We start from the raw sequence: 41906 nt of genomic DNA, 5'->3' as shown, positions 1-41906 counted from the left end.
ACAACGGCGACAACTACACGTTCTACATGATTCCGCAGCCACTCTCGGGCGTGAGCGTGAAGATACACTTCTCCGACGGCTCCACACCCATCACGACCAACCTTTCGGGCACATGGAAGCCCGGCACGACAAAGACCTACGCCCTCTCGCAGAACAATTCCGACTGGCAGTACCAGCTCACCGTAACCTCGCCCGCAGCCATAGCCTACGACCAGACTGCTGCCGGCAACTATACCGTGCAGAGCTATCGTGAAGATCCCGTCAGCCACGTGCAGCAGCCCGTCAAGTGGAAGGTCGTGAGCTATCAGGAGAGCGCTGACGGCGGTCTGACCTGGGGAGCAGAAACGCAGACCAAACCTACATGGCTGACTAACCTGAGCACCGAGAGCGGAGACGGAGGAACGGCGGCCGAGAGCGGCACCGCCACGCTCACAACTGACATCATCGACAAGCTCGCCCCGCGCAACAACGCGCTGAAAACCGCTACGGCGTTAGGCTCCGCCGGCAGTCCCTACGATCTCTCCACCAAGGGTGGAAGCGTGGCTCGCAGCACTGCCAACAGCTATGTCATCTCGGCCCCTGGCCATTACCGCATCCCGCTGGTCTATGGCAACGCCATCACGAACGGCAGCAACAACCCCAGCTCGTACCAGACCTCCGTATCAGGTACTTACGTGCTGCAGCACTTCAAAGACCATGCTGATCAGGATATCACTGACCCTTGGATTACGCAGAGCAACAGCGGCAACAATGCTCCCGACGCTGCCAAGGTAGTATGGGCTGACGAGAGCGGCCTCGTAATCAACCCCACCGTGTCTGGCACTGGCACTAATGCTTTCGTGAACTTCGAGGTGCCCGCCTCCGCCATCAAGAACGGCAATGCCGTCATTGCTGTCACTAAAGGCGGCACCGTGGTGTGGTCTTGGCATCTTTGGTTCGCCCCACAGGACGTGCTCAATACTACCGCAGTGACCAACTTCCAGAACAAAGTCTATAACTTCACCAACGAGACGCTTGGCTGGAAATACACCGTTTGGAATGGTACTACCTATTCCGCTCCCCGCAGCGTCAGGGTGAAGGTGGAGCAGACCGTCGCCAACGGCGGCGTGAAACAGTCTGCCTACATCACCATCACGCAAAACAACGGGGCACTGCGCGAAGGCTATAGCACGCTCTATCAGTTTGGGCGCAAGGATGCCCTGCCCGGTACAGATGCCATTGCACAGGGTAACTATTCTTTCGATAACACCGCTGGTGGCCGTTCCATAGGTTATGCCATCCAACATCCTGAGAATATGTTAAGGTATGCCGGGACTGGAACTTACTCTTATGACTGGTGTAACGCCACTTATTACAACCTCTGGTCGATGGGCAATACTGTAACTGGCTACAACGACAACGCCGTTGTCAAGACCATCTACGACCCCTGTCCCGCTGGTTTCAAGATGCCCGCATCCAACGCCTTCACCGGCTTCACGACCACTGGCAACAATACCAACACGCAATCACAATTCAATATAAACGGTGGATGGGACTACGGTTGGAACTTCAACAACAAAATCAGCAGTCCTGATGCCACCGTATATTTCCCCGCTTCGGGCTATCGCAACTTCAACGACGGTTCGCTGAACAACCTGGGCAACTACGGCAGCTACTGGTCGGTCGTCCCGTACTACACGGATTACGGTTGCTACCTGTACTTATACCAGTGGTACGTGCGCCCGCAGAACGAAAGCGGTCGGTCGTACGGGTTCGCCGCCCGTCCCGTCTCAGAATAATTCGATTGATTTGATTCATTCGGTTTATTTCGGGTGGTGTTAAGATCACCCGAAATCCCTCGCTCTTTGACATACTGACACACCCTATACCATGAAAAAAGGCAGGCATCAAACAATGCCTGCCTCTATGAGTAGTTGGCGAATGGCATTGTCGGAGATGGTGCTCCGGTCCGACTTGTCGTAAAGGGCAAGAAAGCAGACGGTGCCACCGTCGGTCTGGGCCAGCAGTTCCACATGGACAATGACCCTTGCGCCGCCACGCTTGCCGCTCTGCTTCGAGGCGATGGCAAATCTGATTTTGCGGATGCCGCCGCCAAGGTCGGTGCCCTGCAAGGGATCTTGCTGCAACTCACGGGCGAGCCTCGACAGGTCGTCGCGCAGCGAGCGGTATCGCTTGGCGAGCCGCTTGGCATCGCGGTCGAACGACGGAATGGTGCGCAGGCTATAACTCATGGAGCAGTTCTTCTAACGGGCGGGCTTGCAGTGTGCCGGCTTTCAGGTCTTTCAGTTCCGAGAACGCCCGGCGCAGCCTCGCTTCGATTTCTTCGTCGGAGTCGGCCTGCCGTTGCTGTTCTTTCTTACGGTCACGACGTATGCGGCGCAACGCGCGCAGCGCCTGTTCCATCATCGTTTCGTCGCCCACGATATAGCTCAGTTCGCGGTGAATGGCCGCGTCAAGTTGTAGTGTAGTCATTGTTCTGCCTCTTTCTTGTTTATCGATTCATGTTGCAAATATAAGCAAAAAATCGGGAAGTGCAAGTTAGAGCGTGCAAAATTCCATCTACCGATACAGGGTGTGTCATGGCAAGGACTGCTGTCCTGTAACGACTCCCCGGACTCGAAGAAACCTGTTCCCTGCCCATCCAAGGGCTTGGACGGGCGGAAAAAGAGAAAAAATGCGCTTCCAACCCCTTGGAAAGCCAAAAAATGCCACCAGCTGCATTTCCAACCCCTTGAAAAGCGAAAAAAATCCATCGGCTGCACTTCCAACCCCTTGGAAAGCGAAAAAAATCCATCGGCTGCGCTTCCAACCCCTTGGAAAGCGAAAAAAATCCATCGGCTGCGCTTCCAACCCCTTGGAAAAATATTCCACCATAATCTTTCACTTAAACCTTTAGCAAAATGGAAATTAAACCTGTTCAAAAAAGCCAGCTCCACAACATGGAGCACTACCAGTTTGCCGACCGCGTGCTCACACTCTGCAAGGAGGCAAAGACCGAGAAACTCACCGCCGTGCTCAGGCCGCTTGAGGCTGCCGTAGCCGCCGAGGACAAGGCCCTGAACCAGCCACGCACGGAGCCCAACACGCAGAAGATGCGCGAGGCCGACGAGCGGCGCGACAGGTCGTACCAGGCACTGCGGCTCGCCGTGGCCCTGCACCTGCACAGCACGGACGCGGCCACGCTGGCCGCCGCCGAGGCCGTGAACCGCGTGATGGAGGCCTATCCCAACGTCACGGCATCGAACTACGACAAGGAGACGGGGCTCATCCGCAACCTCGTGGCCGACCTGGGCACGGACGACGTGGCACAGCACGTGACGAAGATCGACGCCGACCTGTACGTGAACCGGCTGGAGATGGACAACACGGTGTTCGACAAGCTCTTCCACGCGCAGCTCAAGACGGGCGTGACGGTGGGCGCGTTCGACGTGAAGCAGCTGCGGGCCGCGACAGACCGTGCGCTGTCGGCCGTGCTGCGCCGCGTCGAGGCGCTGGACGAGCTGGAGCCCTCGGCCCCCATCGCCGCGCTCATCACGCAGTACAACAACTTGGTGGACAACCGCCGCACGCTCTTGGCCCACCGCGCGGGCACGTCGCAGACGGCACGCGACCGCCGGCGGGCTGAGCACGAGGCGCATCTGCGGCCGGGTTTCGCCGCGCTGGAGCAGCAGCTGGGGCTTGCGGCCGGCAGCCTGTCGTTCACGGGACGTACTGAGGGGACGGGCACGAAGCGACATTACGAGCTTGCCGTGGCGGGCCAGACCACGCCCGACGGCCAGCCCAAGACCATCTGGGTGGGGCAGAACAAGAACGGCTCCCTCTTTGTGTACGAGAAAGTCGAGGGGTGAAGCACGGCGGATTCAAAAGACAACGGCATTTCGCATGGGTTCAAAAGGCAATGACATGTCGCATGGGTTCAAAAGACAACGATGAACAACAACAAACAACGCTGCGCCACGGTATAAATGTTGTTATCTGTTGTTCCCAGTTGTCTTTGCCAACCCCATCAATGACGGTTGTATGAACAGACACGACCGTGCTGCTGTCCATCCCTTTACACAGACAAGGTAACTACAATACACCCCTATATCATGTTTTTATAATATCTCTTTTTGCGCGGACTGTGTCGTGAGACACGGCCCGCGATTCTTTAGACAGAACAACATATTTGAACATATGGCTGCGCGATGAAAAAGGACACACCGATTCCATACGTGGCGTTCTCCCGCAGATTCCACGCGAGGTATTTTCTCACAGATTGCACAGATTTCACAGATGCTGCGCGATGAATGTGCATACGAGGTTTTGATGTAGGGGCCGGCTCGCACGGCAATATCACACATTAAACCCCATGTACACATTCACCGCGCAGCTATATGTTCAATATGTTGTTCTGTCTAAAACCTCACCGCGCAGCCATATACTCAATATCTTGTTCTGTCTAAAAAATGCACATGCTATATTTTTACTCCGAAAATTTGGAGCATTAAAAAAAATATGATACCTTTGCAATCGCAAATGCCGATATGGCTCAGTTGGTAGAGCAACGCATTCGTAATGCGTAGGTCCTCGGTTCGAGTCCGAGTATCGGCTCCAATATCAAGATTTGAAATTGCGGAATTAGCACATCGGTAGTGCACGGGCTTCCCAAGCCTGGGAGGCGGGTTCGACTCCCGTATTCCGCTCAAATCTGGAAATCAGTAGGTTTAATTGGGGGTTCGACTTGTTTTTACCCTCGCAAATCTTACTTTTAATCGGTATTGATGTGGCTTTTTTAGGCGTATTCAACCGTACCACGCGTATGCCTATGTGTGAGGGATGCTCGCGCATGTATCGGCTGAAGAGCTTGGGTTCTTCGACCACACGATGGCGGATGCTGGAAGCATTGAGCAGATGAAGACCGTCGGCATGCCAGACGGCAATGCCGATATGACTGGTGTCGAGACCTCGTCTGGAAGTGAGGATAACGATGATGTCGCCGTCGTGGATGGTCTGACGCAAGAGTTTGTCATTGGCGAGCTGGCTCTTGGGAATATAAGGGAACCGTTTGCCCGTGATGCTTTTCTCCATCGTGGCAATTTGCGGAATCCAGTCGGGATGTTTCACCAGCATGGGGTAGAGACTGGTGTGTGTAGTCATGTAGTTGGCGCGTACCGTCTGTGTGGCGGTGAACGGCGGATTAGGGCTGTCTATGCAGGTGACGAGATTTTTCCTGCTGTTTTCCTCTATCCATGACGTGAAGTAGTGGAGCCTGTTGGTATAGGCTATTTGGCCGCCACGGTATCTGAGCCGTTGCAGATTGTGGCAAAAGGCCGCAAAGGTGGGTTTGCGCTGGCGTATGCTCAGCGTGAGGGCCGCGACAGTTTCCATGTAGGTGGTGCAGTCGAGCTGCCGAAGATTGACAACGAGCCGCTCGTTGTCGTTTTTCTCCAAAGTCTTGCCCACATAGGGCAGTCCGCAAAGCTGGCGGGCAAAATAGATCATGAAATTGGTGTTGGAATCCAGCCGGGAAGCCTGTCGGAACAGACGCATCACCTTGACAGAGTCGCTGCGCCTGTAATTGGGGATAGAGGCTTTGGCCATCATACCCTGCCCAATCATCATGCTGAAAAGGGCGGAGAAAGAAATGAGGAAGAAACGCTGTTTCATGACAGAAAGAAGAAAGCGGTTATCGTTTGCTAAAGTTGTAGCCCACGTAGAAGTTGACACTGCCAAAGACATTGTTGGTGGAGAAACGGCTCTTACGATAGTTGTAGGCATGGAAGACGGCATTGGTGCCAAAGAACCAACGGGTGTTATTCCAGACGATGCCCAAACGCGTAATGCCATCCACGTTGATATTGTGGAAATCGAAGTCGCGGAAGATTCCTTTGGTGGAACTATTCATATCGGCAATGGTCTGCTTGTAGCTCAAGGCCATCTGCAGAGAGGCATCGAAAAGCCAGTTGTGGGCGAAGACCCAGTTGTAGGCATATCCGCCGGACAGAGAATAGTCGGAATACTTGATATTTGAGAACATGAGCGAGGAATCGACAGCTTCTGGAGCATAGTTGTTGCCAAGACGCTGGGCCAGCAGGTTGTCCAACGATTGCCAGTCGACGCTCAGCTGGTGGCGCGTATAGCCGATTCCGGCAATGGGACTGCCACAGGAACGCCGCTGCACGGTGCTCTGGCTGTAGGCAGCAGGATAGGAGAACTTACGGTGATTGAAAATATAGTAAAGGTTAAAGCCCTTGATGCTGCTGCGGAAACCGTCGAACTCGGCACCACGCATGGCATCGGTGTTGTATTTCTTGCCCAAGAATACGCGGCTGACGCGATAATCGTCGCCCGACTTGCGATAGAACAAATCTACTCCTATCTGGTTGCTGTACAGGCTGAGGTTGAAGTCTTGCTTGTTTTCGCCCCCAAGATGGGTGAGGTCGATGGTGTAGCCCAGAAAAATCCAGCGCCACCCGAAGTAAGGCCCTATCTTGTAAGAGGGTTTCGGGGTAAATACAAATTCCTGACCTTCTGCGTTGCGAAGATGATAAACCTCGTAAGTGTTGGTGTTTTGAAACATCAGCGTGAAATTGTAGTGCTGCGGTTCTACATAGCTGGTGTCTACCCGAGAGAACTCTTTCACAAACTGATAGATGCGGTTCAGGAAAGGGGTGCGCAATTGGTGATGGGACGCCGACAGGCTGTCGACACCGAGGGCACGGACAACTAATGTCGCCAAAAGAGCAACCTCCAGACACATCGCCCGCTGAAATGTGCTCCTGTCCATGGATTAGAATTTGCCCAGAATACGATCCATCACCCAGTTGACGGGCGTGGCACTGATACTGGTACACTTGCACTCACCCAATCCCTGCAAGTGACTGATGACGGAACGAATGATGGGGAGCTGGACGTAGGGCGGATTCTCCACTTGGATGCAGGTATCCCCTTCGTTGGTAATCAGATGGATCGGATCGTAAGTGAATACGGAGAAAGACAGGGTGCCCTTGTCGCCAACTATGGTAACGCGATCTTCCTTGGCACTCTCATGACCTACAAAACACCAGGAGGCACTGCCGGAGATGCCGTTGGCAAATATATAGGCCGCACTGATGGTGTCTTCGGCCTTGTAGAGATGGGCGCGGTTGGTTGGATAGCCATGGGCGCGTATGATAATGCCAAACAAGTCCTGAAGCAGATCCAACTGATGAGGGGCCAAATCGTAGAAATAGCCGCCGCCGGAGATGTCGGGCTGGAGGCGCCAAGGCAGGCTGGCCCTTGTGTTGTAATCAAGATCGCGCGGCGGCACGGAGAACTGAATCTGCACATTGAGCACCTTGCCCAGTTCGCCGGCATTGACAATATCTCTGACACGCTGGAAATAGGGGAGGTAACGCCGGTAGTAGGCTACGAAGCACGGGACTCCGGTCTCTTCGCTGATGCGGTTGACCCGGAGGCAGTCTTCATAGCTGGCAGCCAATGGTTTCTCCACATAGCAGGGTTTGCCTGCCCGCATGGACATAATGGCAAATGTAGCATGGCTGGAGGGTGGAGTGGCTATATAGATGGCATTGACATCCGGATCGTCTATCAGCTGCTGGGCGTCGGTGTACCATTTTCGGATGTGATGACGCTCGGCATAAGACCTTGCCTTGTCTTCACTCCGGCTCATGACCGCCTCTACGTGTGAGCCCTGAACCTCATTGAAAGCTGGCCCCGACTTTTTCTCGGTGACTTCGCCACATCCAATAAATCCCCAACTGATTTCCTTCATTGCAGTATTTGTTAACGCTTTAAAGTTACATGGAGACTAAATCTTGATTTTTATTTTGCTGCCCTTACTTTCGTTGGACATTCTGTCCAGAGCAGTGACGATATAGACGTATCGTTCTTGCCCGTCCTTGTAGGGCAGTTTCATAAAATTCTGCCGGCTGACGCCTACGATGTGCGTCTCCTGTTGCAGATCTATCTTCTCGCCCTTGCCAAAACGATAGACCACATATTGCGTGACCTCATCGCCCCAGTTTTTAGCCTTTCTTCCTTGCCAAAACAAGACCAGACCGTCAGAGGTCTCAACCACTTTCAGTTTTCGCGGTTTCTTTGGGGCCTTGCTGTCGATGAAAGGCATGAGGGGCTGCAAGGCAGGAAACTTCCAATAATTGTTGCGGAGTATGGTGCCGTAATTGCCCACATTGTCCACAACGGCCTTGGCATACCAAAGCACAGTGCCGTTTACATGGCTCATCTGCTGATGCAACCGGTGTTTGGCCGGCAGCTGATGGCTGTCCGGATTTTGCGGGTCGGCGAATTTCACGGTTCGCTCTACGTCTTCGCCAATATAGAGAGGACGGTTGGCAGCGTGCTTGTCCCACCATTTGATGAGTGTGGCATAGTCTGCCGTGGGATGGCCGATCTGCCAATATATTTGAGGCACACAATAGTCCACCCAGCCGTTGTTGACCCAAAGAATAACATCGGCATAAAGGTCGTCATAATTCTGCAAGCCTTTGGTAGCCGAACCATTTGCAGGGTCGGATGAAAGATTGCGGTAGATGCCGAAAGGCGAAATGCCAAACTTCACCCATGGCTTACACTGATGGATGACTTCTGACAACTGCTGCACGAAGAGGCTGACATGATTGCGCCGCCAATCGCCAATGTTGGAAAAGCCTTGACGGTTGCTCTCGTAGTATTGCTGATCGGGGATGGTTTGGCCGGGGGCAGGGTAGGGATAGAAATAGTCGTCGATGTGCAGGCCGTCAATATCGTAACGGCTCACAATGTCCTGAACCACGCGGCAAATGTAGTCGCGGTTCTCTTTCAGTGCCGGATTCAGTATAATCTGATTGTCATAAGAAAAAGTCCGTTCGGGATGCTGCACGGCAACATGGCCGGAGGCCAACTGGGTGGTGCCTTTCGTCTTGGCCCGGTAGGGATTGATCCATGCGTGAATTTCCATGCCGCGCTTGTGGCACTGCTCTGTCATCCATGCCAGCGGATCCCAAAGAGGGTAGGGGGCACGTCCCTGAACTCCGGTCAGGAACCTGCTCCAAGGCTCCAGCCGGCTTTCATAGAGGGCATCGCACTCGGGCCTGACCTGGAAGATGATGGCATTGACGCCGTCTTGCTGCAAGACGTCGAGCTGATGAGTCAGGGTGCGCTGCATTTCGTCGCGCGACATGCCTTGGAACTGTCCGTTGACAGCCTGAATCCAGGCACCCCTGAACTGGCGTTTTTGCGCCTGAACATTTAAAAAACTCGCGAAAATGAAGAGAAAGAGGAAAAATCGTCTCATATCCTTGGTATGGGATGTGTTGTGATGATTTGCCAGAGGCGCATGGGATTTATTCTTCCATCAGATGACCGAAGAAATCATCCAAATCCTTATCCAACCCTTGCATCAAGTCGCCCCCGACAATGACAGTATCGTCGTCGGCCAAATAGAGCTCGGCAAAGCTGTTTTTGTCGTCATCGTCCAGTACGAAACTGAACGGCTTCAGAATGCCGAGATTGTCGACCAACTCGTGATACTTCTTGAGAACAGCGCGCATGGTCAGGGTAACGCTGTCGTAGAAGCGTTCGTCCTTGTTGTCAATCCATTGCTCAACGACACAACGCGTGATCTCCTCATCGTTGTCGTTGAAAGCCAGAAGCTCCCCGCTGTCCTGCGCCACCCGAACATGTATGTCGGTGAGTATGGTGGTGTTGGGACATGCCGGAAACTTCTGGGCTATCTTTCTCAGAAAACGCTCTATCTGCTGAACAGTCTGCTCGGAGGCTTTCATTACTTATTGTTTTTTAATTTGTCTACGTAAGCATCGATGACCGCAACCGCCGTGACATTGACAACGTCGCGCACGCTGGCTTCAAAATCGGTGAAGTGTATGGCCTTGTTGAGTCCCATCTGAATCGGGCCGATGGTCTCCACATCGGGTTCGAGCGACTGTATCAGCTTGTAGCTGCAGTTGGCCGAACTCATGTTGGGGAATACAAGCGCGTTGACATCCTTGCCTTTCAGCCGGGTGAACGGAAACTTGTCATCGCGCAACTCCTTGTTGAGCGCAAAGTTGATCTGCATCTCGCCGTCAATGACCATATCGGGATAATCCTGCTGGAGTTTCTCCACAGCCTGATGAACTTTCTGGGGTGATCCCATGTCGTCCGTGCCGAAATTGGAATAGCTTATCATGGCAATCGCCGGGTCATTATTGAAGAATTTCACGGTGTGCGCGGTCAAACGGGCAATGTCGTAAAGCACGTTCTGGTCGGGGTGGCGGTTGATGAGCGTGTCTGCCAGATAGTAAACGCCTTTCTTGGTGTTGAGGATGTGCATGGTTCCGAACGTGTTGTATTCCGGACGGATGCCAATCACCTCCTTGGCCACCTTGATGGTGTTGCTGTATTTGGTGTAAAGGCCGGTGATAAAGGCGTCGGCATCGCCTTGCTCGACCATGGACATGCCAAAGTAGTTGCGCTCGTACATTTTGTCGTAGGCCTCCTCGAAAGTATAGCCTTGGCGTGCGCGCTTCTCGGCCAGATGCTTGGCATAGGTGGCGCGGCGCCCTTGCTCCTTGTCGGCCCGCATGTCGATAATCTCCACGCCTGTGAGGTCGAGCTTCAGCCGGCTGGCTATGCGGTTCAGCCGGTCGAGGTTGCCCAACAGAATGGGTTGGCAGATGCCCTCCTGGCGGGCCTGCACGGCTGCTTTCATCATCGTGGGGTGCCCGCCCTCGGCAAACACCACCCGCTGGGGATGCAGCGCAGCCGTGGCGTGGAGGGTGCGGGTGAGCTTGGTTTCCTGCCCCAGCATCTGGCGCAGCCGGTCCTTGTAGGCCTCCCAATCGGTGATGGTGGAGCGGGCCACGCCACTCTCGATGGCTGCCTTGGCCACGGCCGCGGAAACACTTGTGATGAGTCGGGGATCCACAGGTTTGGGAATGAAGTATTTCGGGCCGAAACTCAAGTCGTTGACATGATAGACCTCGTTCACAATATCGGGGATGGGCTGCTTGGCCAGGTCGGCAATGGCCTGGACGGCTGCCATCTTCATCTCTTCGTTGATGGCCCGCGCATGCACGTCGAGCGCACCACGGAAAATATAGGGGAAACCGATGACGTTGTTGATCTGGTTGGGATAGTCGGAACGCCCCGTCGACATCAGCACGTCGGGCCGGCTGGCCATGGCATCTTCATAGCTGATTTCGGGAATGGGATTGGCCAGGGCAAACACGATGGGGTTGTCGGCCATGGAGCGAATCATGTCCTGCGTGAGGATGTTGCCTTTGGAAAGACCCACGAAGACGTCGGCACCCTTGATGGCCTCTTCCAGCGTGTGGATGTCGCGGCGGTCGGTAGCAAAAAGTTTCTTCTGTGGGGTCAGGTTGGGACGGTCGGAAGTGATGACCCCCTTGGAGTCGAGCATGACCACATTCTCCGTCTTCAGCCCGAGCGCCACATAGAGCTTGGTGCAGCTGATGGCAGCCGCGCCGGCCCCGTTGACCACAAGCCTGACCTGGGAAATGTCCTTGCCAGCCACTTCGAGCGCATTCTTGAGTCCGGCGGCAGAGATGATGGCCGTGCCGTGCTGGTCGTCGTGCATGACGGGAATGTCGAGGTTCTTCTTCAGCCGTTCCTCTATGTAAAAGCATTCCGGTGCCTTGATGTCTTCCAGGTTGATACCGCCAAAAGAGGGCGCAATCTTTTCCACGGCATCGCAGAATTTCACAGGGTCTTTCTCGTCCACCTCGATGTCGAAAACGTCGATGCCGCCATAAATCTTGAACAGCAGCCCCTTGCCCTCCATGACGGGCTTGCCGCTCATGGCGCCGATGTCGCCCAGGCCCAGAACGGCTGTTCCGTTGGAAATGACAGCCACCAGATTCCCCTTGTCCGTATATTTGTAGACGTCGTCGGGGTTCTTCTGAATCTCCAGACACGGGTAGGCCACGCCCGGAGAATAGGCGAGACTTAGATCCGTTTGTGTTCTGTAAGGCTTTGTCGGCTTTACCTCAATCTTGCCCGGACGCCCCGATTCATGATACTCGAGTGCGGCCTCTTTCGTAATTTTGACCATGGTAATCAAGTTTAAAATCTATCAGATACCTTTTCTGAAGCAGTTGCAAAGATAATAAAAACCCTTAAAACAAAAGTGGTTTTTTCGTTTTTTTGTACCTTTGCACTGTGTTTTTAATGATGCTTTCTTTCTATGTATAAATCAGGCACTCCAACAGAATACAGGCAGCGGCTCAGGCAGCGCATACTCAAGACGGCCATCCGCGAGTTTCAATCCAAGGGAATCAAGGCGGTGAAGATGGACGACATTGCCAATCTGCTGTCCGTCTCCAAGCGCACCGTTTATGAGCTGTACAAGAACAAGGAGCAGCTGCTGATGGAATGCGTCAAGGAGGAGCACTTTGGCTTCGACGCCCACATGGCCACGTATGCCTCCGGGGCCAACCGTCATGTCATCGACATTATCCTGGAGTTCTATCGTTTGCAGATGCGCCACCTGACAGGCATCTCGCCCGTGTATTTCATGGAGCTGCACAAGTTTCCTGAGATCATGGCATGGAAGGAGGGGAGGCATCGGGAGACAGAGGCCAAGGCTCAGCTCTTTTTCCAGCGGGGGATAGCGGAGGGCTATTTCAAGGCCAACGTCAATTACGAGCTCATCTCAAAGGTGGGCAACGGGGCCATGAATTACGTGATGGAGAACCGGCTTTACAAGCAATACGAGTTTAAGGAGATTTTCCGCGACGTGATTATTCTGTTTATCCGCGGATTCTGCACGTTGGAGGGAATCCGTGAGCTGGACCGCCAGATCGAAGAGATGAAACGACAAAGGAATGGTCGGGAGGCTTTCGTGGGGCCCACGAAACGACAAAGGAATGGTCGGGAGGCTTTCGTGGGGCCCACTAAACGCCAAAGGAATGGTCGGGAGGCCTTCGTGGGCCCCACTAAACGCCCAAGGAATGTCCGGGAGGCTTTCGTGGGGCCCACGAAACGCCAAAGGAATGTCCGGGAGGCTTTCGTGGGGCCCACTAAACGCCCAAGGAATGTCCGGGAGGCTTTCGTGGGGCCCACGAAACGCCAAAGGAATGGTCGGGAAGCCTTCGTGGGCCCCACTAAACGCCAAAGGAAAGGAATGTATAAATTGAATATAGGGACATACACACGGTGTATGTCCCTATATGTTGGAAAAAGCCTCGAACCCTTTATCTGGTGTATAGGAATCGCTTGATCGACCGCTTGGGGGTCTTCTCGAATTCTTCCTCATGGATTTCGATGGACGAAAGATGGCAGTAGGCCGGCAGGACGGTGTTGATTTGCTTGCGGTTCTGCTCCATGATGTCTTTCAGGTCCTCATTGTTGAATCCCATCTGCTTGGCAGCATCGTAGTCGGGGAACACCAGTCCCACCAGCTTGTCGCCATCCTGGATGACCACACTCTCGGTGACCATGGTCATGGAGTTGAGCTTGTCTTCGATCTCTTCCGGGTAGATGTTCTGCCCGTTCGAGCCCAGCAGCATGTTCTTGGAGCGGCCTTTGATGAAGACATTGCCGTCGGCATCCATCGTGCCGAGGTCGCCCGTGTGGAACCAGCCGTCCTTGTCGATGGCTGCCTCGGTGGCTTCCTCATTCTTGTAATAGCCGAGCATCACGTTGGGGCCCTTGGCCAATATCTCGCCGGGCACCCTTGCGGGGTCTTCGCTCGCAATCTTCACCTGCATGTGCAGGGCAGCCCTGCCGCAGGACGTGGGTACGAACGAGGCGTGGTCGGCATAGCAGATGATGGGTGCGCACTCCGTTGCCCCGTAGCCCACGGTGTAGCGGAATCCGATTTGGTGCAGGAATGTCTCGACTTCCTGGCTGAACGCCGCGCCGCCGATGATGACCTCGTAGAAGTTGCCACCGAAAGCTTTCGACACTTGCTCGCAAATCTTCTCGTACACCCGCTTGTTGATGCCCGGCATCTTCAGCAGGATGCGAATCTTGGTGTCCTGCATCTTCGGGAACACCTTTTTCTTGATGATCTTTTCGATAATCAGAGGTACGGAAATGATGATTTTGGGCTTCACCTCGGCAAAGGCCTGGGCAATGATGGCCGGCGAGGGGATGCGCGTCAGGTAGTAGATGTGGCAGCCCTTGATGAACTCGAACAGGAACTCGAAAGCCATGCCGTACATGTGGGCCATCGGCAGGATGCTGATGACACTGTCTTCGGCATGAATTTGGGTGCCCAGCACGTGTTCGGCAAAGTCGGCGTTGCTCCACAGGGCACGGTAGGGAATCATCACGCCCTTGGAAAAGCCCGTCGTACCGCTGGTATAGTTGATGAGGGCCAGCTCGTTTGGGTTTTCCTCCACATAATAGTTCACATGCTCCTTGCGGAAATACTTGGGAAACTTCTTGCCGAAGATTTCGTTCAGATGCTCGCGGGCGTAAGTCAGTTTGTCCGTGCGCGACAGCACCAGCGAGTAGTCCGGAATGTAGATGATGCCCTCCAGTTTGGGCATCTTGGTGGCGTCTATCTCCGTGGCGACCACGTCGCCCACGAACAACAGCTTGGCGTCGGAATGGTTGACGATGTTGTGAATCTGGTCGGCCGTAAACTCATGCAGGATGGGCACGGCTATGGCACCATAGGTGAGCACGGCCAGGAAAGCGGCGGCCCACGCGGCGCTGTTCCGGCCGGCCAGGGCAATCTTGTCTCCTTTCTGCACCCCGGAGTTTTCAAACATGATGTGCAGCTTCTCTATCTTGCGTGCCACGTCATGATACTGCAGGGTTGCTCCCTTAAAGTCGGTGAGGGCGTCTCGCTCCCAGTTTTCCACAATACTTTTTTGTATCAGCCGGTTGAAGCTCGGAATATTCTCCATATTTCTCCTCATTAATGAAATTCTTGGGTCTCTTGATTTCTCTACTGGTGGAGCGCTATACTGCGTTCTGATAGAGATAACGCTTGATGGATTTCTTGGGTGTTTTCTCAAACTCTTTGTCGTGCAGCTTAATTTCACTGATTTTGCAAAACGAGGGAAGCTGAAGATTGAGATTCTTTCGGTTCTCCTCCATGATGCTGTTCAGGTCTTCGTCAGTAAATCCCAACGCATGCACCTCGTCCATGTCCGGATGGACGAGGCCCACGAGCTTGTCTCCCTTTTGCAGAATCAGGCTCTCGCTGACCATGGCCATCGAGTTCAGTTTGTCCTCGATTTCTTCGGGATACACATTCTGCCCGTTGGCTCCCAGAAGCATGTTCTTGATTCTGCCCAGGATAAACACGTGTCCGTCCTGGCTCATCTTGGCCAGGTCGCCGGTGTGGAACCATCCGTTCTCGTCGATGACGGATTGGGTGGCCTGTTCGTTTTTGTAATAGCCGTGCATGACATTCAGCCCGCGCGTAACAATTTCGCCGGCAACATTGGCCGGGTCGGGGCTTAATATCTTGACTTCCATGTGCTTCACCGCAGTGCCGCAGGAGCCCGGAACAAAGTCGGTATGGTCCGAAAAAGTAATCATGGGCCCCGTCTCCGTCGTGCCGTAGCCCACGGTGACCGGAAAGTTGATGCTTGTAAAGAACTGCTCTATCTCCTTGCTGAAGCTGGCGCCGCCTATCATGATTTCGTAGGCATTGCCCCCCATGACATCCAAAACCATCTGATGCAGACGCTCCTTCACTTTCTTGTTGATTCCCGGCATCTTCAGCAAGAGACGCACGCGGGTGTTGTTGACGATGGGGAATATCTTCTTCCGCACAATCTTTTCTATAATCAGAGGTACGGAGACGATGATGCTGGGATGTATTTCGGCAAAGGCTTCCTGAATAATGGACGGGCTCGGCAGACGGGTCAGGAAAAAGAGATGGTTGCCCATGCAGAACTGCAACAGGAACTCGCAGCTCAAGCCGTACATGTGAGCCATGGGCAGGATGGCCAGCACGTCGCTGTTCTTTTTGAGCTTGCTTCCTATGGCTTCCATCAGGTAGTCCATATTGCTCCACAGCGCGCGATAGGGTAGCATGACACCCTTCGAGAAGCCGGTGGTTCCGCTCGTGTAGTTAATCATGGCCAGCCCCTCGGGGTCGTCCTGATAATAGTGAACGTGCTCCTGTCTGAAGTATTTGGGATACTTGTGCCCGAACATTTCATTGAGGTGTTCCCGCGCATAGGACAGTCTTTCTGAACGACTGACAATCAAGGAAGCATCAGGCAGATAGACAATGCCCTCCAGATTTGGCATTTGTTCCGAATCGATGGAGGTGGCCACGACATCGCCCACAAACAGCAGTTTGGAATCAGAGTGGTTGACGATGTTGTATATCTGGTCGGGGGTGAATTCGTGCTGTATGGGTACAATGACCGCTCCGTAGGTTACGGCTGCCAAAAAGGCGCATGCCCACATGGAACTGTTTCGGCCGCAGATGGCAATCTTGTCGCCTTGTTTGATACCCGAGTGCTCGAACATGATATGCAATTTCTCTATCTTGCGGGCGACGTCGTGATATTGCAGGGTTGCACCTTTATAGTCGGTAAGCGCATCTTTCTCCCAATGGTTTACAATTGTTTTTTCGATGAGAGAATTGAAACTGGGTATATTATCCATTGCACAAAATTCTAATTATTGTGCAAAGGTACAACGTAAAATGCACAATCCCAAAAATAATGTGCAGTTTTTTGCCCCGAAGCCGAAAATCACTCGTAGTGCATGCTTGCTGCCGGATAGATGCGCGAAACGATAAAACTTGGCACGACCAGCACGAGTACGCAAATCAGCAGCGTGCCGACATTCAGCAACAATAACAGGGGAATGTTCACTTCAATGGGCACGGTGCTGACATAGTAGGTGGCTGCATCCAGCTTGACGATACCTGTCCACTTTTGGAGTAGGGAGAGCCCCACGCCTATCAGATTGCCAACGATGAGACCGCGGCCGATGATGAACGTTGCCAGCCAGAGGAATATGTGTCGAATGGTTCTGTTGCGGGCGCCCAATGCCTTCAGAATCCCAATCATTGCGGTTCGTTCCAAAATAATGATGAGAAGCCCGGATACCATTGTAACCCCGGCTACGGCGATCATGAGCGCCAGAATAATCCAAACGTTCATGTCCAGCAAGTCGAGCCAGTTGAATATCTGCGGATTTGTGTCGCGGATGGTTTGCGAGGTATAAGTCTCTCCGTTGTGGTCTGCGGTACGATTGATTTTCTGTATGAAATGCTCTTCCGTCTGGTCCAATAGTCCAAAGTCTGCAACCGTTATTTCTGCACCGGAAGCCTGGTCGGGTTCCCACCCGTTTAATTTGACTGCAGTATACAGGTCTGTAAAGCAAATGCTTTCATCATATTGGGCAAGATTGGTTTCATAAATTCCTCGGATGGTGAACCTGCGCATGCGCACTCCGCCTTTCCCGATGAAATAGGCAAAGATTTGTTGACCTCTCTTCAAGCGCAGTTTGTTGGCCATATACTGGGACACGACAAGCTGATTGCTTGATTTTTGATCGGAAAACTGCGGGACGCTCCCGCTTATGAGGTTTCGATGTAAAAAGGTAGAATCAAACTCCGGCCCAACCCCTTTGAACATAACCCCGAGAAAGTCCGAGTCGGTCTTGAGGATTCCTTGTGTGTAGGCGTATCGTTCAACGTGTTTCACTCCCGGTATATCCCTGATGACGTGCAGCATGGAGTCGTCTATCACGATGGGAGAGGGGGTTGCCGACATTTGCGCCATGAAATTAGTAACTTGAATGTGCGCCCCAAAGCCTATTACCTTGTTTCTAATGGTGTGTTTGAATCCCAATATCACAAATACCGAGATAATCATAACCGCCAACCCTATAGCAACTCCAACGGTTGCTATAGTAATGGCTGGTCCGGGTGTTTTGTTTCCTTCGGATTTCTCTTGGTGTATCCGTCTGGCTATCAAAAAGGGGACATCCATGGCTTTAGTCAGTTCTTCCTGGATATGTTTCCAATGCTTTGCGCAGCACCAAAAGCGCACGTTCCAAATCCTTGCGTTTCAGCACATAGGCAATTCTCACCTGATTGATTCCCGCACCGGGCGTAGTATAGAATCCGGCTGCGGGTGCCATCATCACCGTCTCGCCTTCGTAGCTGAATTCCTCCAAACACCATCTGCAAAAGTTTTCTGCATCATCCACCGGCAACTGTGCCACGGTATAGAATGCGCCCATGGGAATAGGGGAGTAAACGCCCGGAATCCGATTAAGTCCGTCTATCAGGCATTTGCGTCGTTCTACATATTCGTCATAGACATCGCGATAGTATTCTTCCGGGGCATCCAGCGAGGCTTCTGCAACAATCTGTCCAATCAACGGCGGCGACAGACGCGCCTGACAGAATTTCATCACGGCTTTTCGTATTTCCGAATTCCGTGTAATCAAAGCGCCGATACGGATGCCACATTCAGAATACCGTTTGGAAACAGAATCGATGAGCACCACATTTTGCTCAATGCCTTTCAAGTGCATGGCACTAATGTAAGGACTTCCCGTGTAGATGTATTCTCGGTACACCTCGTCGGAGAAAAGATAAAGGTCGTATTTGGCTACCAAATCACGAATCTGATTCATTTCCCGTCGGGTATAGAGGTAGCCGGTAGGATTGTTTGGATTACATATCATAATGGCCCGCGTACGCTCATTGATGAGTTCCTCAAACTTTTCTACTTTGGGCAACGAGAAGCCTTCCTCTATAGTTGTAGCAATTGTGCGTATCTTGGCACCTGCAGAGATGGCAAAGGCCATATAGTTGGCGTAAGCCGGTTCTGGTACGATAATCTCGTCACCAGGATTAAGGCAACTCATAAAGGCAAACAAGACAGCCTCCGAACCGCCTGAGGTAATGATTATGTCATCGGGACTAATATGGATGTTATATTTCTCGTAATATCCAACGAGCTTCTTGCGGTAAGACAAATAACCCTGTGATGGCGAGTATTCCAATACTTTCCGATCAATATGCTTCAGAGCATCCAAAGCAACTTGCGGAGTCGGTAAATCTGGCTGTCCAATATTCAAGTGATATACTTTTGTACCACGTTCTTTAGCTGCAGCAGCAAGAGGAGCCAGTTTCCGAATTGGTGACTCCGGCATTTCCAGTCCGCGAACTGATATTTCAGGCATGTTTATTTTCAGTTTATATGTTGTCCTTAAAATTCACAGGATGCAAAATTAGACTTTTTTCCCGACCCAGCCAATAAATTTTATGTAATATGGGGGTGCTTCCTGTTATTTATCATAACGGCCATTATAATGCAAAAACAGATATATTGATGCAAGGGACTATGGATAGCCATTACAACGAGGCTGCCCGGACACGGCTCAACGTCTCTGGTGTCATCTGCAGATAGCTGGCAATATAGACAAGCGGCGCGCGAAGAACCACTTGTGGTTTGAGCTTGCACAATCTAAGATAACGGTTTTGTGCCGTCTCAAATCGTACCAAATCAGCATGTACCTGTGAAATAATCAAGCTTTCTTCTAATATTTTTCGATAGAGAATCTGGATATTTACATTGTGCAGTGCAACTTGTTCAAGTTTACGTTTGGGCAGACAAAACACGGTTGTTGGTTCGAGGGCCTCTGCTTGCAAATGTGTAGGCTCGTCCTTGAAAAGACTTTCTATACACATGAATATCTCGCCATCGGAACCGATGTGCTCTGTAAGCTCCTTTTCATTCTTATAATAAAACTGCCTAATAAGTCCTTTTTCAATATAGTAGATGTCCTCACAGACCGCACCTTCTGCCAAAATGGTTTCTCCCTTGGCAAATTTTCGAGGAACCAAGACACTCTCAAGAATGTCCAGTTCTTCATGAGTCATGGTACTGTATTTTCGAGCCAATTCCCGCGCAATGTCTCGTGTCGTGTTCTGTAACTCTTTCATGTTTATACCTCCCTTATAATAACCCTTGTCGGATAGTTTGTTATAATTGTTCTAATCCAGTTTCAGTACAGCTAAGAATGCTTTTTGAGGCACCTGCACATTACCTATTTGCTTCATACGTTTCTTGCCTTTCTTCTGTTTCTCCAATAATTTTCGTTTACGGCTAACATCGCCTCCATAGCATTTAGCCAATACATCCTTACGGACCTGCTTCACCGTCTCACGCGCAACAATTTTAGAACCGATAGCAGCTTGGATGGCAATGTCAAACTGTTGTCTGGGAATCAGATCCTTCAACTTCTCGCACATTCTTCGCCCCAATGTCACGGCATTATCCTGATGAGCCAGCGTAGAGAGAGCATCAACGGGTTCTCCATTGAGCAAGATGTCCAAGCGAGCCAATTTAGAGGGCCTAAAGCTGTCAATATGGTAATCGAATGAAGCATAGCCCTTGGAAATGGATTTCAGTTTGTCGTAGAAATCAATCACGATTTCGCCCAATGGAATCATGAAACGCAACTCTATCCGATTGCCTGACACATACTGTTGGTCTATCAGTTCTCCACGTTTGTCGATACATAGTTTCATAATCATACCGATATAATCGGCCGAAGTTATGATGCTAGCCTTAATGTAAGGCTCCTCAATATGATCAATAGCCGTAGGATCTGGCAATCCGCTTGGATTATGCACCTCTTTCACCTCTCCATGCTTATCATACACCATGTACGACACGTTGGGCACGGTAGTAATCACCTCGGTATTGAACTCACGGCCAAGTCGCTCTTGTACAATTTCCATGTGCAGTAGTCCCAAAAAGCCACAACGAAATCCGAAGCCAAGTGCCTGGGATGATTCTGGTTGGAACGTCAGCGAGGCATCGTTGAGTTGGAGCTTTTCCAGCGATGTCCGTAAGTTTTCGTATTCATTAGGATCAATGGGATAAACCCCAGCAAAAACCATTGGCTTTACTTCTTGGAATCCTTCAATGGCTTTCTCGCACGGAGCATTTTCATGTGTGATGGTATCACCCACTTTGACTTCTGTTGCATTCTTGATGCCTGATATGATATAGCCCACTTCGCCTGTCGAGAGCTTTTCCCTTGGTTCCATGTCTATTTTCAGCACCCCTACTTCATCGGCCGTATATTCCATACCCGTCTGTACAAACTTCACCTTGTCGCCTTGACGAATGCAACCGTTCTCTATCTTGCATAGAACGATGATGCCTCGAAACGAGTTGAATATGGAGTCAAAGATAAGTGCCTGTAACGGTTTGTTCGCATCTCCCTTGGGTGGACGAATGCGCTCTACTACTGCTTTAAGAATGTCTTCCACCCCCTCGCCCGTTTTTCCGCTGGCCCGTATAATGTCAGACGGGTCGCAGCCTATCAAGTCTACAATCTCGTCTTCAACCTCTTCAGGCATGGCATTGGGCATGTCTATCTTGTTGATGACAGGAACAATTTCCAAATCATGGTCAATGGCCATATATAAATTAGAAATGGTCTGAGCCTGAACGCCTTGCGTTGCGTCCACCACCAATAATGCCCCCTCGCAGGCTGCAATGCTGCGCGACACCTCATAGCTGAAGTCAACGTGGCCCGGGGTATCAATTAAGTTTAGGATGTATTGTTCGCCGTTGAGTCCATAGGTCATCTGAATGGCATGGCTCTTGATGGTAATACCCCGTTCACGCTCCAAATCCATGTTGTCCAACATTTGATTCTCCGTGATTTGGATTGTATGGGTATATTCCAACATTCTGTCAGCCAATGTCGACTTGCCATGATCTATATGTGCAATAATACAAAAATTCCTTATATGTTCCATAAAGTGTTCTTTTCTTATCGGGCAAAGGTACGAAAAAGATGGCATATAGCGGAATTCAATTCGTCTTTTTTTATTAACTTTGCAACCATCTTATCGAATTCTAAAATGAATAAAAAGTGCTTTTTCCAGATGGCTGTGACCGGAATGATGGCTATGCTGGCATTTATTTCCTGTCACCATGAGACATTAGAGGATCGGGCCGAAAAAGAGGCATACGATTATACCAAGCGCTACTGCCCTACCCCTATCAAGGATTTTCAGCACACAGACAGTGTCACTTTCACTCGTCAGAATCGAACCTTTAATTATTATTATGTTCTTTCAGGAAAGGCAGATCAAACTCAGTTGATTGATAAGCTACGCCCCAAACTCCGTGCAGCACTACTCGATGAACTGATTGACAACACGGGGAGTCAGGTTTACAAGGAGGCCGGATTCTGCTTCCATTACATCTTTCGGTCGGCCAAGACAGGCAAGATTCTGTACGAAGAATCCTTTACTCCCAAGGATTACCGAACAAAGATGCACCCCACAGACTGACAAGCCACAAACAATAAAGTCCCGAAACTTTCATTTACAAGTTTCGGGACTTCTTTCTTTGTTTATCTTGAAGACATGGAGAGGGAGAGCATCCCCCTACTCTTCAGGCTTCATGTTCGTATAGACATTCTGTACGTCGTCAAATTCTTCAAGTCGCTCCACCATCTTGTCAATAGTCTCGCGCTGCTCGGGGGTAACGTCTTTTAGGTCGTTCGGGATGCGCGTGAATTCTGCACTGGTAATTTCAAAGCCGTTTTCTTCCAGATATTTCTGGATGTCACCAAAGCTGGTCGGCAATCCATAGATAGTAACTTCTCCCTCTTCCTCATCCATATCGTATTCATCGTCCACTCCGAAATCAATCAGTTCAAGAATCAGATCGTCCATCTCTACACCTTGTTTCATCTTGAACGTGAATACGCAACGGTGGTCAAAAAGGAAACTCAGCGAACCTTGGTTGCCCAAGTTTCCACTGTATTTGTTGAATACAGAACGCACATCAGCTACGGTACGGGTGGTGTTGTCGGTCAAAGTGTCCACAAACACGGCTATACCATGAGGGCCATATCCCTCGTAGGTCACTTCTTTATAGTCGCTCGTGTCCTTGCCCTGGGCATTCTTGATGGCACGTTCTATATTGTCCTTCGGCATGTTTTCACGCTTACAGGTGGCAATAAGAGCGCGCAATGTAGGATTGTTTTCAGGTTCAGGGCCACCGGTTTTCACCGCAATGGCAATCTGTTTACCCAGTTTTGTAAATGTGCGGGCCATATGCCCCCATCTCTTCATCTTTGTAGCTTTACGATACTCAAATGCTCTTCCCATAGGAATTAATACTTATGTTGTTTATTGGTTCTATAACTTCTACTCCCCTATCGGAGCTCTGCACCGAGCTTCGTCGTGAGATTTTTAATCAATTTTTGCATGATGGCATCAATTTGCTTGTCGTCCAGTGTTTTCCCATCATCTTCCAAAATAAAGTTTACGGCATAACTCTTTTTTCCGGCTGGAAGATTCTTTCCTTGATACACATCGAAGAGTTCCACACGCTTCAAGTTTTTCTTTTCTATTTGGCGTGCAATATTCTCTATCTGAGCAAATTCAACACTATTATCTACCAACAAGGCCAAGTCTCGGCTCACCGAGGGATACTTGTTCAGCTCATGAAACTCTACCTCGTTTTTCTTGATGGCTTTCAGCATGCCAGCCCAATTGATTTCTGTATAATATACGTCATTATCAATCCCCATCCCGTGCAAAACTTTTTTTGAGAGCTTACCATAGTCGGCCAATACTTTGCCATTATGCGACTTCAAAGTCTGTCCATAGGAAAAGACATTGTTTTCACTGGCCACAATCGTAGTAGTCTTCTCATTCACCCCAGCTCTGCGCATAATGTTCTCCACATATGCTTTCAACTCATAAAAAGTCATCTCTTCATCAGGATGTGCCCATGAACCTTCCACGCGTTTGCCGGTAAGCCAAAGACCCACGTGGTATTCCTGTGAATAAGCTTTGATGGATTCATCGTGGTCATCCTTGGCTGCATCATAGGTATAAACATTACCCACCTCGAAGAATCTCAAATTGGTGCGCTTGCGATTGATGTTCCTCGACAGCGATTCCAACCCACCAAAGAGCAGGGTCTGTCGCATCACCCCCAAATCTGCACTCAACGGATTCATCACCTTGACAGTTGATGCCCAAGGATAAGTGTTATGCTCGTCTTTATCATAGTATGACGACTTGGTGAGCGAGTTGTTAAGTATCTCGTTGAAGCCACAGCCAACAAGTTGCTCGCCAATGATGTTCTCCAGACGATATTGCTTGTCCTGTTCGCTCTCGACCGTCAATGACGATTTAAGCTGTACCGGAATCTCTACATTATTATATCCATAAATGCGCAGAATATCCTCCACGACGTCACACGGGCGTTGCACGTCCACACGAAAAGCAGGGACAAGCAAGGACAAACCATCCGGGGTCTCCTCTTCTACTTTCATCTCCAAGCTCTCGGCAATGCGCTTGATAGTGTCGTGACCTATTTGCTTGCCAATCAATCGGTCGCAGTACTCATATTTAAGTTTCACCTCGAAGTCTGGCATAGGGTCAGGGTAGACATCTTTGATTTGCATTGAAACCTTGCCACCAGCCAGCTCCTTACAGAGGATAGCCGCCTGTTTCAAGGCGTAGACCTGACCATTGGGGTCTACCCCTCTCTCAAAACGGAAACTGGAATCCGTGCTCAGACCATGACGACGGGCACTCTTGCGAATCCATGTAGGATGGAAGTAGGCGCTCTCCAACACCACGTTTCGAGTGGTCTCGTACGTGCCGGAGCCTTTACCGCCAAAGATGCCGGCAATACACATGGGCTCCTCTGCGTTGCAAATGCTCAGGTCATGTTCCCCAAGCGTGTGCACGTCGCCGTCCAGAGTAATAAACTTGGTTCCCTCGGGCTGTGTACGCACCACGATTTTGTGGCCGGTAACCATATCGGCATCAAAACAGTGCATGGGTTGACCATAGGCCATCATGATATAGTTAGTAATGTCTACTATATTGTTAATAGGCCGTAACCCTATAACAGTCAGTCTGTCTTTCAACCATTGTGGGCTCTCCTTGACCTCGCAGTCAGTTATACTTAGACAGGCATAGCGTTTGCAGGCTTGTTGGTTCTCTATCTCCACCTCAATGGGAAGTTTGTTGTTGTCCACAGCAAACGGAGTGCAATCGGGACGATGCAGTGTCGTTTTGTATCCACGCTGCACCAGCCAAGCGTAAAGGTCGCGGGCCACACCATAGTGACTCAGCGCATCGGCACGGTTGGCCGTAATATCAATATCCATCACCCAATCGCTCTCCAAATGATAGTATTCAGCAGCCGGCATGCCAACCTGGGCATCTTTAGGTAGTACAATGATACCATGATGATCGGTACCCATCCCGATTTCATCCTCGGCGCAAATCATGCCATAGCTGTCTACACCGCGTAGCTTTGACTTTTTGATAGTGAATTCTTGATCGCCATCATAAAGCACACAGCCCAAATCAGCTACGATTACTTTTTGGCCGGCAGCAACATTGGGGGCACCACATACAATTTGCTGTGGCGTATCCTTACCCAAGTCTACGGTGGTAATATGCAGATGGTCGCTGTTTGGATGTGTCTCGCAGGTGAGCACCTGACCTACAAAGAGTCCCTTCAGTCCGCCTTTTACAGCCTGTACCTCTTCCAAAGCACCTACTTCAAGCCCCGTAGAGGTTAGAGCATCTGCGGTCTCTTGAGGAGTCAGGTCAAAGTCGACATATTCTTTCAGCCATTGATATGAAATCTTCATGCTATTTTGATTTTATTTCTATCGATTAAACAGCGCAAAATTACTAAAAAATTACGACTCATCCAAGCACAGTCCTACATTTCTTATTTCTCTCCCTTTAAAACCGGCAGTGATATATGATACTTGATAGCCATAAAACGGATAACAACAATCATCAGAAATGTGAATACAACAGTAACCGCCACGTTTACGCCGGACTCCATCATCAGCCAGTAGAGCAAGCCTCCTGCAATACTCGCCATGGCATAAATCTCTTTTTGGAAGATGACGGGAGTCTTGTTGAGTAGCATGTCACGAATGATACCACCAGCTACACCTGTGATACAGCCCATAGTGATGGCTACCCAGAAAGGATGACCACAAGATAACGTTTTCTGGATACCAGCAATAGTGAAGAGGGCCAGTCCCAGCGTGTCAAATGCAAGCCAAGCGTTGTCCAGTTTTTTTAGTGATCTGGAAAATACAATGACGATGGTCTGTGCCAATAATGTACAGACGATATAGAGAGGCGAGGTCATCCAGAAAGGTGTCACGCCCAGCATCACGTCGCGCAGCGTACCTCCCCCTATGGCCACGGCAATTCCACAAACGAACCCTCCAAACCAATCATAGTGTTTGGCTGCCGCATGGCGAATACCAGAAATGGCAAAGGCCAACGTACCCAGAATTTCAATAATTTCTTGAAGTACATGCACAAAAGCTATATCTGCGTATAACATCTATACTCTGTTTTGTGCATGTCCTTCCATGAAAGCCTGTACGTTTTGGGTGGCTATATCTACCAGACGCATACGTGCTTCCTTGGAAGCCCAAGCAATATGAGGGGTAAAGTAGGCATGTGGATGGCGCAAAAGCGGATTGTTTTTCGAGGGAGGTTCCAGTGTCATTACATCGGCACCATATCCCAGCAGTTGGCCACTTTCCAGTGCTTCTGCCACAGCCTTTTCGTCAACAAGTTGACCTCGTCCCGTATTTATCAGTATGGCACCGGGCTTCATCCGCTTCAGCCTGTCGGCATTGATGAGTTTGTTGGTTTCCGGTGTGAGCGGACAGTGTAAAGAAAGAAAGTCCGACACACTCAGTAATCCTTCAAGCGTGGTCTTCTGTATACCGTCGGGCAGCATGGAGGTCTCTTTCGACGTGAGTGCAAACACATCCATTCCGAAGTTACGTGCGATGGTGGCCACGCGCATGCCAATATGTCCCAGACCCACTATACCGAAAGTCTTGCCTGTCAGCTCACCTATAGGCGTGTCCCAATAGCAGAAGTCTTGGTGGGCACTCCACTTCCCCATCCTTACTTCATCGGCATAGTGCCCCACTTGGTTGGTGATGTTCAAAATATGTGCAAAGGTCATCTGTACCACACTGTCGGTACTATAAGCCGGTATGTTCGACACAACAATACCATGTTCGTGGGCATAGTCCACGTCCACAACATTATAGCCCGTAGCCAGTACACCAATATATTTCAGTTTAGGAAGCTGGGCCATGATTTCGCAGGTGATTTTTACTTTATTCAGCAGAACTATTTCGGCATTGGCAGCCCGCACCACCACTTCTGTTGCTGCAGTGCGGGAATAAACAGTGAGATGCCCTAAGGCCTCCATCTCTTTCCAAGAGAGGTCACCAGGATTGGCGGTATAACCGTCGAGTATTACGATATTCATGTTTGTATATCTTTATGGTTGTGCCTCTTCTTTCAAAGGGCATTTTTCTGTATCAGCATAACGGCTGCCCCAGCAAGCCGCCATACGTTGGTAAAGTTTTTCTTCAGCATTGCTGTGCTGGGCATACCAGAAACGCTGTCCAGACATTTCATTGGGCAAATATTGTTGCGCTGTGAAATTCCCGGGATAATCGTGCGGATATTTGTAGCCATCGTGATAGCCCAAGTCAGCCATTAGTTTGGTCGGTGCATTTCGCAGATGCAGCGGCACAGGCAGATTACCAGTCTTTCGCACTACAGAAAGTGCCGTGTCGATGCCCAAGTAGGCAGAGTTGCTCTTAGGGCTGGTGGCCAAGTAAACGGTGGCCTCAGCCAAAGGAATGCGGCCTTCGGGCCAGCCAATCTTCATCACGGCGTCAAAGGCGGCGTTGGCCAGTAACAGAGCATTGGGATTGGCCAGGCCAATGTCTTCTGCCGCACTGATGACGATACGGCGGGCAATAAATTGCGGGTCTTCTCCGCCCTCTATCATTCGTGCCATCCAATAGAGTGCAGCATCGGGATCTGAACCTCTGATGCTCTTGATGAAAGCCGAGATGATGTCGTAATGCATTTCGCCGTCTTTGTCATAAGCCAAAGGATTTCGTTGCAGCCGTTCTTCCACCAACCGGTCGGCGATTACTACAGGGCCGTTCCCTGACGATTCTACCATCAGTTCCAGTATGTTGAGTAGCTTACGGGCATCTCCTCCACTATATCTCAGAATGGCAGCCGTCTCCTTAAGCTGAATATCACGCTCTTTCAACATGCGATCTTCTGTAATAGCCCTATGGAGAATTTTCTCCAAATCTTCCTTGTCCAACGACTTGAGCACATAGAGTTGGCAACGCGAGAGCAATGGCCTAATGACTTCGAACGAGGGGTTCTCCGTTGTGGCACCAATGAGTGTCACCACCCCTCTTTCCACAGCCCCAAGCAGGGAATCCTGCTGTGATTTGGAGAAGCGATGAATCTCATCGATGAAGAGAATGGGTGATTCTGCATTGAAGAACCGGCCCTGCTTGGCGCGCTCTATCACTTCGCGCACGTCTTTCACTCCACTGGTCACGGCACTCAGCGTATAGAAAGGAACTTTCAGCTGTGAGGCAATGATTTGGGCCAATGTGGTCTTGCCCACACCAGGAGGCCCCCACAAGATGAAAGAGGAAATATGTCCCGACTCCACCATCTTGCGTAGCACTGCATCCTTGCCCACAAGGTGTTCCTGTCCCACATAGTCGTCCAGTGTCCGCGGGCGCAATCTTTCTGCTAATGGTTCACTCATATACCTGCAAAATTAGAAAAAAGACGCGAAAGACACAAGAATGGTAGTTGTTTTTTAGCAGACAAACATTTTAAGTCCTTTGATAGTTAGGGAATAAGTAATAAGAATGGATATTGCGAGGTTATGATGATTGATTTCCCATTCGTGCCTATCTTCAATGATTTCGAGCAGTATGGGGCGTTCCTTGGCATCAAGAGGGACAAGGAACAGGTCGTCGAGGATGAGCAGCTGACAACGCTCAATCTTCTTGAATTCTGTCTCAAGCGTCCCTTTGACTTTGGCCACTTTCAGTGCCCCGAGCAGTTTTGGGGCATTGGCATAGAAAGTGCGGATTCCCCTTTTACCCTACCTTGTGCCCCAGTACGCAGGCCAGATAGCTTTTCTCCATGAAGAACCGGTAACGAAAAGGTTCTGCCATTTATGCACAAAATCAAGGGTGGCGAGGCGTTCCATCTGGTTGCGCTCCAGCCCCCGGTTCGTGGCATAGTCTATATCTTCAAGATAGGCCTTGTAACGGAATGCCGCATTCCTGGTAAGCCGTGCTATGGCAGCCTGGGCACGATAATCCCCATTCCCGTGCAAGGATGGCGTACACGGGAGGATAGACAGCGCAGTCATAATGTCCGGAAAAAGCGAGGAAATCATCGTTGATAACAGGCTCATTTCGGTCACTACGGGTAACGGCAGCCTTGAGATTGTGGGGAACAATAACTTCCGGGACCTCCTTCAAAATACAGCATGGCATTCTCACACCCCTTGATCAGATCTTCCTTGCGTTGAGACCATACGGCCTCGTAGTAAGTATAATGACTGAACGGCAAGATGGCAACGAACACCTCTGCTTTCTTCGTCTCTCCTGTCATTTCATCAGTAACCTCGAGCCTGTCATCGGCAAAATCAACATACATCTGGTCTGCGGCATAGTGCTCGACATGGCCGACGACCTTGATGTGGAACTTGTACTGGCGGACTGCCCGCTTGAAGGAAGACAGCTGAAGACCGTCAGGATATTCAGCATGATACTCCTTAAACAGTTTTCTGACACTCATCCCTTTGCGTGTCAGGCGGGATACATATCCGGGAAGCAAAGCCTCCAACTCAATCCTTCTGGGAGAGGGCTCCCTATGCCGGGCTTCCGAACAGCCGAAAATCATCCTTCCCGTACGCCTCTGCAGACAAACCCCGTCCTCAGAACAATAAAAAAGAAATAAAAGTTCTTTGCCAGTTCAGAAATATTAAATAACTTCACACCTATCAAAAAAACGGTCGAGGAATAGGGAGAATGCCTGTTCCAGCTTTTCTTCCCCTGCCATTGCAACTTTAAATCAACCAAAAAGGGATACTACATCAGCATTGATAATGAGAAGCGAAGCCACTATAGCCTCAAGGAATTATCCAGACGTAACATTCAGGCTACGCATTGGTGATGCCGTCCGACGGCACACAATGGCTCCCAGCCTGGCAGGTAGAAGAGATTCGTACAATCTTATCCGGCGAGGAACCCTCTGAAAACAAGGAACACAGATAGACGCCGTCCCTTTCGTCGAGACCACACCCATAGCTTCGTCTGCACCGCCGGCATCAGACATAAAACACAACCAGGAACGAGCTTATTGACAATGCATTCCGAAGCATCAGCAATGCCTTTGCCGGCAAGGTCTTCAAAGCTGTCGTCGACAACCTTGTAACCGTTGACAACTACGTTGTCTGTTCACTGGGGAAAGTACATTATAATGACAAGGACTATATCGTATCCTTAGGACTCTTTAGGGCATATCTTCACCGTTGACGAAGACGACCTGCAGAAGGCCGCGGAGCAGTATTACAAGAAGTCGGAGATAAACGTGAAAGAACAGCTCAGGCAAAAAGCACAGAAAATGTTGCAGGAGAATGTCGTCGATCCCGCTACGACAGCCATTGAGGGAATACTGGGAGGAGTACTGGACGGACAGTTGGACGGCATTGGATTAGGGGCGAACCACAGAAGTAAAGTCGAAGATAAACATTCATCAGCCGACTCTATTTAAGTCTACCCAAAAGTCGGCCAGGCATGAGGAAAGGCAGAGCCTGACGGCTGAAGTACATTGATTTCCCTAACCATTTTAGCGAGATAATTGAAAAAACGGGGATAAATGTTCGTTTATTCAGGACAAATATGTATATTTGCAACGTAATTCTAAATAGGTTTTAAAGATGAAAATATTATTATTGATGGGGATAATGGCAATATCAGTTATTACTGGCTTTTCCCAGAACACTACCACAGTCAACAACCTGAAAGAGCAGCAGAAAGTGCTCAATTTGACAGCAAAGTTGAATAAACTTCAGCTTGACTACGAGAAAGAGAAAGCTACTTACAATGCCCTCAGCGTCAAGGCTGCCAACGTCAACGCCGATGCAAACTCTGCCACGACAGATTTCACGGCATCCGATCCCTCAACCACTATAAAGCAGGCAAAGGATACGGTAAAGAAACTTGAGGAGACAAAATCCGTCAACAAGAAACTTGCCAAGAGTCAGAAGAATATGAGCAAGATGGAAAAGAAGATTGCCAAGCTCCAGACTCAGATTGATAAATTGAACAAAAGAGTCCAAATCATTGACAAATAACATCTTGTGACAATCATGTTCAAGTAGGAGGATGGACAAGCTCGTCTGCCCTCCTCTATTATGTCTACAGACAGGCGGGAGTGCCTGTCCGTAATGTTAAGGATATACTTTCCAAGAAGACAAAAGACAATGATAAATAAATTACTTTTTTCCCTATTATCGGTAGTTTTATTCCATCTTCCCACCTATTCACAGATGCTCTTTTCAGAGAACATGACGATGGACATAGACAGTACGAAAACCATACAGGGATCGCTGCAGCCTGTATTGGACTTCAAGACGGAAAAGGAAAACGTACTCACACTCAAGAACATAGCAAATCTCAACCTGCTGATCAAACACAAACGTGTCGTTAACCTGATCAACAAACTAGAGTTCTCCACCTATGGCAAGAAAGTTACGGTAAGCGGGGGCTACGTACACGTTGAATACCGCTATCTGTTAAGTCGTGCCTTTGAGATTTATCCTTATGCGGAGTCACAGTGGGCCGAGAGCCGCGGCATGAAGTACAAGATTTCCACCGGACTACAGTCACGCTACAGGCTGGTAAACAAAGAGAAGTTTCTCATGTTTGCCGCTATCGGGCTGTTCTATGAGTTTGAAAAGTGGGAAGACCCCTCTCCTGCCCCGGCTCGGCTTCACGCTTATAGCCGCAGCATAAAGACTCATCTGTCCGTCAGTTGTAAGTACCATCTGGGTGACCATTGGGAGCTGACAACCACAGCCATCCATCAGACAAAACCCGACAGCTACTTCAAGGCGGCACGCTTCGGAGGTGCTGTAGACCTGAAATATAACATAACACCGAAAATTGGCATCAATGGTGCCTACCGTCTCATCTATGATACAGACCCTATCGTCCCTATAAGGAAGACTTATACTACGGTAGAGGCTGGGCTTAACATCGCTTTCTAAACAGCTGCCTTGCAGCATATTCCTGGCATAAGTATCCAGACGAGAGACGGAAAGTCCACATACAATAAGGCTTGGCTACATCTGGAAAATCCAGTGTAAGATGCCCCCTAAACCCAAAATGATTCTACCCCCTGAAAATATTCAATAATGCCCCCTCAAAAAGTCTTGACCGATGGGGTTATTATTATTTTAGTTTATTTCCCTCTGTATGCCGCCATCTTCCGGACACTTTCTCCGGTTAACTCAATTCGGTGAGCCGTATGTATAATACGATCCATTATGGCATCTGCCACGGTAGGTTCCCCGATTGCGTCATACCAATTATCCGTCGGCAGTTGCGAGGTAATGATGATAGACTTACGTCCATGCCGGTCCTCTATTATATCAAGCAGGATAGGATGTTCCTTGGCGTCAAGGTTCACAAGGAATAGATCATCCAATATGAGCAGTGTGCTCCGTTCGATTCTCTTGAGTTCCGATTCCAGTGTGCCTTTTAATTTTGCCACTTTCGACACGTTTGCCTATATACTCTTTCGGTACACTGTAATGGTGAAGCTGGAAGGTGACTCCACCAAGGCCTTGTCTTTTGGATGACGTACCCGTGCGGGATATGCGGTACATCCATAGTGTTCGGCAAATGCTGTAAACTCCTCGTTGATTACAGGCTCGTTGCGGTCGCTACGGGTCACGGCGGCCTTGAGGTGAGGTTGTCAGGTACTATCGCCATCGGAACCCCGCCGTAAAGATGAAGGGCGTTCTCACACGCCCTGATCAGGTCCTGCCTTGACTGGGACCAGACCGCCTCGCAGTAGGTATAGTGGCTGCATGGAAGTATGGCCACGAACACTTCAACGCTGCGGCATTCGCCGTTTTCACTGTCAACTACCTCAAGTTTATCGCCGGCAAAGTCGATGTACATCTAGTCTCCGGCATAATGCTCGACATGCCCTATAACATGCGTTACCATGCGGTAGCGCATGAGATAGTTGCCGAAACTGGCATGTCTGTATCCGTTAGGATGTGTTTCGCGGTACTCTTCGTACAAGGTTTTCACTGTTACACCCCGGCGACTAAGTCGGGCGGCATACGCAGGAAGAAGTGCCTCAAGCTCAAGTTGGCGTTGTGACGGAACCCTGTTGCGGCCAACACACTCGGAGAACATCTCCTGGATGCGGGCGGAAGGCATGGCTGCCAGTTCCTTTATCGGTATGCCACACTCTTGAAACAGGCGCACATATCTGCGCACCGTGTTGCGGGACAGCTCAAAGCTCCTGCTTATCTGCTTTATCCCCATCCCCAATGCGTAACACTGGAGAATGTTTGCTATCTTTGTTGTCATAGTAGAAATGATTTTATCCCACCGGTCAAGACGGGTATCAAATCTACGAAAAAATCCCCTGCCGGACATTGTCTGACAGGGGCATTTTTATATTGGAATCAATGGGCAGGATTATTTTGGCACAAGGGGATAGAATCGCTTGGTTTTAGGGGGCATCTTACATTGGATTTTCCAGCCGTGTTCCTCACCCTTAATCTTACTCCTGTGGCCTACATTGTCAGCGAGGCGGCTGCAGCTGCTTCCATGCACATCGTCAAGGCCATTACTTATGGCAGGTTCAATCTGATGAGTTGGAGCATCTTCCTCAACGGCCTTTTTATCGGCTGTGCCATGATGGTCGGCAACTTCATCGCATTGCTCTTATCCGCTATGCCCACAAGAAACGCTATCAACGTATTGTCGCTGGCATCATGATCGCCGTGTCGATTTGGCTTATTATTACGGTATAAGAAAAGATTAAGCCAACATTTTAAGTTATCGAAGTATGGATTCTCCTCTTCATTTAGAACCTAACTTTTAGCCTGTCGTATACTTTTCTTGCAAAATATAAGGCAATTCTTCATGGATTAGGGAATAATTTGGTATATTTGCACAGATATTAAAATTAGATTTCAATTATGGAATTTACCGCAAAGCAAATTGCCCTATTTATCCAAGGAAAGGTAGAAGGCGATGAGAATGTAAGTGTCCACACTTTTGCGAAAATAGAAGAAAGCACTCCCGGAGCCATTTCTTTTTTGGCAGACCCCAAATATCTCCATTATATTTATGACTCAAAATCGTCGATCATTTTGGTCGATGAGAACCTGACGATTGACCGCCCGGTATCAGCCACATTAATTCGCGTGAAGAATGCCCGCGACTGTGTAGCAAGGTTGCTTCAGCTCTACGAATCAACCAAGCCCAAGAAAACAGGCATTGATCCGCTGGCCTACGTGTCGCCCCAAGCCAAGGTGCCCGAGAATGTGTATATCGGTGCCTTTGCTTATATTGCGGAGGGAGCAGAGATTGGCGAGGGATGCCAGATTTATCCCCATGTTACAATTGGTGAGAATGTCACCATAGGAAGCAACTGCATCGTCTACCCCAACGTTACCATCTACCATGACTGTCGCATTGGTAATAATGTTATTCTGCATGCAGGGGCTGTCATTGGTGCTGACGGGTTCGGGTTTGCACCCAACGGCGACAGTTACGACAAGATTCCCCAGATTGGTATTGTAACCATCGAAGACGATGTGGAGATTGGAGCCAACAGCTGTGTGGACCGTGCCACAATGGGTTCCACCTATATCAGGAAAGGTGTGAAACTCGACAATTTGGTGCAGATCGCCCACAATACCGACATTGGCCAGAATACGGTGATGTCAGCACAGGTAGGCATTGCCGGCTCCACAAAAGTGGGACAGTGGTGTATGTTTGGTGGACAAGTTGGCGTATCCGGTCATATTACCATCGGTGACCGTGTCATGCTCGGAGCCCAGTCGGGTGCGCCCGGCTCCATTAAAGGCAATCAAATGCTCATTGGCACCCCCCCCATGCCCAAGCTGACCTATTTCAAGAGTCAGGCCATCTTGCGAAAACTGCCAGACATGTACAAGCAGCTGAACGCATTACAAAAAGAGGTAGAAAAATTTAGGAAGAATAAATAGATAAGAAGAATATGGATACCGCTAAACAAAAGACACTGGGAGGGAGTTTCTCTCTCTTTGGCAAGGGACTGCATACAGGTTTAAGCCTTACGGTAACTTTCAATCCGGCACCTGAAAATACAGGCTACAAAATACAGCGTATAGACCTTGACGGGCAGCCCATCGTTGAAGCCGTTGCCGAAAACGTGACCGATACCCAGCGTGGTACTGTACTACAGAAAGGCAACGCACGCATTTCTACCGTAGAGCATGGGCTTTCTGCACTCTATGCACTGGGGATTGACAACTGTCTCATCCAGGTCAACGGCCCCGAATTTCCTATTCTTGACGGTTCTGCAGCCCTTTATGTTGAGCATATCCGCGAAGTGGGCATCGTTGATCAGAATGCCCCCAAGGACTATTATATCATTCGCAAGAAAATCGAAATCAAGGACGAGGACACAGGCTCCTGCATCACCATTCTCCCCGACCAGGACTTCTCTATTACGGCCATGTGCTCATTCCAGTCGAAATTCATCAGCAGCCAGTTTGCCACGCTCGACAACGTGGACAGCTATGCCGAGGAAATAGCTCCGGCACGCACCTTTGTCTTTGTACGCGATATTGTGCCTTTGCTGGAGGCCAATCTCATCAAAGGAGGCGACTTGGACAATGCCATCGTCATCTATGAGCGGCAAGTGGAGCAAAACAAGCTCGACAAACTGGCCGACCTGCTCAAGGTTCCCCACATGGATGCGACCAAGATTGGCTATATCCAGCACAAACCGCTCATGTGGGACAATGAGTGCACACGCCACAAGCTGCTGGATGTGATTGGTGACATGGCCTTGATTGGCAAACCCATCAAGGGTCGTATCGTGGCTACGCGCCCCGGACACACCATCAACAACAAGTTCGCCCGTCTCATGCGTAAGGAGATTCGGAAACACGAGGTGCAGGCCCCCATCTACGATGCCAACGAGGAACCACTGATGGACAATATCCACATCCGCCAGCTCCTGCCCCACCGCTACCCGATGCAGCTCGTTGACAAGATTGTGGCCATGGGAGCTACAAGTATTGTGGGTGTAAAGAATGTCACAGCCAACGAACCTTTCTTCCAGGGCCATTTCCCCGATGAGCCCATCATGCCAGGCGTACTTCAAATTGAGGCTATGGCCCAGTGTGGAGGCCTGTTGGTGCTTAGCCAACTGGAAGAACCTGAGAAATGGTCCACCTATTTCTTGAAAATAGACGATGTCAAGTTCCGTCACAAGGTGGTTCCCGGCGACACCCTGCTTTTCCGCGTAGAGTTGCTTCAGCCCGTCCGCCACGGCATCAGTTCCATGAAAGGTTACATGTTTGTGGGCGATCACGTCGTATCCGAGGCCACCTTTACCGCTCAAATCATCAAGAACAAATAGACAATCATGAATCAGATAAGTCCTTTAGCCTTTGTGCATCCCGAGGCCAAGCTGGGTGAGAACAATGTCATCGGCCCTTTCTGCTATATTGACCGCAACACCGTCATCGGCGACAACAACGTCTTTCAGAATAGTGTAACGATTAATTTCGGTGCCCGTATCGGCAACGGCAACGAGGTGTTCCCCGGTGCCAGCCTGTCTACCAAGCCACAGGATCTGAAGTTCAAGGGCGAGGAAACTCTGTGCGAGATTGGCGACAACAACAGCATCCGCGAGAATGTGACCATTTCTCGTGGCACAGCCTCCAAAGGAACGACCAAGGTAGGCAGCAACAATCTTCTCATGGAGAACATGCACGTGGCCCACGACTGTGTGCTGGGCAACCATCTCATCATCGGTAATTCCACCAAATTTGCCGGCGAAGTAACTGTCGACGATAATGCCATCATCAGTGCCGAGGTGCTCTGCCATCAGTTCTGCAAGATAGGCAGCTACGTGATGATTCAGGGCGGCAGCCGGTTCAGTCAGGACATCCCACCCTACATCATCGCCGGCAAGGAACCCATTCGCTATGCTGGCATCAATCTGGTAGGACTGCGCCGCCGTGGCTTCAGCAACGATCTGATTCAGCTCATCCACGAGGCTTACCGTCTGCTTTACAGCAAAGGAGTGCTTGCCGAAGGCATCGAAGAGATTCAGAAGAATCTCCAGCTCATACCAGAGATTCAATATATCATTGATTTTGTTTCCTCCTCCAAACGCGGTATCATCCGATAAGGTATACTGCACAGACTTTCGGTACACGCAGAGGATACCCACTGCATGAAAACACTCATCGTTGTTCTCGGTCCCACAGGTGTAGGAAAAACGGAGCTGTGTCTTCGCATAGCCGAACACTATGGAACGCCCATCATCAATGCCGACTCCCGACAAATCTTTGCCGAACTCCCCATTGGTACGGCAGCCCCCACCCCAGAGCAACAACAGCGTGTCAGGCACTATTTTGTAGGCAACCATCATCTCGACGACTATTACAATGCTGCGCTCTTTGAACAAGATGTGCTCTCGCTGCTCGACCGATTATTCAGTGGACAGGCCGACGGAACGCCCCATGACATTGCCATCATGACTGGTGGAAGCATGATGTACATTGATGCCGTATGCAATGGCATCGACGATATTCCCACTGTCAACGACGAGACGCGTGCCATCATGAAGCGGCGTCTCCAGCAAGAAGGGTTGCCAGCCTTGGCCGCCGAACTCCAACGGCTCGACCCGGAACACTGGGCCATCGTCGACCTGCAGAATCCGCGACGCGTCGTTCATGCACTGGAGATCTGCCACATGACCGGCAAGCCCTACTCTTCCTTTCGCACCAACAGCCACAAGCAACGGCCTTTCCGCATCATCAAAATCGGACTCACGCGTCCCCGCGAAGAGCTTTACGAACGCATCAACCAGCGTGTCGTCCAAATGATGGCCGACGGGCTCGAGCAGGAGGCACGCACCGTCTATCCCCTTCAGGGGCTCAATGCCCTGAACACAGTGGGCTATAAAGAGCTGTTTGCCTATTTCGACGGGAAGATTCCCCGGGAAGAGGCCATCCGTCAAATCCAGTCCAATACACGCAGGTATATGCGCAAGCAAATGACATGGTTCAAGAAAGACGAGACCACCATCTGGCTGCCTCCCGACAATGTTGAATATATCTTAAAAACAATTGACGCAGCCATTTCATGACCACACTTTTTTGTACTTTTGTACAGGAGAAACAGCCACTGTGACATGGCATCTGCATGATAAACCAATTAGAACGAGATACAACGATTATGAGAAAGATAAAAACATTCGCCGCCTGGGTGTGGCGTAAAGGACGCAACTTCTGGCCATGGTACAAGGGTTTGTATCGCGGACGGGCGTGGTACACCAAGACACTTGTCGGCATCACGTCGTGTATTATTGTCTTCATCCTCTATCTGGGTGCTGTAGACATCAACTTTTTATGGCTCTTCGGCCGCAGCCCCGGCTATTTCTCGGGCATTATGGATCCGCAGACCAGCCAAGCCTCTGAGATTTACAGTGCCGACGGACAGCTCATTGGCAAATACTTCAATGAGAACCGCACGCCCGTCAAGTACGACGAGGTGGCCCCTGCATTCTTCAAGGCCCTCATCGACACTGAGGACGAGCGCTACTACCAGCGGCCGCGCGGCATGGCCGTGGATTTCGTGGGCATCCTGGGTGCCATGAAGGATGCCGTGCTCCGTCATGACGGGCGTGGCGCCTCGACCATCACGCAGCAGCTGGCCAAGAACATGTTCCGCGTGCGCTCCCAGTATTCCACCGGTCTGCTGGGCAAAATCCCGGGGCTGAAGATTCTCATCGTCAAGAGCAAGGAGTGGATTATCGCCACCAAGCTGGAGACTGTGTTCGACAAGAAAGAAATCATCACGATGTATGCCAACACCGTGGACTTCGGCTCCAACGCCTACGGCATCAAGACTGCGGCCAAGACCTATTTCGACACGACTCCCAAAGACCTCACCACCGAGGAGGCTGCCGTGCTCGTTGGCATGCTCAAGGCCACCACGCTCTACAATCCCAGGACCAACCCCGAGAACAGCAAGTCACGCCGCAACACCGTGCTGGCCAACATGCGGGCCCATGGCGACCTCTCGCGTGAGGCGTGCGACTCCTTGCAGCAACTTCCCATCCAACTCAAGTTCAAGATGGAGGAGAACTACGACGGTCAGGCCATGTATTTCCGCCAGGCCGTTGCCGACTACCTGAAACCTTGGTGCGAAGAAAACGGTTACGACCTCTACAGCGCAGGTCTCAAGATATACACCACCATCGACACCCGCATGCAGAAGTATGCCGAGGAGGCCGCCATGAAACAGATGAAGCTGGTGCAGCAGAACTTCAACAATCACTGGAGCATCTACCGCACGCAGGACACCAACTGGCTGCGCCAAGAGCCTTGGCGTGACGAGAACGGCAAGCCCATCCCCGGTTTCATCGACAAGATTGCCGAGCGGCAGCCTTTCTACAAGGCCCTTCAGGAGCGGTTCCCCAACAATCCCGACTCCGTGCGCTATTATTACAAGGAGTGGAAACACCCGGTGAAGGTGTTCGACTACAGCAAGGGCACCATCACCAAAAACCTCACTTCCGAAGATTCCATCAAGTACATGGTTACATTCATGCACTGCGGCATGGTGGCCATGGAGCCGCAGACCGGTGCCGTGAAGGCATGGGTGGGCGACATTGACTTCAAGGCTTGGAAGTACGACAAGGTGACGGCCGAACGCCAACCCGGCTCCACGTTCAAGCTCTTTGTCTACACCGAGGCCATGAACCAGGGCCTCACGCCCTGCGACAAGCGTCGCGACGAGTATATCTCCATGCAGGTGTTCGACAAGAAGAAAAACGAAATGACCACCTGGACCCCCGGCAATGCCAACGGCTCTTTCTCCGGCGACTCCATGCCGCTCAAGAGTGCCTTTGCCAAGAGTATCAACTCTGTGGCCGTTCGTCTGGGGCAGGAAATGGGCATCAAGCGCATCATTGCCACGGCCAAGGCCATGGGCATCAAGAGCCCGCTCGACGACGCCCCCTCGCTGGCCCTTGGTTCAAGCGACGTCACCCTGCTGGAAATGACCAATGCCTATTGCACCGTGGCCGACAACGGCATGCACCACGACCCCGTGCTCGTCACCCGCATTGTCGACAAGGACGGCCACGAAGTCTTCAACAGCAACAGCCGGGGCGAGCAGGTCATCCCCTACAAGAGTGCTTTCCTCATGCAGCAGCTGCTCCAGGGCGGCATGCGCGAGCCCGGCGGCACGAGCCAGAGCCTCTGGGGCTACGTGGGCAAATATCGCGACACTGAATTTGGCGGCAAGACCGGCACCTCCAACAACCACTCCGATGCCTGGTTCATGTGCGTGTCGCCCAATCTGGTGGCCGGTGCCTGGGTGGGCGGCGAATACCGCAGCATTCATTTCCGCACGGGCGCACTGGGGCAGGGATCGCGCACAGCACTTCCCATCACGGGCTACTTCATGCAGGCCGTGCTGGCCGACCCGGCGTTCAAGAAGTATCACGGCAAGTTCAAGAAGCCCGACGACGCCGGCATCACACCGGACATGTATATGTGCCAGAGCTACTATCCCCCCGTCCACAACGATAGCATACACAGCGACAGCACTATCGTCTCCGACCAAGAGATCTTCCTCGACGAGAATGGCAACCCCATAGAGGGTAAGACCACCGCCGCGCCGACGCAGGAGCCGAAAGAGAGCAAAGGCACGGACGGCAAGACCGAAAAGCGTCGCCGCTCTACCGAGGAGGTGAACTTCGACGACCTGTAACCCCTTGGCCAGACGTCATGAACAAGCCACGGGCGGACGTGCCCTTGCACGTCCGCCTGTTTCATATTCATACCATCGCAGCCCTGCCGGCACCGGACGGTTGCCCCAAAGAGAAAGCCTTGCCCCATCCCCCAAGAAGGAAATGAGGCAAGGCTTTCCTTTTTTGCATGAGGGCGGGCTGTCCCCTACCCCTCGACAAGCAGACTCAGGCCTGCTTCGAGGCACAGTCGTGGCAGACGCCCTTGTAGTAGAGCTGAATCTCGTCGACAATGTTTCCCTCTATCTTGCGGGGGCCGCTCAGGTGAGGGACATCCTCGTCGAGGAGGTCGAACACCCGGCCACAATTGCGGCAATAGAAATGCACGTGCGGATGAACGTCGCCATCATAGCACACCCGATGTTCGTCGATGGTAATCATCTGGGCGGCATTGTGCTCAGAAAACAGCCGCAAGCTGTTATACACCGTGGTGCGGCTCAGCGTGCGAATCTCCTTGACGATACCCTGATAAACGTCTTCCACCGTGGGATGCGTGTGGTGTGTGAGCAAATAGTCCATGATGGCGATGCGCTGCATCGACGGGCGGAGCCCGCAGTCCACCAGTCTGTCGTATGCTTCCTGCTTCATTTTTCTTGTCTTAACTTGTTATCTTGTAGTGTTTACAACTACGGTGCAAAGATACGGAATATCCTGTTATTTCGCAAGCGAACAAGTACTTTTTTACACTCTTTATGGTATGGGGGGCGCCGCGCCGAACGGTCTTGCAAGGGTTCGGAGGAAAGTGTGGTTCCGTTTGTCCCGAACGCCCGATGGGGATGGAGGCGGAGGAACGGCCTGACGGGCGTGCGGGCCGGCACGGAGGCCAGCCCCTACGGAAATACCATGAAAGGAAAGGTCGGGAGACTTTCGTGGGGCCCACGAAACGCCAAAGGAATAGCCGGGAAGCCTTCGTGGGGCCCACGAAACGACAAAGGAATGGCCGGGAAGCCTTCGTGGGGCCCACGAAACGCCAAAGGAATGG

Annotated in this window: 33 protein-coding genes, 2 tRNA genes and 6 pseudogenes; 16 read left to right on the top strand and 25 right to left on the bottom strand. The window is 50.9% G+C overall.

Annotated elements, in window-relative coordinates; all coding sequences use genetic code 11:
- Positions 1–1778, top strand: a pseudogene (locus L888_RS14740) (fimbrillin family protein); the annotation flags it as partial.
- A gap of 108 nt (positions 1779–1886) precedes the next feature.
- Here the strand turns inward: L888_RS14740 and L888_RS0113245 are convergent.
- From L888_RS0113245 to L888_RS0113235, 3 genes are all read right to left on the bottom strand, one after another.
- Positions 1887–2231, bottom strand: a complete 345-nt coding sequence (locus tag L888_RS0113245) for a type II toxin-antitoxin system RelE/ParE family toxin (protein WP_027953240.1) — start codon at positions 2229–2231, stop codon at positions 1887–1889.
- A complete protein-coding gene (locus L888_RS0113240) occupies positions 2221–2472 on the bottom strand; it encodes a hypothetical protein (protein WP_005843615.1) in 252 nt (83 codons plus the stop codon). Before L888_RS0113240 ends, L888_RS0113245 begins: the two co-directional genes overlap by 11 nt.
- Positions 2473–2577: 105 nt before the next feature.
- Positions 2578–2874, bottom strand: coding sequence for a hypothetical protein (locus L888_RS0113235; protein WP_027953239.1), 297 nt, complete (start codon positions 2872–2874; stop codon positions 2578–2580).
- Between the two features lie 26 nt (positions 2875–2900).
- On the opposite strand from L888_RS0113235, the gene L888_RS0113230 reads away from it, so the two are divergent.
- From L888_RS0113230 to L888_RS0113220, 3 genes are all read left to right on the top strand, one after another.
- Positions 2901–3848: a DUF6261 family protein gene (locus tag L888_RS0113230; protein ID WP_027953238.1), complete on the top strand. Its 948-nt coding sequence runs from the start codon at positions 2901–2903 to the stop codon at positions 3846–3848.
- A gap of 672 nt (positions 3849–4520) precedes the next feature.
- A tRNA-Thr gene (locus L888_RS0113225) sits at positions 4521–4596 on the top strand.
- An 18-nt stretch (positions 4597–4614) separates the two neighbouring features.
- Positions 4615–4685: transfer RNA gene (locus tag L888_RS0113220), tRNA-Gly, on the top strand.
- A 190-nt stretch (positions 4686–4875) separates the two neighbouring features.
- On the opposite strand, the pseudogene L888_RS13875 reads toward L888_RS0113220, so the two are convergent.
- The 6 genes and pseudogenes from L888_RS13875 to L888_RS0113185 form a co-directional block, all read right to left on the bottom strand.
- Positions 4876–5484: pseudogene (locus L888_RS13875) on the bottom strand (N-acetylmuramoyl-L-alanine amidase-like domain-containing protein); the annotation flags it as partial.
- 184 nt (positions 5485–5668) lie between these two features.
- Positions 5669–6769: a DUF4421 domain-containing protein gene (locus L888_RS0113205; protein WP_027953235.1), complete on the bottom strand. Its 1101-nt coding sequence runs from the start codon at positions 6767–6769 to the stop codon at positions 5669–5671.
- 3 nt (positions 6770–6772) lie between these two features.
- On the bottom strand, positions 6773–7756 hold the full coding sequence (locus tag L888_RS0113200; RefSeq protein ID WP_027953234.1) for a Gfo/Idh/MocA family protein: 984 nt from the start codon (positions 7754–7756) through the stop codon (positions 6773–6775).
- A 36-nt stretch (positions 7757–7792) separates the two neighbouring features.
- Positions 7793–9277, bottom strand: coding sequence for a glycoside hydrolase family 10 protein (locus L888_RS0113195; RefSeq protein WP_027953233.1), 1485 nt, complete (start codon positions 9275–9277; stop codon positions 7793–7795).
- A 49-nt stretch (positions 9278–9326) separates the two neighbouring features.
- Entirely contained in the window at positions 9327–9767 is a 441-nt protein-coding gene (locus L888_RS0113190; RefSeq protein WP_027953232.1) for a hypothetical protein, read from the bottom strand.
- On the bottom strand, positions 9767–12055 hold the full coding sequence (locus tag L888_RS0113185; RefSeq protein ID WP_027953231.1) for an NADP-dependent malic enzyme: 2289 nt from the start codon (positions 12053–12055) through the stop codon (positions 9767–9769). Before L888_RS0113185 ends, L888_RS0113190 begins: the two co-directional genes overlap by 1 nt.
- A gap of 132 nt (positions 12056–12187) precedes the next feature.
- Between L888_RS0113185 and L888_RS14990 the strand changes: the two genes are divergently transcribed.
- Positions 12188–13222, top strand: a complete 1035-nt coding sequence (locus tag L888_RS14990) for a TetR/AcrR family transcriptional regulator (RefSeq protein WP_245594896.1) — start codon at positions 12188–12190, stop codon at positions 13220–13222.
- Here L888_RS14990 and L888_RS0113175 read toward each other — a convergent pair.
- The 6 genes from L888_RS0113175 to lepA form a co-directional block, all read right to left on the bottom strand.
- Entirely contained in the window at positions 13197–14861 is a 1665-nt protein-coding gene (locus L888_RS0113175) for an AMP-binding protein (protein WP_005843591.1), read from the bottom strand. The two genes, L888_RS14990 and L888_RS0113175, sit on opposite strands and share 26 nt — an antisense overlap.
- 55 nt (positions 14862–14916) lie before the next feature.
- A complete protein-coding gene (locus L888_RS0113170) occupies positions 14917–16584 on the bottom strand; it encodes an AMP-binding protein (protein WP_027953230.1) in 1668 nt (555 codons plus the stop codon).
- Between the two features lie 89 nt (positions 16585–16673).
- Entirely contained in the window at positions 16674–17921 is a 1248-nt protein-coding gene (locus L888_RS0113165; protein ID WP_027953229.1) for an ABC transporter permease, read from the bottom strand.
- A 4-nt stretch (positions 17922–17925) separates the two neighbouring features.
- Positions 17926–19125: a pyridoxal phosphate-dependent aminotransferase gene (locus L888_RS0113160; RefSeq protein ID WP_005843585.1), complete on the bottom strand. Its 1200-nt coding sequence runs from the start codon at positions 19123–19125 to the stop codon at positions 17926–17928.
- Positions 19126–19297: 172 nt separating this feature from the next.
- Positions 19298–19888, bottom strand: a complete 591-nt coding sequence (locus L888_RS0113155; protein WP_005843583.1) for a Crp/Fnr family transcriptional regulator — start codon at positions 19886–19888, stop codon at positions 19298–19300.
- A gap of 51 nt (positions 19889–19939) precedes the next feature.
- Positions 19940–21721 (bottom strand): translation elongation factor 4, encoded by a 1782-nt coding sequence (lepA, locus tag L888_RS0113150; protein ID WP_005843581.1) that lies wholly within the window; start codon positions 21719–21721, stop codon positions 19940–19942.
- Between lepA and L888_RS0113145 the strand changes: the two genes are divergently transcribed.
- On the top strand, positions 21713–22261 hold the full coding sequence (locus L888_RS0113145) for a hypothetical protein (protein ID WP_245594895.1): 549 nt from the start codon (positions 21713–21715) through the stop codon (positions 22259–22261). The genes lepA and L888_RS0113145 overlap by 9 nt on opposite strands.
- Positions 22262–22357: 96 nt before the next feature.
- Here L888_RS0113145 and L888_RS0113140 read toward each other — a convergent pair whose 3' ends face one another.
- The 7 genes and pseudogenes from L888_RS0113140 to L888_RS13805 all read right to left on the bottom strand — a co-directional run.
- Positions 22358–23086 carry a YebC/PmpR family DNA-binding transcriptional regulator gene (locus L888_RS0113140; protein ID WP_005843577.1) on the bottom strand — a complete coding sequence of 243 codons (729 nt, stop codon included), beginning with the start codon at positions 23084–23086 and terminating at the stop codon, positions 22358–22360.
- Between the two features lie 47 nt (positions 23087–23133).
- Positions 23134–25602, bottom strand: coding sequence for a phenylalanine--tRNA ligase subunit beta (gene pheT / locus L888_RS0113135; protein ID WP_027953227.1), 2469 nt, complete (start codon positions 25600–25602; stop codon positions 23134–23136).
- An 83-nt stretch (positions 25603–25685) separates the two neighbouring features.
- Positions 25686–26321 (bottom strand): trimeric intracellular cation channel family protein, encoded by a 636-nt coding sequence (locus tag L888_RS0113130; RefSeq protein ID WP_005843573.1) that lies wholly within the window; start codon positions 26319–26321, stop codon positions 25686–25688.
- Positions 26322–27272, bottom strand: coding sequence for a D-2-hydroxyacid dehydrogenase (locus L888_RS0113125; RefSeq protein ID WP_027953226.1), 951 nt, complete (start codon positions 27270–27272; stop codon positions 26322–26324).
- Between the two features lie 12 nt (positions 27273–27284).
- Complete coding sequence (locus tag L888_RS0113120) at positions 27285–28595, bottom strand: replication-associated recombination protein A (RefSeq protein WP_027953225.1); 1311 nt, start codon at positions 28593–28595, stop codon at positions 27285–27287.
- 54 nt (positions 28596–28649) lie between these two features.
- Positions 28650–29177: pseudogene (locus tag L888_RS13810) on the bottom strand (ATP-binding protein).
- A pseudogene (locus L888_RS13805) lies at positions 29177–29746 on the bottom strand (IS21 family transposase); the annotation flags it as partial. The pseudogenes L888_RS13810 and L888_RS13805, both read right to left, overlap by 1 nt.
- Positions 29747–30439: 693 nt before the next feature.
- On the opposite strand from L888_RS13805, the gene L888_RS14985 reads away from it, so the two are divergent.
- The 3 genes from L888_RS14985 (at position 30440) to L888_RS0113095 (ending at position 32120) form a co-directional block, all read left to right on the top strand.
- Entirely contained in the window at positions 30440–30622 is a 183-nt protein-coding gene (locus tag L888_RS14985) for a hypothetical protein (RefSeq protein ID WP_027953224.1), read from the top strand.
- A 166-nt stretch (positions 30623–30788) separates the two neighbouring features.
- The gene (locus tag L888_RS0113100; RefSeq protein ID WP_027953223.1) at positions 30789–31205 is read left to right on the top strand and encodes a hypothetical protein; all 417 of its coding nucleotides are present in this window, start codon (positions 30789–30791) and stop codon (positions 31203–31205) included.
- 129 nt (positions 31206–31334) lie between these two features.
- A complete protein-coding gene (locus L888_RS0113095; RefSeq protein WP_027953222.1) occupies positions 31335–32120 on the top strand; it encodes a DUF481 domain-containing protein in 786 nt (261 codons plus the stop codon).
- Between the two features lie 194 nt (positions 32121–32314).
- Here L888_RS0113095 and L888_RS13795 read toward each other — a convergent pair.
- Positions 32315–32629: pseudogene (locus tag L888_RS13795) on the bottom strand (ATP-binding protein); the annotation flags it as partial.
- Between L888_RS13795 and L888_RS14735 the strand changes: the two are divergent.
- Complete coding sequence (locus L888_RS14735) at positions 32562–32714, top strand: hypothetical protein (RefSeq protein ID WP_169732681.1); 153 nt, start codon at positions 32562–32564, stop codon at positions 32712–32714. The pseudogene L888_RS13795 and the gene L888_RS14735 sit on opposite strands and share 68 nt — an antisense overlap.
- Here L888_RS14735 and istA read toward each other — a convergent pair.
- Positions 32684–33459 (bottom strand): annotated as a pseudogene (istA, locus tag L888_RS14600) (IS21 family transposase); the annotation flags it as partial. The gene L888_RS14735 and the pseudogene istA sit on opposite strands and share 31 nt — an antisense overlap.
- Before the next feature lie 162 nt (positions 33460–33621).
- Between istA and L888_RS0113080 the strand changes: the two are divergent.
- The 6 genes from L888_RS0113080 (at position 33622) to L888_RS0113055 (ending at position 40887) form a co-directional block, all read left to right on the top strand.
- Positions 33622–33873: a hypothetical protein gene (locus L888_RS0113080; RefSeq protein ID WP_156925016.1), complete on the top strand. Its 252-nt coding sequence runs from the start codon at positions 33622–33624 to the stop codon at positions 33871–33873.
- Between the two features lie 203 nt (positions 33874–34076).
- The gene (lpxD, locus tag L888_RS0113075) at positions 34077–35111 is read left to right on the top strand and encodes a UDP-3-O-(3-hydroxymyristoyl)glucosamine N-acyltransferase (protein ID WP_005843552.1); all 1035 of its coding nucleotides are present in this window, start codon (positions 34077–34079) and stop codon (positions 35109–35111) included.
- A gap of 11 nt (positions 35112–35122) precedes the next feature.
- On the top strand, positions 35123–36514 hold the full coding sequence (locus L888_RS0113070) for a bifunctional UDP-3-O-[3-hydroxymyristoyl] N-acetylglucosamine deacetylase/3-hydroxyacyl-ACP dehydratase (protein WP_005843550.1): 1392 nt from the start codon (positions 35123–35125) through the stop codon (positions 36512–36514).
- 6 nt (positions 36515–36520) lie between these two features.
- Complete coding sequence (gene lpxA / locus L888_RS0113065) at positions 36521–37291, top strand: acyl-ACP--UDP-N-acetylglucosamine O-acyltransferase (protein ID WP_005843548.1); 771 nt, start codon at positions 36521–36523, stop codon at positions 37289–37291.
- Between the two features lie 45 nt (positions 37292–37336).
- Positions 37337–38254, top strand: a complete 918-nt coding sequence (miaA, locus tag L888_RS0113060; RefSeq protein WP_027953221.1) for a tRNA (adenosine(37)-N6)-dimethylallyltransferase MiaA — start codon at positions 37337–37339, stop codon at positions 38252–38254.
- An 89-nt stretch (positions 38255–38343) separates the two neighbouring features.
- On the top strand, positions 38344–40887 hold the full coding sequence (locus L888_RS0113055) for a transglycosylase domain-containing protein (RefSeq protein WP_027953220.1): 2544 nt from the start codon (positions 38344–38346) through the stop codon (positions 40885–40887).
- A gap of 205 nt (positions 40888–41092) precedes the next feature.
- Here the strand turns inward: L888_RS0113055 and L888_RS0113050 are convergent, their stop codons facing one another.
- Entirely contained in the window at positions 41093–41512 is a 420-nt protein-coding gene (locus L888_RS0113050; RefSeq protein ID WP_027953219.1) for a Fur family transcriptional regulator, read from the bottom strand.
- Positions 41513–41906 lie beyond the last annotated feature (394 nt).

Source organism: Hallella seregens ATCC 51272, from assembly GCF_000518545.1.
GTDB classification, from domain to species: Bacteria; Bacteroidota; Bacteroidia; order Bacteroidales; family Bacteroidaceae; genus Prevotella; species Prevotella seregens.
This window is presented reverse-complemented; position numbering and strand designations above follow the sequence as displayed.

Coding starts and splice junctions, on each gene's coding strand:
- L888_RS0113205 (WP_027953235.1), bottom strand. CDS start 6,769: ATGGACAGGAGCACATTTCAGCGGGCGATGTGTCTGGAGGTTGCTCTT.
- L888_RS0113130 (WP_005843573.1), bottom strand. CDS start 26,321: ATGTTATACGCAGATATAGCTTTTGTGCATGTACTTCAAGAAATTATT.
- L888_RS0113050 (WP_027953219.1), bottom strand. CDS start 41,512: ATGAAGCAGGAAGCATACGACAGACTGGTGGACTGCGGGCTCCGCCCG.
- L888_RS0113070 (WP_005843550.1), top strand. CDS start 35,123: ATGGATACCGCTAAACAAAAGACACTGGGAGGGAGTTTCTCTCTCTTT.
- L888_RS0113200 (WP_027953234.1), bottom strand. CDS start 7,756: ATGAAGGAAATCAGTTGGGGATTTATTGGATGTGGCGAAGTCACCGAG.
- lepA (WP_005843581.1), bottom strand. CDS start 21,721: ATGGAACATATAAGGAATTTTTGTATTATTGCACATATAGATCATGGC.
- pheT (WP_027953227.1), bottom strand. CDS start 25,602: ATGAAGATTTCATATCAATGGCTGAAAGAATATGTCGACTTTGACCTG.
- L888_RS0113240 (WP_005843615.1), bottom strand. CDS start 2,472: ATGACTACACTACAACTTGACGCGGCCATTCACCGCGAACTGAGCTAT.
- lpxA (WP_005843548.1), top strand. CDS start 36,521: ATGAATCAGATAAGTCCTTTAGCCTTTGTGCATCCCGAGGCCAAGCTG.
- L888_RS0113100 (WP_027953223.1), top strand. CDS start 30,789: ATGAAAATATTATTATTGATGGGGATAATGGCAATATCAGTTATTACT.
- L888_RS0113170 (WP_027953230.1), bottom strand. CDS start 16,584: ATGGATAATATACCCAGTTTCAATTCTCTCATCGAAAAAACAATTGTA.
- L888_RS0113175 (WP_005843591.1), bottom strand. CDS start 14,861: ATGGAGAATATTCCGAGCTTCAACCGGCTGATACAAAAAAGTATTGTG.
- miaA (WP_027953221.1), top strand. CDS start 37,337: ATGAAAACACTCATCGTTGTTCTCGGTCCCACAGGTGTAGGAAAAACG.
- L888_RS0113245 (WP_027953240.1), bottom strand. CDS start 2,231: ATGAGTTATAGCCTGCGCACCATTCCGTCGTTCGACCGCGATGCCAAG.
- L888_RS0113125 (WP_027953226.1), bottom strand. CDS start 27,272: ATGAATATCGTAATACTCGACGGTTATACCGCCAATCCTGGTGACCTC.
- L888_RS0113095 (WP_027953222.1), top strand. CDS start 31,335: ATGATAAATAAATTACTTTTTTCCCTATTATCGGTAGTTTTATTCCAT.
- L888_RS0113165 (WP_027953229.1), bottom strand. CDS start 17,921: ATGGATGTCCCCTTTTTGATAGCCAGACGGATACACCAAGAGAAATCC.
- L888_RS0113185 (WP_027953231.1), bottom strand. CDS start 12,055: ATGGTCAAAATTACGAAAGAGGCCGCACTCGAGTATCATGAATCGGGG.
- L888_RS0113160 (WP_005843585.1), bottom strand. CDS start 19,125: ATGCCTGAAATATCAGTTCGCGGACTGGAAATGCCGGAGTCACCAATT.
- L888_RS0113195 (WP_027953233.1), bottom strand. CDS start 9,277: ATGAGACGATTTTTCCTCTTTCTCTTCATTTTCGCGAGTTTTTTAAAT.
- L888_RS0113140 (WP_005843577.1), bottom strand. CDS start 23,086: ATGGGAAGAGCATTTGAGTATCGTAAAGCTACAAAGATGAAGAGATGG.
- L888_RS0113155 (WP_005843583.1), bottom strand. CDS start 19,888: ATGAAAGAGTTACAGAACACGACACGAGACATTGCGCGGGAATTGGCT.
- L888_RS0113145 (WP_245594895.1), top strand. CDS start 21,713: ATGTTCCATAAAGTGTTCTTTTCTTATCGGGCAAAGGTACGAAAAAGA.
- L888_RS14990 (WP_245594896.1), top strand. CDS start 12,188: ATGTATAAATCAGGCACTCCAACAGAATACAGGCAGCGGCTCAGGCAG.
- L888_RS14735 (WP_169732681.1), top strand. CDS start 32,562: ATGAGCAGTGTGCTCCGTTCGATTCTCTTGAGTTCCGATTCCAGTGTG.
- lpxD (WP_005843552.1), top strand. CDS start 34,077: ATGGAATTTACCGCAAAGCAAATTGCCCTATTTATCCAAGGAAAGGTA.
- L888_RS0113230 (WP_027953238.1), top strand. CDS start 2,901: ATGGAAATTAAACCTGTTCAAAAAAGCCAGCTCCACAACATGGAGCAC.
- L888_RS0113120 (WP_027953225.1), bottom strand. CDS start 28,595: ATGAGTGAACCATTAGCAGAAAGATTGCGCCCGCGGACACTGGACGAC.
- L888_RS0113055 (WP_027953220.1), top strand. CDS start 38,344: ATGAGAAAGATAAAAACATTCGCCGCCTGGGTGTGGCGTAAAGGACGC.
- L888_RS0113190 (WP_027953232.1), bottom strand. CDS start 9,767: ATGAAAGCCTCCGAGCAGACTGTTCAGCAGATAGAGCGTTTTCTGAGA.
- L888_RS0113235 (WP_027953239.1), bottom strand. CDS start 2,874: ATGGTGGAATATTTTTCCAAGGGGTTGGAAGCGCAGCCGATGGATTTT.